This window comes from Pseudorhodobacter wandonensis (genome assembly GCF_001202035.1).
Classification (GTDB): domain Bacteria; phylum Pseudomonadota; class Alphaproteobacteria; order Rhodobacterales; family Rhodobacteraceae; genus Pseudorhodobacter; species Pseudorhodobacter wandonensis.
Genome location: NZ_LGHT01000031.1, coordinates 286,310 through 342,590 on the forward strand (window position 1 = coordinate 286,310; position 56,281 = coordinate 342,590).

55 protein-coding genes (2 of these 55 cut by a window edge) are annotated in these 56,281 nt (G+C 57.6%); 29 read left to right on the plus strand and 26 right to left on the minus strand.

All coding sequences use genetic code 11. The features are described from left to right. The 3 genes from betA to AKU79_RS10005 form a co-directional block, all read left to right on the plus strand. On the plus strand, positions 1–362 hold the end of the coding sequence (gene betA, locus AKU79_RS09995) for a choline dehydrogenase (RefSeq protein WP_050523519.1). The gene continues 1,285 nt to the left of window position 1, outside the view; only the last 362 of its 1,647 coding nucleotides appear in the window; its start codon lies beyond the left edge, outside the window; it ends in the stop codon at positions 360–362. 81 nt (positions 363–443) lie between these two features. Then, positions 444–1,094: a thermonuclease family protein gene (locus AKU79_RS10000; RefSeq protein WP_050523425.1), complete on the plus strand. Its 651-nt coding sequence runs from the start codon at positions 444–446 to the stop codon at positions 1,092–1,094. A gap of 96 nt (positions 1,095–1,190) precedes the next feature. Continuing rightward, positions 1,191–1,430, plus strand: a complete 240-nt coding sequence (locus AKU79_RS10005; RefSeq protein WP_050523426.1) for a YdcH family protein — start codon at positions 1,191–1,193, stop codon at positions 1,428–1,430. Here the strand turns inward: AKU79_RS10005 and AKU79_RS10010 are convergent. Genes AKU79_RS10010 through AKU79_RS10020 form a run of 3 tightly spaced genes read right to left on the minus strand, consistent with a single transcriptional unit; the run spans position 1,427 to position 4,496 of the window. Further along, positions 1,427–2,824: a helix-turn-helix domain-containing protein gene (locus AKU79_RS10010; RefSeq protein WP_050523427.1), complete on the minus strand. Its 1,398-nt coding sequence runs from the start codon at positions 2,822–2,824 to the stop codon at positions 1,427–1,429. The genes AKU79_RS10005 and AKU79_RS10010 overlap by 4 nt on opposite strands. A gap of 51 nt (positions 2,825–2,875) precedes the next feature. After that, positions 2,876–4,093: a multidrug effflux MFS transporter gene (locus AKU79_RS10015; RefSeq protein ID WP_050523428.1), complete on the minus strand. Its 1,218-nt coding sequence runs from the start codon at positions 4,091–4,093 to the stop codon at positions 2,876–2,878. Between the two features lie 58 nt (positions 4,094–4,151). Beyond that, a complete protein-coding gene (locus AKU79_RS10020; protein ID WP_050523429.1) occupies positions 4,152–4,496 on the minus strand; it encodes a DMT family protein in 345 nt (114 codons plus the stop codon). A 136-nt stretch (positions 4,497–4,632) separates the two neighbouring features. Between AKU79_RS10020 and AKU79_RS10025 the strand changes: the two genes are divergently transcribed. The 3 genes from AKU79_RS10025 to AKU79_RS10035 are packed head-to-tail and all read left to right on the plus strand — an operon-like array spanning position 4,633 to position 6,142. Next, positions 4,633–4,908 (plus strand): ArsR/SmtB family transcription factor, encoded by a 276-nt coding sequence (locus AKU79_RS10025; RefSeq protein ID WP_050523520.1) that lies wholly within the window; start codon positions 4,633–4,635, stop codon positions 4,906–4,908. Continuing rightward, positions 4,905–5,903, plus strand: a complete 999-nt coding sequence (locus AKU79_RS10030; protein ID WP_050523430.1) for a permease — start codon at positions 4,905–4,907, stop codon at positions 5,901–5,903. Before AKU79_RS10025 ends, AKU79_RS10030 begins: the two co-directional genes overlap by 4 nt. Before the next feature lie 11 nt (positions 5,904–5,914). Further along, a complete protein-coding gene (locus AKU79_RS10035) occupies positions 5,915–6,142 on the plus strand; it encodes a thioredoxin family protein (RefSeq protein ID WP_050523521.1) in 228 nt (75 codons plus the stop codon). Positions 6,143–6,364: 222 nt separating this feature from the next. On the opposite strand, the gene arsH is transcribed toward AKU79_RS10035, so the two are convergent. The 6 genes from arsH to AKU79_RS10065 form a co-directional block, all read right to left on the minus strand. Then, positions 6,365–7,099, minus strand: coding sequence for an arsenical resistance protein ArsH (gene arsH / locus AKU79_RS10040; protein ID WP_050523431.1), 735 nt, complete (start codon positions 7,097–7,099; stop codon positions 6,365–6,367). Further along, a complete protein-coding gene (arsC, locus tag AKU79_RS10045) occupies positions 7,074–7,502 on the minus strand; it encodes an arsenate reductase (glutaredoxin) (protein WP_050523432.1) in 429 nt (142 codons plus the stop codon). Before arsC ends, arsH begins: the two co-directional genes overlap by 26 nt. Beyond that, positions 7,499–8,512, minus strand: a complete 1,014-nt coding sequence (gene arsB, locus AKU79_RS10050) for an ACR3 family arsenite efflux transporter (protein ID WP_050523433.1) — start codon at positions 8,510–8,512, stop codon at positions 7,499–7,501. The genes arsC and arsB overlap by 4 nt, the downstream gene beginning before the upstream one ends. Beyond that, positions 8,509–8,844 (minus strand): ArsR/SmtB family transcription factor, encoded by a 336-nt coding sequence (locus tag AKU79_RS10055; RefSeq protein WP_050523434.1) that lies wholly within the window; start codon positions 8,842–8,844, stop codon positions 8,509–8,511. The genes arsB and AKU79_RS10055 overlap by 4 nt, the downstream gene beginning before the upstream one ends. 110 nt (positions 8,845–8,954) lie before the next feature. After that, entirely contained in the window at positions 8,955–11,168 is a 2,214-nt protein-coding gene (locus AKU79_RS10060) for an NADP-dependent isocitrate dehydrogenase (RefSeq protein WP_050523435.1), read from the minus strand. Positions 11,169–11,316: 148 nt separating this feature from the next. Next, positions 11,317–12,000, minus strand: a complete 684-nt coding sequence (locus AKU79_RS10065) for a fumarylacetoacetate hydrolase family protein (RefSeq protein ID WP_050523436.1) — start codon at positions 11,998–12,000, stop codon at positions 11,317–11,319. 68 nt (positions 12,001–12,068) lie between these two features. Between AKU79_RS10065 and AKU79_RS19265 the strand changes: the two genes are divergently transcribed. From AKU79_RS19265 to AKU79_RS10100, 8 genes are all read left to right on the plus strand, one after another. Then, positions 12,069–12,257, plus strand: coding sequence for a hypothetical protein (locus AKU79_RS19265; RefSeq protein WP_231580141.1), 189 nt, complete (start codon positions 12,069–12,071; stop codon positions 12,255–12,257). Between the two features lie 330 nt (positions 12,258–12,587). Continuing rightward, positions 12,588–13,622, plus strand: coding sequence for a LacI family DNA-binding transcriptional regulator (locus tag AKU79_RS10070; RefSeq protein WP_231580142.1), 1,035 nt, complete (start codon positions 12,588–12,590; stop codon positions 13,620–13,622). Positions 13,623–13,730: 108 nt separating this feature from the next. Further along, positions 13,731–15,050 (plus strand): ABC transporter substrate-binding protein, encoded by a 1,320-nt coding sequence (locus AKU79_RS10075; RefSeq protein WP_050523523.1) that lies wholly within the window; start codon positions 13,731–13,733, stop codon positions 15,048–15,050. A gap of 123 nt (positions 15,051–15,173) precedes the next feature. Further along, the gene (locus AKU79_RS10080; protein WP_050523437.1) at positions 15,174–16,046 is read left to right on the plus strand and encodes a carbohydrate ABC transporter permease; all 873 of its coding nucleotides are present in this window, start codon (positions 15,174–15,176) and stop codon (positions 16,044–16,046) included. A gap of 25 nt (positions 16,047–16,071) precedes the next feature. Then, positions 16,072–16,902, plus strand: a complete 831-nt coding sequence (locus tag AKU79_RS10085; RefSeq protein ID WP_050523438.1) for a carbohydrate ABC transporter permease — start codon at positions 16,072–16,074, stop codon at positions 16,900–16,902. Positions 16,903–16,914: 12 nt separating this feature from the next. Further along, positions 16,915–17,919: an ABC transporter ATP-binding protein gene (locus AKU79_RS10090; protein WP_050523439.1), complete on the plus strand. Its 1,005-nt coding sequence runs from the start codon at positions 16,915–16,917 to the stop codon at positions 17,917–17,919. Further along, on the plus strand, positions 17,916–18,689 hold the full coding sequence (locus AKU79_RS10095; protein ID WP_050523440.1) for an L-iditol 2-dehydrogenase: 774 nt from the start codon (positions 17,916–17,918) through the stop codon (positions 18,687–18,689). Before AKU79_RS10090 ends, AKU79_RS10095 begins: the two co-directional genes overlap by 4 nt. A 12-nt stretch (positions 18,690–18,701) precedes the next feature. Then, complete coding sequence (locus AKU79_RS10100) at positions 18,702–20,168, plus strand: mannitol dehydrogenase family protein (RefSeq protein ID WP_050523441.1); 1,467 nt, start codon at positions 18,702–18,704, stop codon at positions 20,166–20,168. A gap of 5 nt (positions 20,169–20,173) precedes the next feature. Here AKU79_RS10100 and AKU79_RS10105 read toward each other — a convergent pair whose 3' ends face one another. From AKU79_RS10105 to tyrS, 3 genes are all read right to left on the minus strand, one after another. After that, positions 20,174–21,067: a NaeI family type II restriction endonuclease gene (locus AKU79_RS10105; RefSeq protein WP_050523442.1), complete on the minus strand. Its 894-nt coding sequence runs from the start codon at positions 21,065–21,067 to the stop codon at positions 20,174–20,176. Positions 21,068–21,071: 4 nt separating this feature from the next. Next, positions 21,072–22,031: a DNA cytosine methyltransferase gene (locus AKU79_RS10110; protein ID WP_050523443.1), complete on the minus strand. Its 960-nt coding sequence runs from the start codon at positions 22,029–22,031 to the stop codon at positions 21,072–21,074. Between the two features lie 162 nt (positions 22,032–22,193). Then, complete coding sequence (gene tyrS, locus AKU79_RS10115) at positions 22,194–23,444, minus strand: tyrosine--tRNA ligase (RefSeq protein WP_050523444.1); 1,251 nt, start codon at positions 23,442–23,444, stop codon at positions 22,194–22,196. Between the two features lie 72 nt (positions 23,445–23,516). Here tyrS and AKU79_RS10120 point away from each other — a divergent pair, with 72 nt between their 5' ends. Beyond that, positions 23,517–24,611: an anhydro-N-acetylmuramic acid kinase gene (locus AKU79_RS10120; RefSeq protein WP_050523445.1), complete on the plus strand. Its 1,095-nt coding sequence runs from the start codon at positions 23,517–23,519 to the stop codon at positions 24,609–24,611. Here the strand turns inward: AKU79_RS10120 and rarD are convergent. The 3 genes from rarD to AKU79_RS10135 all read right to left on the minus strand — a co-directional run bounded on the left by rarD (position 24,598) and on the right by AKU79_RS10135 (position 27,462). Next, positions 24,598–25,509: an EamA family transporter RarD gene (gene rarD / locus AKU79_RS10125; protein ID WP_050523524.1), complete on the minus strand. Its 912-nt coding sequence runs from the start codon at positions 25,507–25,509 to the stop codon at positions 24,598–24,600. The genes AKU79_RS10120 and rarD overlap by 14 nt on opposite strands. A gap of 171 nt (positions 25,510–25,680) precedes the next feature. After that, positions 25,681–26,958, minus strand: a complete 1,278-nt coding sequence (gene eno / locus AKU79_RS10130) for a phosphopyruvate hydratase (RefSeq protein WP_050523446.1) — start codon at positions 26,956–26,958, stop codon at positions 25,681–25,683. Positions 26,959–27,042: 84 nt separating this feature from the next. Then, positions 27,043–27,462 carry a Fur family transcriptional regulator gene (locus AKU79_RS10135; protein ID WP_050523447.1) on the minus strand — a complete coding sequence of 140 codons (420 nt, stop codon included), beginning with the start codon at positions 27,460–27,462 and terminating at the stop codon, positions 27,043–27,045. A 791-nt stretch (positions 27,463–28,253) separates the two neighbouring features. On the opposite strand from AKU79_RS10135, the gene AKU79_RS10150 reads away from it, so the two are divergent. Then, positions 28,254–31,934 carry a vitamin B12-dependent ribonucleotide reductase gene (locus tag AKU79_RS10150; protein ID WP_050523450.1) on the plus strand — a complete coding sequence of 1,227 codons (3,681 nt, stop codon included), beginning with the start codon at positions 28,254–28,256 and terminating at the stop codon, positions 31,932–31,934. A 328-nt stretch (positions 31,935–32,262) separates the two neighbouring features. Next, complete coding sequence (locus AKU79_RS10155) at positions 32,263–33,264, plus strand: hypothetical protein (protein WP_050523451.1); 1,002 nt, start codon at positions 32,263–32,265, stop codon at positions 33,262–33,264. On the opposite strand, the gene AKU79_RS10160 is transcribed toward AKU79_RS10155, so the two are convergent. Continuing rightward, positions 33,261–34,130, minus strand: a complete 870-nt coding sequence (locus AKU79_RS10160; RefSeq protein ID WP_050523452.1) for a LysR substrate-binding domain-containing protein — start codon at positions 34,128–34,130, stop codon at positions 33,261–33,263. The two genes, AKU79_RS10155 and AKU79_RS10160, sit on opposite strands and share 4 nt — an antisense overlap. A gap of 126 nt (positions 34,131–34,256) precedes the next feature. Between AKU79_RS10160 and AKU79_RS10165 the strand changes: the two genes are divergently transcribed. The 6 genes from AKU79_RS10165 (at position 34,257) to AKU79_RS10190 (ending at position 42,160) form a co-directional block, all read left to right on the plus strand. Then, the gene (locus AKU79_RS10165; protein WP_050523453.1) at positions 34,257–35,921 is read left to right on the plus strand and encodes a Na/Pi cotransporter family protein; all 1,665 of its coding nucleotides are present in this window, start codon (positions 34,257–34,259) and stop codon (positions 35,919–35,921) included. Positions 35,922–36,031: 110 nt separating this feature from the next. Then, positions 36,032–37,219 (plus strand): 2-aminoethylphosphonate--pyruvate transaminase, encoded by a 1,188-nt coding sequence (locus AKU79_RS10170; protein ID WP_050523454.1) that lies wholly within the window; start codon positions 36,032–36,034, stop codon positions 37,217–37,219. 21 nt (positions 37,220–37,240) lie between these two features. Further along, positions 37,241–38,479: a phosphonoacetate hydrolase gene (phnA, locus tag AKU79_RS10175; RefSeq protein ID WP_050523455.1), complete on the plus strand. Its 1,239-nt coding sequence runs from the start codon at positions 37,241–37,243 to the stop codon at positions 38,477–38,479. Next, positions 38,476–39,942: a phosphonoacetaldehyde dehydrogenase gene (gene phnY / locus AKU79_RS10180; RefSeq protein ID WP_050523456.1), complete on the plus strand. Its 1,467-nt coding sequence runs from the start codon at positions 38,476–38,478 to the stop codon at positions 39,940–39,942. The genes phnA and phnY overlap by 4 nt, the downstream gene beginning before the upstream one ends. Before the next feature lie 35 nt (positions 39,943–39,977). Further along, a complete protein-coding gene (gene pbfA / locus AKU79_RS10185) occupies positions 39,978–41,327 on the plus strand; it encodes a (R)-1-hydroxy-2-aminoethylphosphonate ammonia-lyase (RefSeq protein ID WP_050523457.1) in 1,350 nt (449 codons plus the stop codon). After that, entirely contained in the window at positions 41,324–42,160 is an 837-nt protein-coding gene (locus AKU79_RS10190) for an EamA family transporter (RefSeq protein ID WP_082223994.1), read from the plus strand. Before pbfA ends, AKU79_RS10190 begins: the two co-directional genes overlap by 4 nt. Positions 42,161–42,277: 117 nt before the next feature. Here AKU79_RS10190 and AKU79_RS10195 read toward each other — a convergent pair whose 3' ends face one another. Next, a complete protein-coding gene (locus AKU79_RS10195) occupies positions 42,278–43,471 on the minus strand; it encodes a diaminopropionate ammonia-lyase (RefSeq protein ID WP_050523458.1) in 1,194 nt (397 codons plus the stop codon). A gap of 146 nt (positions 43,472–43,617) precedes the next feature. Here AKU79_RS10195 and AKU79_RS10200 point away from each other — a divergent pair, with 146 nt between their 5' ends. Genes AKU79_RS10200 through AKU79_RS10210 form a run of 3 tightly spaced genes read left to right on the plus strand, consistent with a single transcriptional unit; the run spans position 43,618 to position 46,138 of the window. Continuing rightward, positions 43,618–44,364, plus strand: a complete 747-nt coding sequence (locus AKU79_RS10200) for a 5-oxoprolinase subunit B family protein (protein ID WP_050523459.1) — start codon at positions 43,618–43,620, stop codon at positions 44,362–44,364. Next, positions 44,361–45,371, plus strand: a complete 1,011-nt coding sequence (locus AKU79_RS10205) for a 5-oxoprolinase subunit C family protein (RefSeq protein WP_050523460.1) — start codon at positions 44,361–44,363, stop codon at positions 45,369–45,371. The genes AKU79_RS10200 and AKU79_RS10205 overlap by 4 nt, the downstream gene beginning before the upstream one ends. Next, a complete protein-coding gene (locus AKU79_RS10210) occupies positions 45,368–46,138 on the plus strand; it encodes a LamB/YcsF family protein (RefSeq protein ID WP_050523461.1) in 771 nt (256 codons plus the stop codon). The genes AKU79_RS10205 and AKU79_RS10210 overlap by 4 nt, the downstream gene beginning before the upstream one ends. A 68-nt stretch (positions 46,139–46,206) precedes the next feature. On the opposite strand, the gene glpK is transcribed toward AKU79_RS10210, so the two are convergent. Both glpK and glpD read right to left on the minus strand, forming a co-directional pair. Then, positions 46,207–47,694 carry a glycerol kinase GlpK gene (gene glpK / locus AKU79_RS10215; protein WP_050523462.1) on the minus strand — a complete coding sequence of 496 codons (1,488 nt, stop codon included), beginning with the start codon at positions 47,692–47,694 and terminating at the stop codon, positions 46,207–46,209. Between the two features lie 39 nt (positions 47,695–47,733). Beyond that, positions 47,734–49,290, minus strand: coding sequence for a glycerol-3-phosphate dehydrogenase (gene glpD / locus AKU79_RS10220; RefSeq protein ID WP_050523463.1), 1,557 nt, complete (start codon positions 49,288–49,290; stop codon positions 47,734–47,736). Positions 49,291–49,456: 166 nt separating this feature from the next. Between glpD and AKU79_RS10225 the strand changes: the two genes are divergently transcribed. Then, the gene (locus AKU79_RS10225) at positions 49,457–50,218 is read left to right on the plus strand and encodes a DeoR/GlpR family DNA-binding transcription regulator (RefSeq protein WP_050523464.1); all 762 of its coding nucleotides are present in this window, start codon (positions 49,457–49,459) and stop codon (positions 50,216–50,218) included. Between the two features lie 3 nt (positions 50,219–50,221). On the opposite strand, the gene AKU79_RS10230 is transcribed toward AKU79_RS10225, so the two are convergent. From AKU79_RS10230 to AKU79_RS10255, 6 genes are all read right to left on the minus strand, one after another. Next, a complete protein-coding gene (locus AKU79_RS10230; RefSeq protein WP_050523465.1) occupies positions 50,222–50,905 on the minus strand; it encodes a M48 family metallopeptidase in 684 nt (227 codons plus the stop codon). A gap of 51 nt (positions 50,906–50,956) precedes the next feature. Beyond that, positions 50,957–51,556 carry a DedA family protein gene (locus AKU79_RS10235; protein WP_050523466.1) on the minus strand — a complete coding sequence of 200 codons (600 nt, stop codon included), beginning with the start codon at positions 51,554–51,556 and terminating at the stop codon, positions 50,957–50,959. After that, positions 51,549–51,869: a hypothetical protein gene (locus tag AKU79_RS10240; RefSeq protein ID WP_050523467.1), complete on the minus strand. Its 321-nt coding sequence runs from the start codon at positions 51,867–51,869 to the stop codon at positions 51,549–51,551. The genes AKU79_RS10235 and AKU79_RS10240 overlap by 8 nt, the downstream gene beginning before the upstream one ends. Further along, complete coding sequence (locus tag AKU79_RS10245) at positions 51,866–53,050, minus strand: vWA domain-containing protein (RefSeq protein WP_050523468.1); 1,185 nt, start codon at positions 53,048–53,050, stop codon at positions 51,866–51,868. Before AKU79_RS10245 ends, AKU79_RS10240 begins: the two co-directional genes overlap by 4 nt. A 4-nt stretch (positions 53,051–53,054) precedes the next feature. Beyond that, positions 53,055–53,219 (minus strand): hypothetical protein, encoded by a 165-nt coding sequence (locus AKU79_RS19485; RefSeq protein WP_050523469.1) that lies wholly within the window; start codon positions 53,217–53,219, stop codon positions 53,055–53,057. A 179-nt stretch (positions 53,220–53,398) separates the two neighbouring features. Then, a complete protein-coding gene (locus AKU79_RS10255) occupies positions 53,399–54,238 on the minus strand; it encodes an AAA family ATPase (RefSeq protein ID WP_050523526.1) in 840 nt (279 codons plus the stop codon). 172 nt (positions 54,239–54,410) lie between these two features. Here AKU79_RS10255 and dksA point away from each other — a divergent pair, with 172 nt between their 5' ends. Further along, positions 54,411–54,833: an RNA polymerase-binding protein DksA gene (gene dksA / locus AKU79_RS10260; RefSeq protein WP_050523470.1), complete on the plus strand. Its 423-nt coding sequence runs from the start codon at positions 54,411–54,413 to the stop codon at positions 54,831–54,833. Positions 54,834–54,926: 93 nt separating this feature from the next. After that, positions 54,927–56,099: an FAD-dependent monooxygenase gene (locus AKU79_RS10265; RefSeq protein WP_050523527.1), complete on the plus strand. Its 1,173-nt coding sequence runs from the start codon at positions 54,927–54,929 to the stop codon at positions 56,097–56,099. Here the strand turns inward: AKU79_RS10265 and xth are convergent. Next, a protein-coding gene (gene xth, locus AKU79_RS10270; RefSeq protein WP_050523471.1) for an exodeoxyribonuclease III crosses the window boundary here: on the minus strand, positions 56,096–56,281 show its 3' portion. 594 nt of this gene lie beyond the right edge of the window; only the last 186 of its 780 coding nucleotides appear in the window; the start codon falls outside the window, past its right edge; its stop codon occupies positions 56,096–56,098. The genes AKU79_RS10265 and xth overlap by 4 nt on opposite strands.

Genomic DNA, 56,281 nt, shown 5'->3' on the forward strand with positions numbered 1-56,281 from the left:
CCGCAATGCGACCCTTTGTAAAGCATGAGATCCAACCGGGGGCAGGCGTGCAAAGTGACGCCGAAATCGATGATTTCATCCGCGAACATGCCGAAAGCGCCTATCACCCCTGCGGCACGGCCAAGATGGGGCGGCGTGATGACCCGATGGCGGTGGTTGATTCCGAATGCCGTGTGATCGGCGTTGAAGGGTTGCGGCTGGCCGATAGTTCGATTTTTCCGCGTATTACCAACGGGAACCTGAACGGGCCGTCGATCATGGTGGGCGAAAAAGCGGCGGACCACATTTTGGGTCGCACGCCCCTTGCGCCTTTGAATCTTGGGCCAGAGATGAATGAAGATTGGCGCGACACGCAGCGCTAATATTTGATTAGGGTTAACCAAGGTTAACCAAAGGTTAACAAAATTCTTGATTTCCGCCCGATTTGGGCGGAAAACGAGGCCATGTTAACCTTTCGTTCTATCCTTGTTCTGTATCTTATGCTTGCGGGCCCGGTGGGTGCGCTAACGCTGTCCGGGCAAGCGCGGGTTGTGGATGGCGATACATTGATTTTGGCGGGCGAGCGCATTCGCCTGTTTGGTATTGACGCGCCAGAGCTGCGGCAACGCTGTGACAACTCGGGGCGCAATTGGGCGTGTGGGGCTTGGGCCGCAGAGGTGCTGACCAAGCTTACCGACCGAGGGGGGCTGAAATGTGAGGCGCTGGATCGTGACCGCTATGGCCGCACTGTGGCACGTTGCACGGTATCGGGGCGCGATATAGGTGGTGAAATGGTACGTGCGGGGGCGGCTGCGGCCTATGTTCAATACTCGGATGACTATGTAGCGGCTGAGGCCGCTGCCAAGGCCGAGGCGCGCGGAATATGGTCGGGGGCGGTGACGGCACCGGCCGAGTATCGCAAAATCGCGCGTCAGCAACCGGCGCCCAAAGGCTGTACGATCAAGGGCAATATTAATGCCAAGGGCAAACGGATTTACCACATGCCCGGCCAGCGCGATTACGCCGCAACGCAGATTTCCGAGGCCAAGGGCGAAGCGTTCTTTTGTTCCGAAGCGCAGGCGCGCGCCGCCGGGTTTCGGGCCGCAAAACGCTGATTCCGCAATATTTTATTGCAGGTTTGATCCCTGTCAAAGCGGTATCGAATGGCTGGGGATATGCTTTCTTTGACGCGAACAAAGAAGGAGAGACCCATGTCGCATACCCCCCATGAACTGGCCGAAGAATTCCCCGCTGAAGTTGAGAAAATGCACAAGCTGAAGCTGGAAAATGCGCATTTCGCCAAGCTTTTTGATGAATATCATGAGGTGAATCGCGCCGTGCATCGGGCCGAGGTTAGCGTTGAGCCCACGGATGATGCGCATGAAGGCGAGCTGCGCAAGCAACGGGCGCGGCTGAAAGATGAAATCTGGGCGCTGATTTCGGCGGCCTAAGGCAAGTCGGGGTCGATGCCATAGGGCACGACCCCGCGCGCATCGGGATTGACCGACAGGCGCTTTTCCAGTGGCGGTACCGAGCGCTGATGACAATCGGACCGCTCGCATATCCGACAGGAAATACCGATGGGTTCAAACCGGCCCTTCAGGTCAAGGCCGTCGGCATAGACCAATTGCTCGGCGTGGCCGATTTCACAGCCTAAACCAATGGCATAGCGCCGGACGGGCGCGCCAAATGCGCCCCCCGATTTTGACACATCACGCGCAAGGCAGACATAGCGCACGCCATCAGGCGTTTCTGCCAGTTGGCGCAGAAAGCGGCCCGGCGTTTCAAAGGCTTGGTGAACATTCCACAGCGGGCAGGCACCGCCGAACCGCGCGAATTGAAAGCGGGTGGCCGAATGGCGTTTCGTGACCGTGCCGGCCTGATCGACCCGCACAAAAAAGAACGGCACCCCTTTGGCGCCGGGGCGTTGCAATGTCGATAGCCTGTGGGCGACCTGCTCGATCGAGCTGTCAAAAAGATCGGACAGGCGTTCAAGGTCGTGGCGTTCCTGCCCAGCCGCGCGCAAAAACGCAGTGTAGGGCATGATCGCTGCGCCGGCAAAGTAATTGGCCAACCCGATTTTGGCGATGCTGCGGGCGGCGGGGCTTTGGAATTGGGCGAGGTCGAGCGTCGCCTCGAGCAAATCATTCTGGGTAAGTAGGGCCACTTGATGCAGCAGTTGAAAGCGCCGCGTGGCACCTGTTGCGCGGCTGGACAGGGCAAGCTGCTTGGCCTTGGGATCAAAGCGGCGCAATTCAGAAATGTTCGAAAGTGTCAAATCGATGTTCAGGCTTTCAAGCGTAGCGAGAGCCGTGTTTTCTATTGGTATATCAGGGCCTTTTAAGGTGGCGTAACGCTCGGCTGCCTTATCGACGGCATCGATGTAATTATCGCAATAGTGAAAGAAGTCGCGCACTTCCTCCCACGGCGAGGGGGCGCTGTCGGTGCGGCCCAATGCCTCATCCAACGAGGCGAGGCGTTCGTGGCTTTGGCGATAAGCGCGGTGCAGATCGAGAAAGGCGCGGGCCAGCCCTGGGGCATTCGAGGCAGCAAGCCGCAGATCGGACAGTGGCGGCGGCGCAGTGAAGACAGGATCGGCGAGCGCCTCGCGCATGTCGGTGACGATGCGCTCGCTGTCGCCGGTGGAAAGCTCGGTCACGTCTTGGCCGAACTCTTGCGCCAGTCCCAGCACCACGCTTGCCGAAATGGGCCGGTGGTTGTTTTCCATCTGGTTCAGATAGGGCAGGGAGACGCCAAGTTTCTGGGCAAAAATCTTTTGGGTCAGGCGCAGACGGCCGCGCAATTCACGCAGTTTCGCGCCGGCATAGAGTTTTTGGGTGGCCATTTCGCGCCCTCTGGTTTGCAAAGTTTAGCGTGGCTTTGCAAAGCGGCGGCGTCAAGACGATTTCAGCTGGCTTTCGCGGCGCAAGACCCAAATAATGCAGGCGATCGAGGCAACCGACGTAAGCAGCATCAGCAGAACCAAAGGCATCGGGCCGGTTTGCGGGCCAAGCACCACGCCTGCAAGCGCCGAGAGCAAAGCGCCAGTGCCGATCAGGAAGGCGCCACCCAGCCCCGCTGCCGAGCCTGCAAGGCTGGGGCGGACAGAGAGCATGCCTGCGTTGGCGCTGGGATTCAGAAGGCCGTTGCCCAGCCCGACAAAGACCATCAAGCCGAAAAACAGGTTGGGCCCTGCGGCGTTGATCAGAGTAAGCAGGGCGAGGGCAACCATCCCGCCGGTTGAGGTGAGGGCCCCCGCCAGAACCATGCGATTCACCCCGTAGCGCACCGAGTAGCGGCCCGAAAAGAAGTTTCCTGCCATATAGCCAAAGGCCGGCGCACCGAAATACAGCCCGAGTGTGGCCGCATCCATGTGGAAAAACGTTGTGCCGACATAGGGTGCCCCGCCGAGATAGGCGAAAAATGCACCAGAGGAAAAGCCTGCCGCCAGACAATAGCCCCAAAAGCGTTGTGACCGCAGCAAGGCCGGGTATTGGCGCATTTGGGCGGTAAAGCTGCTGGCGCGGGTGGTTGCGGTTTCGCCCATATCGAACCAGATCACGACAAAGGCGGTCGCGCCTGATAGCATCAGCATGATGAACGAGGCCTGCCAGCCGAACGCTTCATCCAGCAGGCCGCCGATGACCGGGGCGATCATTGGCACCACTGCCATGCCCATAGAGACATAGCCTATCATCGAGGCGGCTTGATCTTGGGGCACCATGTCACGAACGGCGGCACGCGACAGCACAAAGCCCGAGGCGATGACGGCCTGCACCAGACGGCAGGTAATAAACACGCCGTAATTTGGTGCGAGAAGCGCGCCTGCGCTGGCCAGTGTAAAAATTGCAGTGGCCGCAAGGATAACGGGGCGGCGGCCAAAACGGTCGGACACGGGGCCAACGAACAGTTGCAGCAGCGCAGTGGTGGCGAGGTAGAGCGACAAGGACAGCTGCATCACGGCGTAATCGACATCGAAATACAGGGCCATCGAGGGCAATGACGGCAAAAATACATTCAGCGACATCGCCGCGACGCCGGCCATGAACACGAGTGTTGTTATATGTGGTGCGGTGGTCCGGTCAAAATAGCGGACAGTCGGTGGTGTAATCATGTCAGGTGGCTACGCCCATCGCGGCGGGCTGTCTATTGCGGAAATGCCTGACGCGGCGTCAAACCCATTTGTGAAAGATGAAAAACGCCCCAAGCGCAATAAAGCCGAAGCCGACAAGGTGGTTCCAGGACAGCGGCTCTTTCAGGTAAAGAACGGAAAACGCAGCAAAAACCAGCAGGGTGATGACCTCTTGTATGGTTTTCAGCTCGGCCGCGGAAAAATAGCCGTGGCCGATGCGATTGGCCGGCACCTGCAGCATATATTCAAACAGCGCGATGCCCCAGCTGATGGCGATCACGGCCAGCAGCGGCGCGGATTTATACTTGAGGTGGCCATACCACGCAAAGGTCATAAAGACGTTGGAAGCGATGAGCAGGCCGATGGTGATAAGGGGCGTGGGCATGTGTGGGACCTTTTGTAGGATTTGCGGGATTTGTCGCAGAATTGCGGGAATGTGCCAGTGGTATTCTGTGACTTGATTTGCGTCATGGTTGGGCAATCGCGCTTATGCGCACATGCGCAAAAGCCAAGGTGTGCCAATGATTCTGACTGCGTTAACTGCCCTTGCCGAACCGACACGTCTGGCCGCGATGCGGGCCTTGCGGGACGGTGACGAGCATTGTGTTTGTGAGTTGATGGCGCGGATTGGCGCAACGCAAAGCCGGATGTCGCGGCATATGCAGGTGCTGAAACAGGCGGGGTTGGTGGTGGACAAGCGCGATGCACAATGGGTGCGCTATCGGATTACGCCTGATTTGGCGGCCCCGTTGCGGGCGTTGTTGGATGCGGCGCTGGCAGACGAGGTAAAGGCATGAGTATTTTTAGCTGGATGAATGACCAGTTGCTGCGGATGCAGTGGCTTTCTGGCCTTGTGACAGCAGGTGTGCGAGGATTGGGCCTAGACCCTGCGTCGCGGATTGGCGGGTCGGTGCAGTTTTTCGTTTATGACGTGGTCAAGATTTTCATTCTGCTTTCAGTGCTGATTTTCGTGATCTCTTACCTGCAAAGCTATTTTCCGCCAGAGCGGACGCGGCGGATATTGGGCGGACGCTCGGGCATCGGTGCGAATATTCTGGGGGCATTGCTGGGCACGATCACGCCGTTTTGCTCTTGCTCGTCTATTCCTTTGTTCATCGGGTTTACTGCTGCAGGTTTGCCGTTGGGGGTGACGTTCTCGTTTCTGATTTCATCGCCTTTGGTTGATATGGCCTCGGTCATCCTGCTCGCTTCAATTTTCAGCTGGCCGATTGCATTGGCTTATGTGGGGGTTGGGCTGATTGTGGCAGTGGTCGGGGGGACAATCATTGGCAAGCTGGGGATGGAGGGGCAGGTGGAAAGCTTTGTCCATAACGTGCCGGTGACGGATGCAGATGAAAGCCTGAGCCGTGCAGAGCGGATTGGATTTGCCCGCGGTCAGGTCTTGGATATTGCGGGTAAGGTTTGGCCCTATGTTCTGATTGGCGTGGGTATCGGGGCGGTTATTCACAATTGGGTGCCCGAGGCGACGATTTCGGCGCTGCTGGGCCAAGACAAATGGTGGGCGGTGCCGGTGGCCACGGTGGTGGGCATTCCGATGTATGCCGATATTTTTGGCACCTTACCGATCGCCGAGGCGCTGGTGGGCAAAGGTGTGGGGCTGGGCACGGTTCTGGCCTTTATGATGGCGGTGACTGCACTGTCGCTGCCGTCGCTTATCATGCTGAAAAGGGTGGTTAAAATGCCGTTGCTTGTGGCGTTTACCGGGCTGGTGACGGTTGGCATTCTGACCATCGGATTCGCGTTTAACGCGATCACACATATGTTCATATGAAAGGAGATATCATGATTATCAAGATCCTTGGTTCTGGCTGCAAGAAATGTGGTATTTTGGCGGAGAATGCCTTGGCTGCGGCACATGCGGCGGGCAAAACCGCCGAGATTGTGAAAGTCACGGATTTTGCCGAGATTGCGGGATATGGTGTGATGTCGACGCCTGCTTTGGTGGTCGATGAAAAGTTGATCGCATCTGGCAAGGTGCTGACAATCGATGAAATCAGCGCCTTGCTGTAAACGTATTGGCGCAGCGCCAGAGGTGTATTTTTCCGATGTGGCGGTGGCGGGTCGCCATGCGAAAGGCATAGTATCAGGTGCTGCCGAGTTTCAAATATGCCTGTATGGCGGCAGGGTGAATCTGGAAGGCCCGAGTCATGCCCCATGACCCTGCACATCTGACGATGCAGCTGGAAAGGGTGCCATGTGAGCGGGCGGCGAAAACCTGACGCCCGCCAAGCGTTAGGTTGCGGCAGTCTGGTTTACCCGTTTCATCAGCTCGGCGGCGGATTCCTTGCGCTCGGAATAGCGGTCAACAAGGTAATCGGCGCGATCACGGGTAAGCAGGGTGAATTTGTACAATTCTTCCATCACGTCAACGATACGGTCATACAGCGGCGAGGGGCGCATGCGGCCAGCCTCGTCAAACTCTTGAAACGCTTTGGGAATTGACGATTGGTTGGGGATGGTGATCAGCCGCATCCAGCGCCCCAGAATGCGCATCTGATTGACGGCGTTAAAGCTTTGTGAGCCGCCGGAAACCTGCATCACCGCCAGCGTTTTGCCTTGGGTCGGGCGAACCGCGCCGTCAGACAGAGGAATCCAGTCGATTTGGGTTTTCATCAGGCCGGTCATGGCGCCGTGACGTTCGGGCGATGACCAGACCATGCCTTCGGACCACGCGACCAGCCCGCGCAATTCCTGCACTTTGGGGTGGCTGGCATCGGTGTTGTCATCGACCAGCGGCAGGCCCGAGGGGTCGAAAAACCGCACTTCGGCCCCTAGATGGGTCAGGATGCGGCCCGCCTCTTTGGCGGGCAACCGGCTGAAACTGCGCGACCGGAGCGAGCCGTAGAGTATGAGGATGCGCGGCGCATGGGTTTTATGCGGCGGGGCCAGCAATGCGGCCTCATCTATTGCGGGCAGCAGGGCGGGGTTGATGTTGGGGGTATCAGACAACACGGTTTCCTTTCGCATCAATGATCAACGCGCCGTCTTCCTTGGCAAAGGGGCCGGGGGGGAATTGGTCAAGCAGGTCAAGCACGGATTCGGATGGGCGGCACAGGCGCACACCTTTGGGGGTGCAGACGATCGGCCGGTTCACAAGGATCGGATGCGCGATCATCGCGTCGAGCAGTTGATCGTCGGTGACGCCGGGCTGCGTGAGGCCCAGTTCAGCCGCCGGGGTTTTGCTGACCCGCAGCGCCTGTTGCGGTGTAAGGTTGGCGGCAGCGAACAGCGCAAGCAGTTGGGGGCGGGTCCAGCCTTCGGTTTGGTAATCGATGACCACGGGCGTGTAGCCCGCCGCTGTAATGAGGTCCAGAACATTGCGCGACGTGCCGCAGGCGGGGTTGTGGTGGATGACGATAGGAAAGGTCATTTTGGAAAGCTCTCTCTGGTGCGGTTGGCAAAGGCGACGAGTGACAGCATGACAGGCACCTCGACCAGCACGCCGACCACGGTGACAAGCGCCGCGCCGGAATTCAGGCCAAAGAGGCCAATCGCGACAGCGACCGCCAGTTCGAAAAAGTTGGAGGTGCCGATCAATGCGCAAGGGGCGGCGACGGAATGGGGCAGTTTCCATGCCCAAGCCCAGCCATAACCCAAGGCAAAGATGCCGTAGGATTGCAGGATGATTGGTACGGCAAGCAGCGCGATCAGCGTGGGCTGTGCCAGAATGACCGGCCCTTGAAAGCCGAAGAGCAGCACAACGGTCAGCAGCAGGCCCATGATCGAGGCGGGCTTGATACGGGCAGTGAAATCGTTGACGGCCGCGCCGCGTTTGACCAGTGCCGCGCGGGTAAGCACGCCTGCGACCAGCGGGATGACAACGTAAAGCACCGTTGACAGGATCAACGTTTCCCACGGCACGGCAATTTCAGTCACACCCAGCAGAAAGGCGACGATGGGGGCAAAGGCCACAACCATGATCAGATCGTTCAGCGACACCTGCACCAAGGTGTAGTTTGCATCGCCCTTGGTCATTTGCGACCAGACAAAGACCATCGCCGTGCAGGGGGCTGCGCCCAGCAAAATAAGGCCTGCGATGTATTCAGTCGCCTGTGCAGGGGGGATGAAAGCGGCAAAGACATGTTGGAAAAACAAAACGCCAAGCGCGGCCATCGTAAACGGTTTGATCAGCCAGTTGATGATAATGGTGATGACCAGCCCTTTGGGCCGCGCCCCCACGGATTTGAGCGAGCCGAGATCAACCGCGACCATCATCGGGTAGACCATCGCCCAGATCAGCACCGCGACGACAAGGTTAACCGAGGCATATTCCAACGCGGCCAAGCTGGCGAACAGTGCGGGCAGCACGTTGCCCAAGATAAGCCCCGCAAGGATGCACAGGGCAACCCAAAGCGAAAGATAGCGTTCAAACAGGCTCATGTCAGGTCCTTTTCGGGCATGGTCGGGGAAGGGGTGCAGCAGGTATCATCGGCCAGCGGCAGCGTGGCGATGAATTGTGACAGCGGGGCAAAGGCCTGTGGCGCCAGTGCGTAGCAAATGCGCGGGCCGTCGATTTCGCCGCTTATCACTCCGGCGGCTTTGAGGATGCGCAGATGTTCGGAGACGGTGGATTGCGCAAGGCCGATGGCGCCGACGATATCGCCGCCGATACAGCCCGGCGTGCGCGCCAGCAGCTGCAAAATGCGCAGGCGGGCGGGGTGGGCAAGGGCCTTGGCCAGTTCGGAGAGATGGGTTTCGGAATCAGGGGTCATTTAATTCGCCTATCGTCGATTGACGATTTGATAGGGCGAAACATTGGATGGGTCAAGCATGAAACGCAAAGCGGCGCACCGGCCCCCAACGGGGACCGGTGCTGGTTGGTTTAGGCCAGAATTTTCAACATGGTGGCCGAAGGGCGCATCACATTGGCGGTTTTTTCAGCATCGGTCAGGAAGTAGCCGCCCAGATCTGCGGGCTTGCCCTCATCTGCCATCAGCTCGGCCAGAATTGCATCTTCGTTTTCTTCCAATACCTTGGCGATTGGGGCGAAATGCGCAGTCAGGCTTGCATCTTCGTTCTGGTTGGCCAAAGCCTGCGCCCAGTACAGTGCAAAGTAGTAGTGGCTGGTGCGGTTGTCGGTTTGGCCAACCTTGGGGGCGGGCGATTTGTTGTTGTCCAACACGCCTTGGGTCGCGCGATCTACGGCAATGCCGAGAATGCGGGCTTTGTCATTCGCCTTGGTTTCAGCCAGAAACTTCAGGCTTTCCCCCAAGGCGCAGAACTCGCCCAGGCTGTCCCAACGCAGGTGGTTTTCTTCTGCCAGCTGTTGAACATGTTTGGGCGCCGAGCCGCCGGCGCCGGTTTCAAACATGCCGCCACCATTCATCAGTTTCACGATCGAAAGCATCTTGGCCGAGGTGCCCAGTTCCAGAATCGGGAATAGGTCGGTCAGGTAATCGCGCAGCACGTTGCCGGTGATTGCGATCGAGTTTTGACCCTTGCGGATGGTTTCCAGCGACAGGCGGGTCGCGGCGCGGGGTGTCAGAACCTGGAACTTGTCGGCCACACCTGCCTTGGCAAGGATCGGGCGGACATATTTCAGCAACTCGGCATCATGGGCGCGGGATTCATCAAGCCAGAAAATCGCTTGGCAGCCTTCGGCCTTTTGACGGCTGATCGCCAGTTGCACCCAGTCTTCGATCGGCGCTTGGTTGCTCGAGGCCGAGCGCCAGATGTCGCCTGCCTCGACCGTATGTTCATGCAAGATGTCGCCATTTGCCAGAACGATGCGAACGTTGCCAGCGGTCGGGATTTCAAAGGTGGTCGGGTGCGAGCCGTATTCCTCGGCCTTTTGGGCCATCAGGCCGACGTTTTGCACGGTGCCCGCAGTGGTTGGATCCAACGCGCCGGTTTCTTTGAAATACTTGACCGTTTCATCATAGACGGGCGCATAAGAGCTGTCGGGGATGACGCAGTTTGTGTCGGCGGCTTTGCCATCCGGGCCCCAGCCTTTGCCGCCTGCGCGGATCAGGGCGGGCAATGAGGCATCGATGATCACGTCAGAAGGGACGTGCAGGTTGGTGATACCTTTGTCCGAGTTCACCATATACATCGGCGGGCGCTCGGCCATAACGGCATCGATTGCCGCGAGGATTTCGGTGCCCTCATCCATTTTGGCGACTTGGTCCAAAACCGCGCCAAGGCCGGAATTGGGGTTCACGCCTGCGGCGGCCATTTTGTCGCCGAATTTGTCAAACACCGGCTGCAGGAAAACCTTAACAGCGTGGCCGAACAGGATCGGGTCCGAGACCTTCATCATCGTGGCTTTGAGGTGGATCGAGAACAGCGTGCCTGCAGCTTTGGTCGCGGCCACTTGTTCGGCCAAGAAGGAATCCAGCGCGCGGGCCGACATGAATGTGGCATCAACCACGGTGCCAGCTGCGTATTTCACGCCGTCTTTCAGCACAGTTACACTGCCATCGGCGGCGGTCAGTTCAATACGTGCGGGGCCGGCCTGTTCGGCGGTGATGGTTGCCGATTTTTCGTTGGAGAAGAAATCGTTGGCCGACATTGTTGAGACAACGGTTTTGCTGTCTGGTGCCCATTTGCCCATCGAGTGCGGGTTGGCCATAGCATAGTTTTTCACGGCAACGGCCGCGCGACGATCCGAGTTGCCTTCGCGCAGAACCGGGTTCACGGCCGAGCCCTTGATCGCGTCAAAACGGGCGCGGATTGCCTTTTCTGCGTCTGTGCTTGGGTCTGCTGGGTAGTCGGGGATGGCATAGCCTTTGGACTGCAATTCCTTAACGGCGGCTACCAACTGTGGCACCGAGGCCGAGATGTTTGGCAGCTTGATGACGTTGGCAGTGGGGGTTTTGACCAGCTGGCCCAGCTCGGCCAGATCATCGGGTTGGCGCTGCTCGGGCGTCAGGTTTTCAGGGAAGGTCGCGATGATACGGCCTGCAAGCGAGATATCTTTGACGCCAACCGAAACACCGGCTGCCGCCGCAAAGGACTGAATAATCGGCAAAAGCGATGCCGAGGCAAGCTGGGGAGCTTCGTCAACCTTGGTGTAAATGATATCTGCATTGGTCATGGTCAGGCCTATCTTTCATCTTGGTTAAATGCGTTAGGAATTGGCTTTGCCATGCCCGAGTTTGATGTAAAATGCAATGACACGCCGCAAGGGCGTGCCATATTTCTGCGCGAAAATGCTGTGCGATGTTGGGTTTATCGCTAACAGCTTAGGTGATTTTGACGGTCAGCGTTCCGAGGCCTTCGATCATCGCCTCCATCACGTCGCCGCGCTGTACGGCCCCCACACCCGAGGGGGTGCCAGAGAGGATGACATCGCCGGCTTGCAGTTCAAAATACTCGGAGAGATAGGCGATCATTTCCGGCACTTTCCAGATCATCTGGTTCAGATCACCCGTTTGGCGCGGGGTGCCGTTCACAGCCAGCGAGATCTGGCCTTGGGTCAGGTGGCCTGTGGCGGCGACAGGGTGCAGCGGGCCGACGGGGGCCGAGCGTTCAAAGGCCTTGCCGATTTCCCACGGGCGCCCTGCTTTTTTCGCCTCGGCCTGCAGATCACGGCGGGTCATATCAAGGCCGATGGCATAGCCCCAGACGTGGTTCAACGCGTCGTCAAGGCTGATATTGTTGCCGCCGGATTTCAGGGCGACGACCAGTTCTACCTCGTGATGCACATCGCTGGAATGGGGCGGGTAGGGAAAACTGCCCGAAGCGTCAAGGTTGTCCGGGTTTTTCTGGAAAAAGAATGGCGCTTCGCGGTTCGGGTCATGGCCCATTTCAACCGCATGGGCGGCGTAGTTGCGGCCAATGCAATAGACGCGGCGTACCGGAAAAGCGGCACCTGTGCTGGTGGGGATGGTTGGCGTGGCGGGGGTGGGGATTACGGTTTGGGTCATCTTGGCCTTTGGAGGGTGGTGTTTCGTGACGGTAGGGCTGATAGCGGTGCGGGGCAAGAGTGGGCTGCGTGGCCGTAAACGGGTGGTGTGTGCCGCGCGCGTCAGATCGGGGCTGTGCGCTTGCCTTTCAGGAACGCTTGCGGCGTGGGCATGCCCCGGCGGGCATTGGCCAACGGCAAGCCGCCTTGGGGGCGTGGCAGATGATGATCGGGATAAATGCCGGGTTGCGGGGGGCAGGTTGCCCGTCAGATATTTGAAAGCGCATTCCATGTCGTCAAAGACATGGCGCATCGCATCCTGGCTTTTGGTTTGGGAATAAGGGTTACATATGGGAGGCTCCGGAATGGGTGGCGATTGAAACGTTGCCAGAACCTGTTGGCCGAGGGCCAGTGTTTTTCGGGCAATTGTTGGGCCTTATCTGTCAGATAGGCGGCTTGCCGCGGCATTGTATGGGCCGACAGAGACTGGTTAATCCCGGCAAGTAGGTAATTAATCTTTACATGTGTAAATAAATTGGTGACTGTAGTAGGGTAGTTTTGAGTGATATCGCTGCTGCCGAAAAGAATACCGCATGAGTTGGGCAACGGATGAAACCTAAGATCAATACGATGGAAGAGCTTTCAGAAGCGATTGGCGTTTCGCGCCCAACGCTGTCGCGCTATTTTCAAAGCCCCGACAGTGTACGTGGAAAGACCTCGGAAAAGATCCGGCAGGGGTTGGAACGTGTCGAATATGTGCCGAATTTCTTTGCCACAAGGATGAACCGCAAAACCACGGGCATTATCGGGGTTATCATACCGTATCTAAACGATCTTTTCTTTACCAAGCTGTTGATGGCGATCGAGACGGCCGCAATGGAGGCGGGTTATACAGTTATCACGCAATGTTCGCATTCTGACCCGTCGATTGAGGCGCGTGCAGCCGAAACCCTGATGTCGATGAGCGTGGATGGCGCGCTGGTGGCGCCGCTGGGCGATCAGAGCGACCCCGAGGTGCAGCGCAGGCTGGGTTCGCGGCTGCCGTTTATGCTTGTCGACTCGCGCCCGACGACGATGCCGGATGTCGATTTCGTTGGCACGGACCATAAGCAAAGCACTGGTTTAATTACAGAATATCTGTGCCGTGTGGGAAGGCCGCCGGTGTTTCTGGCCATGCCGCGCGTGAATTTCAACGCCGTTGAGCGCGAGAACGCCTATATCGCCAAACTGACCGAGCTTGGCCATAAACCCGAGGTTATCGGTATCGATCCTATCGATTCGCGCTGGCACTTTGAGGCGCATGGCGAGGCGGTTCTGGACCAGTATTTTTCGCATGGCGCGTATCTGGACCGTTCGATTCTCTGCGTAAATGACCGTGTTGCGATTGGCGCTTTGCGTGCCGCGTCGCGGCATGGGTTGGTGCCGGGGCGGATGGCCAAGGGCGGTTTGCGGATCGCGGGTCATGATGATTACCCGCTGTGCCCCTTTACCACGCCAGCGTTGACGACAGTGGCGCAGAATGTCGAAGCCATTGGAAAGGCGTCGGTTTCGCGGCTGGTTGAAATGATACGCGGGGAAAATAGCGCAAATGAGTCGCAGGTTCAGCTGTTTGATGGCGTCTTAAAATTGCGCGAGTCGGCCTAGTTTCGAACGATTGCTGCTTTGCGGCAAAAAGTTTTCAAAAGTTTTTTCTTGACGCATGTAAAAAAATCCCGCAATCTTTACGCATGTAAAAAACGGGAGGTCATTTACATGGCGATTAAACGCGCACTTCTTAACACAGCAGTTGGTCTTGGTTTGGTTGCTGGTTTTTCGGCAGCTGCAAGCGCTGAGACACTGACAATTGCGACCGTTAACAACGGCGACATGGTTCGCATGCAGGGTCTTGCATCCGAATTCACCGCAGCAAACCCAGACATCACGCTTGAGTGGGTTACGCTGGAAGAAAACGTACTGCGCCAGAAGGTTACAACTGATGTTGCCACCAAAGGCGGGCAGTTCGACATTATGACAATCGGCACATACGAAGTTCCAATCTGGGCAAAGCAGGGCTGGCTGGTATCGCTGGACGACTTGCCTGCCGAGTGGGACAAAGCAGACCTGTTGCCTGCTATCGCTGGCGGTCTGTCGGTTGACGGCAGCCTGTATGCAGCGCCGTTCTACGGCGAAAGCTCGATGGTTATGTACCGCAAGGACTTGATGGAAAAAGCTGGCCTGACCATGCCAGACGCCCCAACCTGGGCGTTCATCAAAGAAGCTGCGGAAAAGATGACCGACAAAGCGAACGAAGTTTATGGCATCTGTCTGCGCGGTAAAGCAGGCTGGGGCGAAAACATGGCGTTCCTGACCGCGATGTCCAACTCGTTTGGCGCAAAGTGGTTTGATGAAAACTGGAACGCACAGTTCGACCAGAAGCCATGGGCTGATACGCTGAACTTCTATCTTGACCTGATGACCAACTACGGTCCTCCTGGTGCGGCTAACAACGGTTTCAACGAAAACCTGTCGTTGATGCAAACCGGCCATTGCGGCATGTGGATCGACGCAACTGTTGCGGCATCCTTTGTTTCCAACCCGAAGGACAGCCAAGTTGCTGAACAGATGGGTTATGCATTGGCACCCGACAACGGTTTGGGCAAGCGCGGCAACTGGCTCTGGGCTTGGTCCTTGGCTATCCCTGCTGGCACAGACTCGACCGATGCTGCGAAAAAGTTTGTAGCTTGGGCAACCTCGAAAGAGTACACTGCCTTGGTTGCGTCGAAAGAAGGCTGGGCAAACGTGCCTCCGGGAACCCGTACTTCGCTGTATGAAAACTCTGAGTACTTGGCAGCTGCTCCATTTGCGAAAATGACCTTGGACAGCATCAACGCAGCTGACCCAACGCACCCAACCGTTGACCCAGTGCCTTACACAGGCGTTCAGTTCGTCGCTATTCCTGAATTCCAGGGTATCGCAACAGCTGTTGGTCAGCAGTTCTCGGCAGCTTTGGCCGGTACTGAAACGGCAGAAAATGCACTGAAAGCAGCGCAGGACCTGACCGTAAAAGAAATGAAGGCAGCAGGCTACAACTAAGCCAGCGTCCGATCTGTCGGGGCCGGCCACAAAGGCTGGCCCCACTTTTTTCAAAGATAGCTTTGATGCATCTTGGCGTTAGGCTGAGACTCCCCCTTTACCGCAATTTGCAGGATGGCCCCAATGTCCACACAGCATTCCCGCTCTGCCGCGAAACTGATGATTGCACCCGCGACGTTCCTTTTGTTCGTCTGGATGTTGGTTCCGTTGGTCATGACGATTTACTACTCGTTTCAACGCTATCGGCTGCTGACGCCGGATCGGCGTGGATTTATCGGGTTTGACAACTACGTCAACTTTATCGACAACCCCGCGTTCTGGAGCTCGATGGGCAATACGTTGCTGTTGGTTGGCGGCGTTCTGGTCATCACCATCGTTTTCGGTATTTTGTTCGCGCTGTTGCTGGATATGCCGATGTTCGGCCAAGGCATTGTGCGGATTTTGGTTATTGCGCCGTTCTTTGTTATGCCAACGGTTTCCGCGCTGGTGTGGAAGAACTTTTTTATGAACCCGGTCAATGGTTTGTTCGCCTTTGCGGCCAAGGCGTTGGGGCTGCAACCTTATGACTTCCTGTCTCAGGCGCCGCTTGCCTCGATCATCGGGATTGTCAGCTGGCAGTGGTTGCCCTTTGCGACGCTGATTTTGCTGACCGCGATCCAGAGCCTTGACAGTGAGCAGTTGGAAGCTGCCGAAATGGATGGCGCGCCTGCACTCAGCCGCTTTTTCTATATCAAGCTGCCGCATCTTAGCCGCGCGATTACGGTTGTGATCTTGATCCAGACGATCTTTTTGCTGTCGGTTTTCGCCGAAATTCTGGTTACCACCAATGGCGGCCCGGGCACGGCAAGTACCAACCTGACCTACCTTGTTTACGCCAAGAGCCTTTTGTCCTTTGACGTCGGTGCCGGTTCGGCAGGTGGTGTGATTGCGATTATTCTGGCCAATATTGTTGCCATCTTCCTGATGCGCGCAATCGGTAAGAACCTGGATTCCTAAACCCTTAGCACATGGAGGACACCTGATGGCCCGTGCAATATCAACACGTCGCAAGATCGGCATCACGGCCCTGGCTTGGGCGCTGGGACTGCTGATTTTCTTTCCGATCCTTTGGACCTTTCTGACCAGCTTTAAATCCGAAGCTGATGCGATTGCCGACCCGCCGTTGTTTTTGAACTTTCACTGGACGATGGAAAACTATTTCGCCGTGCAGGAACGGTCGGATTATTTCAAGCACTTCTGGAACTCGGTGGTAATTGCCGGCGGGTCCACCCTGTTGGGCCTGATTATCGCGGTGCCTGCCGCGTGGTCGATGGCCTTTGTGCCGGGCAAATACACCAAGGATGTCTTGATGTGGATGCTTTCGACCAAGATGATGCCGCCGGTTGGCGTGCTGATCCCGATCTATCTGATTTTCCGGTCTACCGGCCTGTTGGATAGCAAAACCGGCTTGGTCATCGTGATGACGCTGATCAACCTGCCGATTATCGTTTGGATGCTTTACACCTATTTCAAGGAAATTCCGGGCGAGATTTTGGAAGCGGCACGGATGGATGGTGCGACGTTGCGCGAAGAGATCATCTATGTGCTGACGCCGATGGCCATCCCCGGCATTGCATCGACCTTGTTGTTGAACGTGATCTTGGCTTGGAATGAGGCGTTCTGGACGCTGAACCTTGCGGCCTCAAAGGCGGCGCCGTTGACGACCTTTATCGCCGGATATTCCAGCCCCGAAGGTCTGTTCTATGCCAAACTTAGCGCGGCCTCGATCATGGCTATCGCACCAATTCTTATCATGGGCTGGTTCAGCCAAAAACAACTCGTCCGCGGTCTCACCTTCGGCGCAGTGAAATAAGGAGTTCAGACTATGGGACGTATTACACTTGATAAAGTCGCAAAGCGTTTTGGTGACGTAGAGGTCATTCCACCGCTGGATCTGACGATTGAAGAGGGCGAGTTTGTTGTGTTTGTTGGCCCGTCGGGTTGCGGCAAATCCACGCTTTTGCGCTTGATTGCAGGGCTGGAAGATGTGTCGGGCGGCCAGATCCGCATTGACGGCAAAGATGCCACGCTGACCCCACCTGCCAAGCGCGGGTTGGCGATGGTGTTCCAATCCTATGCTTTGTATCCGCATATGTCGGTGCGCAAAAACATCGCCTTTCCGTTGAAAATGGCGGGGATGGATCAGGCTGAACAGGACCGCCGCATTGATAATGCTGCGAAAATTCTGAACCTAACCGATTATATCGACCGTAAACCCGGCCAGCTTTCGGGTGGTCAGCGCCAGCGTGTGGCGATTGGCCGTGCGATTGTGCGTGAGCCTGCGGCGTTCTTGTTTGACGAGCCTTTGTCGAACCTTGACGCGGCATTGCGGGTTGGCATGCGCCTGGAAATCACCGAGCTGCATTCGCGCCTGAAAACCACAATGATTTATGTGACGCATGATCAGGTTGAAGCCATGACTATGGCCGACAAAATTGTGGTGCTGCGCGCAGGGCATATTGAACAAGTGGGCAGCCCGCTGGAACTGTACCGCAGCCCGCGCAACCTGTTCGTGGCTGGCTTTATCGGCAGCCCGAAAATGAACCTGATCGCCGGGGCCGAGGCCAAAAAGCACGGCGCTGCAACGATCGGTATCCGTCCTGAACATATTAACGTTTCCAAAACCGAAGGCGCATGGAAAGGCCGCGTTGGCGTTTCCGAACACCTTGGGTCTGACACGTTCTTTTATGTGCATGACACCGGTTTGGTTGATGACATCACCGTCCGCGTACCGGGCGAATTTGACTTGAAATCCGGCGACACTGTTTACCTGACACCCGAAGCAGACAAAATCCACCGCTTTGATGACAAAGGATTGAGGTTCGAATGAAACGGCTTGTTGGCAAATCCGCACTTATCACCGGCTCGGCCCGTGGCATCGGGCGCGGGTTTGCCGCAGCCTATATCCGCGAGGGCGCAACAGTCGCCATCGCGGATATTAACTTGGCGGCGGCGCAAGCGACTGCGGCGGAATTGGGCGCGGGTGCCTATGCCGTGCAGTTGGACGTGACTGATCAGGCCAGTATTGACGCAGGCATCGCGGCGGTTGTGGCGCAGGCAGGCAAGCTGGATATCTTGATTAATAATGCGGCGCTGTTTGATGCGGCGGAAACGGTTGATATTACCCGTGCCAGCTATGACAGGCTTTATGCCGTAAACGTGGCGGGTACGCTGTTCACCATGCAGGCCGCGGCAAAACAGATGATAAAACAAGGCCATGGCGGCAAGATTATCAACATGGCGTCCCAAGCAGGGCGTCGCGGGGAACCGCTTGTGTTGGTCTATTGTTCGACCAAGGCGGCCGTCATTTCGATGACCCAATCGGCAGGGCTGAACCTGATCAAGCACGGCATCAATGTGAATGCTATCGCGCCCGGTGTGGTGGATGGCGATCATTGGGAGCATGTGGACAGTATGTTCGCCAAGCTTGAGGGCAAAGAACCCGGCCAGAAAAAGGCCGAAGTGGCCGCAGGTGTGCCAGCGGGCCGCTTTGCCACTCCTGATGACCTGACTGGAATGGCGGTTTTTCTCGCCTCGTCAGAGTCGAATTATATTCTGTCGCAGACGTACAACGTCGACGGCGGGCAATGGATGAGTTGATAGGAAACGCAGATGAAATTGTCGAACGCCACTTTGGCCAGCCTTCCCGATACGGTTCGGGTTCCCAAATATGATCGCGCTGGCCTGACACCGGGGATCGTGCATATCGGGCTTGGCAATTTTCACCGTGGGCATCAGGCGTGGTATTTGCACCGCTTGTTTGACCTTGGGCTGAACCATGATTGGGCGATCATCGGGGCAGGGGTGCGGGCCAACGACGCGGTGATGCGCGACAAGCTGTTGGCGCAAGACTGCCTGACCACGTTGATCGAGCTTGACCCCTCGGGCAAGTCGGTTGAGGTGACAGGCTCAATGATCGATTTTGTGGCGATCGAGGAAGGCAATGGCGCGTTGATCCGCCAAATGGCTGACCCGGCGATCCGCATTGTCGCGTTGACGGTGACCGAGGGCGGCTACTACATCAACCCGACCGATGGCAGCTTTAACGCGGGCCATGCCGATATTGTGTATGACGCTGGGCATATGGATGCGCCGAAAACTGCCTTTGGCGCGATGATTGCAGCATTGCGGCTGCGGCGTGATGCTGGCACTGGCCCGTTCACTTGCCAAAGCTGCGACAACCTGCAAGGCAATGGCGCGATTTTGCGCCAAACTTTGGTTGGCCTTGCGCGTTTGTCTGACCCGGCGCTGGCTGATTGGATTAACGACAACTGCACCTTCCCGAACTCGATGGTCGATTGCATCGTGCCCGCGACCGGCCCGAATGAGCTGGCGCTTGTGCGGGAATTCGGGATTGAGGACGCTGCCCCTGTGACGCATGAAAACTTTCGCCAATGGGTGATTGAGGATGCGTTCTGCGCAGGCCGCCCTGATTGGGATAAAGTGGGCGCAACCTTTACGCCCCATGTGCATGACTATGAAACCATGAAAATCCGCATTCTGAACGCGGGGCATCAGGTGATTGCCAATGCGGGTGATTTGCTGTCGGTGGTTACGATCGCGGGCTGCATGGAGCATCCGGCCATTCGTGCGCTGTTCAACAAGGTGGAAAAAACCGAGATTGCGCCGCATGTGAATCCTGTGCCAGGTATGACGCCCGATGCATATGTCGAGCTGATCGAGCGGCGGTTTTCGAACCCGTCGATCGTTGATACCACGCGCCGTGTTGCCTTTGATGGCTCGTCCCGCCACCCCGGATTCTTGCTGCCATTGGTGCGCTCGGGTCTGGCGGCAGACGTGCCGGTTGAGGGATTGGCGCTGGTTGAGGCGATCTGGGCGCGGATGTGCGAAAGCACGCGGGAAGACGGCACTGTGATCGAGCCGAACGACCCCTATTGGGATGCGCTGCAAACGGCGGCCCGTGCTGCCAAAACGCGCCCACAAGCGTGGCTGGAGCAAAGCCATATCTATGGTGATTTGGCCAATGCGCCCCGCTTTGCCGAGGCATTCGGGCGTGCGTTGACCAGCATCTGGGAAAAGGGCTGTGCGCCAACGATCATGGATTATTGCGCAAAATAAAGGGCTTACAGGGTGTGGCTTATGGCCACGCCCTGTTCGGCTGCAAGCGTTGCCTCGGCCAGTGTTATCGGGCGGTAAGATATGAATTCGCTGCCTGCGCATTTGGGCAGGCCCAAAGCGGCAATCAAAGGCGCGTCGTATTGGCCAGAGAGCAGCAAAATGCCCTCGCGCGCCAACAGGTCGCGGGTGCCACGGCCGTTATCGGACCGGATGCGCCGCATGAAATCTTGCTGTTGTGCCACGGCCTCGACCACGTCGCGGGTGATGGGCTGGCCTTGGACACTGCGGAACAGCTGCGCCATGCGTTGGTTGCCTGTTGCGCCTGCAAAGATTTTATCAACCTCATCCGCCGCAATGCCGCGCCAGAAATTCGGCGGGTAGGGGTGGTTTTGCAGCAGCCACAAAATATGCGCAAAACCTTGTGCTGAAATGGTTTTCTTGGCGTCTTTGTTCTGCCCCGTGGTCAGATAGGCAGGCCGCGCGTTGATCAGGCCCAGATAGCAGCGGGCGCGGGCCTCATCTGCGGCGACCAGTAAGCAGGGGTGCCCCACAGCCTCGGTCGGGATCATCCAATTATTGCCCATGGTGTTTTTGATATCAACATCCTGACCAAGGATCTGGGTGTCGAGCTTGCCCTTGGGCAGGCGCAGCAAGGCGCGCAGCTCTATTTCGACCCGCGTGCCGATATAGGTTTTTTCGGTCTTTTCCAGATCATCATAGGATCTGCGGCCGGTTTTGGGCGTCATGATTACGTCATCGACGCAGCGGCGCAGCATGGCGGGAAAGCTGTTGGCCAAATCGCCGTTTGCCCGTTTTGTGATCTCATCCGCGAGAAGGGACAGGCGGCTGTGATCAGGGTGGCCCGCGACGACCAGGCTATCTGGAATTGCCTGTTTCAAGCGCCTAGCCGTTTACCGCCCGCAACACCCGTTTGCGCAGGGCCTTGGCGATTTGTGCCGAAACGGCCTGTGCCACAGGCGGTGGAAAGGCATTGCCGACTTGGCGGTAAGCATTTGTTTTTGCGCCGGTAAAGTGCCAATCATCCGGGAAACCCTGAATGCGGGCGACCATCGGGACGGTGAGGCGTGGCATGCCGGTGTGCAGGTGATCGGGTGCCTCGGCTGCCAAGGTGCGGCCTTCGACGCCAAGGCTGGCCCAAGCGGCGCGGGCGCGGGTCGGGCCAAGATCGGGGCCGCCGTGCTTTTTGGACCCACCGACGATTGTGGGCGCAATCTCATCAGCTTTGGCCGCCCAATCTTTGGCGCCGTGCCAACCGCCTGCGGCCATCAGGTCGCGCAGGGTTTCGCCCACGGTGGGCGGGTTATGGGGGTTCGGCTCGGGCCAGTCAAAAAGATCGGCGCGCTCTTTTTGCATCGCGACGATGACCACACGCGGGCGCAGCTGCGGCACGCCGTAGTCCGACGCGTTCAGCAACCGCCAATCGGCACGGTAGCCCAGTTTATCCAGTTGTGACTTTAACCGCTCACGGTAGTCATGAAACACGGCATCGAGAAAGCCACGCACGTTTTCGATCATCACGGCACGGGGACGGGCGGCGTCAATGATATCAAGCGCGTCGTTGAACAGATTGCGTTCATCCTTTTCGCCAAGCTGTTTGCCGGCAACCGAAAACGGCGGGCAGGGCAAGCCACCCGCCAGCAAATCCATGCCAGTGTAGCCCGCCGCGCGGTCTTTGAAAACGCGCACATCGTCTTCAATGACGTTCCATTGCGGGCGGTTGTGGCGCAGGGTGTTGCAGCAATGCTTATCAATTTCGACCAGCGCCGTATGCGCAAAGCCGGCCTTTTCCAGCCCCAAGGCCTGACCGCCGGCGCCTGCGCAAAGTTCAACGGATGTCAGCATCTGGCCTGCTCCTATTTCGGCCTGAAACCTGTGGTGATGGTGCGACCTAGGGCACCGCAGCGGGATCAAGCGTTCTTTTTTCGTTCTTAGCTGTTTTTGCGTCTTACAGCAAGACCGATGCGGGGCTGGGGAAAGCGTTTACCCAAGCCCCGCTGCAGTTGATTAGCCCAGAACGATCAAAGCGTGACGCTTGCGGCCGGCGGTCAGTTTGATCGGGGCTGCCAAATCGGCAGCGGTGATCATCTGGCCGGCCTCGGTCACGGGTTCATCATTCAGGCGCGCGCCGCCTTCGGCGATCAGGCGTTTGGCGTCTTTGCCAGATTTCGCAAGGCCGGATTTGACGAACAGGGACGAGACAGAAACGCCATCGGCCAGTTCTGCCGCTGTAACGGCGAAGGTTGGCAAATCATCACCGGTGCCGCCTTTTTCAAACACTTCGCGGGCGGTTGCCTCGGCTGCGGCTGCGGCTTCGGCCCCGTGGCACAGGGTTGTCACCTCATTGGCGAGGATAACTTTGGCGGCGTTGATTTCCGAGCCTTGCAGCGCGCCGAGGCGGTCGCATTCGTCAAGCGGCAACTCGGTATAGAGTTTGAGGAAGCGGCCAACATCGGCATCGGTGGTGTTGCGCCAGAACTGCCAGAATTCATAAGGCGACAGCATGTCAGCGTTCAGCCAGATCGCGCCCGACTGGCTTTTGCCCATTTTCTTGCCGTCTGACGTGGTCAGCAAGGGCGAGGTAAGGCCAAAGATCTGGTTGTCCAGCACGCGGCGCGTAAGGTCGATACCGTTGACGATATTGCCCCATTGGTCCGAGCCGCCCATCTGTAGCAGGCAGCCGTAACGGCGGTTTAGTTCAAGGAAGTCATATGCTTGCAAGATCATGTAGTTGAATTCAAGGAAAGACAGCGATTGCTCGCGGTCTAGCCGTGACTTTACGCTTTCAAACGAAAGCATGCGGTTGATGGAAAAATGCCGCCCGATGTCGCGCAGGAAATCGAGGTAATTCAGGCCGTCCAGCCATTCGGCGTTGTTCAGCATCAACGCATCGTTCGGGCCATCGCCAAACTGGACGTAAGAGGTGAAAACCTTGCGGATGCCCGCGATATTTTCGTCAATCTGTTCTGGCCCCAGCAGCGGGCGTTCATCGGCGCGGAAAGACGGGTCGCCCACCTTGGTGGTGCCGCCACCCATCAGGACAATCGGCTTGCCGCCGGATTTTTGCAACCAGCGCAGCATCATGATCTGGATAAGCGACCCCACATGCAGCGATTTGGCTGTGGCGTCAAAACCGATGTAACCGGGCAAGGTGCCTTTGACCAAAGCTTCGTCCAACGCCTGATAGTCGGTGCAGTCGGCCAAAAAGCCGCGCTCGATCATTACGCGCATGAATTCCGATTTTGCATGGTAGGTCATGGGGCTCTCGTGCTTTATAGATATGTTATGCGCGTATAGCGGGACGGCGGGGTGCCGTCAAAGGGGGCTTTGATGTTGAAGGCAGGAACAGTTTGGGCACTGGGTGCGATGTCGGGAACCTCGCTTGACGGGGTGGATGCGGCGATGGTTCTGACCGACGGGCACCGGATTCTGGAATTCGGCAATACCGCCTACCGTGAATATTCAGCTGCGCAGCGGGAATTGATCCGGTCCGGTCTGGGGCTGTGGCCGGGTGATGACGGGGTAGAGCCGATCGCCGAGGAAATCGAGGCGGCCCACGCTGCGGTGCTGGGAATGTTCGAAGGGGCCGAGATTGTGGGCTTTCACGGGCAGACCCTTGCGCATGACCCGGGCGGGCGCGGAACGCATCAGGCCGGGTCCGGCGCGGTATTGGCCGAGGTTTTGGGCCTGCCTGTCGTGTGGGATTTTCGCACCGCCGATGTGCAGATGGGCGGGCAGGGCGCGCCCTTGGCACCGTTTTTCCATTTCGCCTGTGCCAAGTTTATCGGGGCCGAGGCACCGGTGGCGTTTTTGAACCTTGGCGGTGTGGGGAATGTGACATGGGTTGATCCGCGCCATCATGCGCCCGAAGAGGCGGGGGCGTGTTTGGCCTTTGACACTGGCCCCGCGAATGCGCCGATCAATGATCTGGTCGCCGCGCGCTTGGGTCTAGAGCGTGACGAAGGTGGCGCTTTGGCGGCGGCGGGTGTGCCGGATGAAGCCGTGCTGACGCAGTTTCTGGCGCATCCATATTTCTATAAAATGCCGCCCAAGTCGCTGGACCGGAACGATTTTGCCAGTTTAAGCGCGGCAGTAGCCGGGTTGTCGGATGCCGATGCCGCAGCGACCTTGACAGCAGCGGCCGCGGCGGCCGTGGCCAAAGGGGCCGAGCATTTCCCCGCGCCGGTGTCCAAACTTTTGGTGACAGGGGGCGGGCGGCATAATGCGGCGATGATGTCGATGCTGGCCGAGTTGATGCAATGCGAGGTGTTGCCGGTTGAGGCCGTGGGGCTGGATGGCGACATGTTAGAGGCGCAGGCCTTTGCCTATTTGGCGGTGCGTGTGGCGATGGGTTTGCCGACCTCTTGCCCCGGCACCACAGGGGTGCGGGCGGCAATTGGCGGCGGGCAGATCAGCCAACCTTAGATTTGCGGCCGCGAAACATGGCGACGCTATACAGTACCAATGCAGCCCAGATCATCGGGAATGCGATCATTCGCGCAAGGCCGAACGGTTCGCCAAAGGCAAAGACCGCGATAAGGAAAATCATTGTTGGCGCCGTGTATTGCATGATGCCGATGGTCGAAAGCCGTAGCAGTTTTGCCCCATTGGCGTAAAGCATCAAGGGAATGGCTGTGACAAGGCCACATCCCAGCAACAGCACGGTGTCAGTGGTGTTACCTTGGAAAAAGTGGCTGGTTCCCGTGGTTTGGGCATAAGCGATGTAGGCAATCGCGAATGGGGTTAGCAGCAATACCTCTAGCGTGAAGCCTTGGTTCGGGCCAATGGGAAGCTGCTTTTTGAAATAGGCGTAAAAGCCCCATGTCAAAGTGAGGGTGAGTGCGACGAGGGGCAGCCGCCCTGCGCCCACGGTCAGCACGACCACGGCTATCGCGGCCAGCAAGACCGCGTATTTTTGCAGCTTGCTGAGATTTTCTTTCAGCAAAACGGCACCCAGCAAGATGCTGAACAGAGGGTTGATGTAATAGCCGAGAGCAGCATCAAGGGCGTGGCCTGCGCCGATGGCCCAAACATAAACGCCCCAGTTAAGCGAGACGAGTGTTGCGGTTATGGCTGCCATGCCCAGCATCGCAGGGGTGCGCAAGGCGCGCTTGAGATCGGCCGTGCGACCTTGGAGGATGAGAACCGCAGCGGCGATGGGCAAGGACCAGAGCACGCGATGGGCGATCACCTCTTGCGGGGGGATATGGGCCAGTTCTTTCATGTAGAGCGGCAGAAAGCCCCAGAAGATATAGGCGGACATGGCGAAGAAGAAGCCTGCAAGGCTGTCTTGGTTTGTCGGGTTTTGTGTGTTCTGGGTCATGGCATTGGCGTAGCGCCATGTTGGCGGGTCGGCCAGACCCAAACTTGTGTCGGGTACATTTTGGGGCTTGCCGATGCTTGGGCTGGCGGACAGGGCGGAGCCTTCGGCGAGGATATTTTTAGATAGATGATGGGGCCTTGGCAGACGGGTTTGCCTGCCAAGGCGATAGGTTTAGCGCTTGAGGATCGAGCGGCCCGCAAATTCTGCGGTTTCGCCCAGCATTTCCTCGATGCGGATCAGCTGGTTGTATTTCGCCAACCGGTCAGACCGTGCGAGCGAACCGGTTTTGATTTGGCCGCAGTTTGTGGCAACGGCCAGATCGGCGATGGTCGCGTCTTCGGTTTCGCCCGAGCGGTGCGACATCACATTGGTAAAGCCAGCGCGATGCGCCATTTCAACGGCTGCCAAGGTTTCGGTCAATGTGCCGATCTGGTTTACTTTGACCAGCATCGAGTTGGCGCAGCCTTGTTTGATGCCATCGGCCAAGCGGCGCGGGTTGGTCACGAACAGATCGTCGCCGACAAGCTGGATTTTTCCGCCCAGTTTTTCGGTCAGCAGTTTCCAGCCGGCCCAATCATCTTCGGCCATGCCGTCCTCGATCGAGATGATCGGGTAGGCGTCGCACAGGGCTGCAAGGTAATCGACGTTTTCGGCAGAGGTCAGGGATTTGCCTTCGCCCTTCATTTCATACTTGCCGCCTTTGAAATATTCGGTCGAGGCGCAATCGAGCGCGAGGAACATATCCTCACCCGGGCGGTATCCAGCTTTTTCGATGGATTTTAGAATGAAATCAAGCGCATCGCGGGTAGAGCTAAGATTTGGTGCGAAGCCGCCCTCATCGCCGATACCGGTGGACAGGCCAGCGTTGGACAGCTCTTTTTTCAAGGTGTGGAACACTTCGGAGCCCATGCGCACGGCGTCGCGGATGTTTTCCGCAGCCACAGGCATGATCATGAATTCCTGGATGTCGATCGGGTTGTCGGCATGCTCGCCGCCGTTGATGATGTTCATCATTGGCACGGGCAACATGCGGGCAGAGGTGCCGCCGACATAGCGGAACAAGGGCTGGCCCGATACTTCGGCAGCGGCTTTGGCCACGGCCAGCGACACGCCGAGAATGGCGTTTGCGCCGAGGCGGGCCTTGTTTGGTGTGCCGTCAAGTTCAATCATCGTGCGGTCGATACCGACCTGTTCCAGCGCGTCAAAACCCACCAGCTCTTCGGCCAGTTCGCCGTTTACGGCGGCAACTGCCTCGAGCACGCCTTTGCCCATGTAACGCGATTTGTCGCCATCGCGCTTTTCCACGGCTTCATGCGCGCCGGTTGAGGCACCCGAAGGAACGGCCGCGCGGCCCATCACGCCGCTTTCGAGATATACGTCAACTTCGACAGTTGGGTTGCCCCGGCTATCAAGAATTTCGCGTGCGTGGATATCGACGATTGTAGACATTTTGCCTCCGGTTTTGTGGGGAAGAGCTTACTCGGCTTTGTCTTTACCTTGGGGGAGGTGGTTTGGGAAGGGCCGAGTAAGTTGTTAGGAACTTGGCTTTTTGATCGGCACGCCGAACAGCTCTAGCCGGTGTCCCTTTAGTTTGTAGCCAAGGCGGGCGGCGATGCGTTCTTGCAGAGCCTCGATTTCGGGATCCACAAATTCGATGACCTCACCGGAATGCAGGTCGATCAGATGGTCGTGGTGATCGCGCTCGGCGTCCTCATAGCGGGCGCGGCCATCGCCGAATTCCAGCTTTTCAAGGATTCCGGCCTCTTCGAACAGGTTAACGGTGCGATAGACGGTGGCGATTGAAATGCGCGGATCAATGGCGGCTGCACGGGCAAAGAGCTCTTCGACATCAGGGTGGTCTTCGGCGGCGCCAATCACGCGGGCGACAACGCGCCGTTGTTCGGTCATGCGCAGGCCTTTGGCTTCGCAGCGTGCTATGATGTTTTTGTCCATGTGACTACGCCCTGATTTTCCTTGCGCATATTTAGGCACAAAAATCTGAAGGTTCCACCCGTTTGTCTTGGTGTTTGGGCATTCATGCGGAAGGCGGGAGTGGCGTTGGCGCGGGTTTGCGGTGGGCAATGTGCGGCGCGGCCTGATGCTGGGCGCGGCAATCTGGGGGGCGTTGGTGTGGGAACACGCGCTTTCCAAGTTATTATGTGCGCGCTTCGATTATGCGCGGCGGAACACGCAGAATCGTGAGGCCAAGACCGAACAAGCCGAAATTGAAAATTTGAGCGATAGTCGCATCAAGGCAACAGTGACAAGTCCAGGTTGAGTGCATCTGTCGTGGGTGATTCTGGGGTGAATACAAGATATAGTGGCTTGGAGCAGGTTAAGACGGAATATGGGCTAGTGGTGGTAAATGGGCTGAATGCTTGGGGAAAGCGGCAACCGGCGGTCGCTGCGATTTGTGATTTGAAACGGCGTTAAATTTTTATTCATCAATTTGTCGGTTGGCCCGAGAAAACCTGACAATTTCAAAACCGCCCACAGGCCGCGAAAAATCTGTGGAGAAAAATGAAAATGCCGTTGAACCAGGCGCTGAAATACGACAGTTTGACGACGTGCCGCTGATTTACACCACATATGGTGGCGCAAAGAGACAATCTTCAATATCTACGACCGTAGAGCCCATGCCGGCCTATGGCGCGCGCTTTTGAAAAAAAGGCGCGATAGGAAGGCTTGTCTTTGACGGAAACATCGGGCGCTGAACGCCCGCAAAAAATCGGAGACGGGGCAGAATGAAGATCGAGCGGAAATTCACAGCTGAATCAACTGGTGCCTATGGGACGATCGATTTTACCACCACGGTATCTGAAATCCGCAATCCTGACGGCAAGATTGTATTTCGAAATGAAGCAGTCGAAGTGCCGGTGGGTTGGAGCCAGGTCGCCTCGGACGTGTTGGCACAAAAGTATTTCCGCAAAGCTGGCGTTCCGGCAAAGCTGAAAGCGGTCAAGGAAAAAGGCGTTCCCGAGTTTCTGTGGCGATCGGTTCCTGATGAGGCCGCTTTGGCAAAACTGCCAGAAGATCAACGGATTGTGGGCGAAACCTCGGCCAAGCAGGTGTTTGACCGTTTGGCCGGCGCCTGGACCTATTGGGGCTGGAAGGGCGGTTATTTCACCGCCGAATCCGATGCGCGCGCCTATTATGATGAAATGCGCTATATGCTGGCCAATCAGATGGCCGCGCCGAACAGCCCGCAATGGTTTAACACGGGCCTGCATTGGGCCTATGGCATCGACGGCCCGTCGCAAGGCCATTATTATGTAGATTATCAGACCGGCAAGCTGACCAAATCGGCCAGCGCCTATGAGCATCCGCAGCCGCATGCCTGCTTTATCCAATCGGTTGCCGATGATCTGGTGGGCGATGGTGGCATCATGGACCTGTGGGTGCGTGAGGCGCGTTTGTTCAAATACGGGTCGGGCACGGGCACCAACTTTTCCAGCCTTCGCGGCGCAGGGGAAAAGCTGTCGGGTGGCGGTAAATCATCGGGCCTAATGGGGTTCTTGAAAATCGGTGACCGTGCTGCTGGTGCGATCAAATCGGGCGGCACCACACGCCGCGCGGCGAAAATGGTTATCGTAGACGCCGACCACCCCGATATCGAAGATTTCATCAACTGGAAGGTTATCGAGGAGCAAAAGGTCGCGAGCATCGTTGCCGGCTCTAAGATGCACGAGCAAAAGCTGAACGCGATTTTCGCGGCGATCAAGGCGTTTGATGGTTCGGCAGAGGGCGCCTATGAGCCATCGGCGAACGCAGGTTTGAAAACCGCGATCAAAGACGCGAAGCGGGTTGCTATTCCCGAAACCTATATCAAGCGCGTGTTGGATTATGCCAAGCAGGGCCATACCAACATCGAATTTGCGACCTATGATACCGATTGGGATTCCGAGGCGTATTCAAGCGTTTCAGGCCAGAACTCGAACAACTCGATCCGCGTGACCGATGCGTTTTTGCAGGCGATCAAGGACGACGGCAATTGGGACCTTATTAACCGCAAGGATGGCACGGTTTCCAAAACCATCAAGGCGCGTGATTTGTGGGCGCAGGTTGGCCATGCCGCTTGGGCCTGTGCTGATCCGGGTATCCAGTTCCACGATTCGGTGAACGCTTGGCACACTTGCCCCGAAGATGGGGCGATCCGCGGGTCGAACCCGTGTTCCGAATATATGTTCCTCGATGATACGGCCTGTAACCTTGCCTCGATGAACCTGCTGACTTTCTATAACGGCGGCAAGTTTGACTCGGCGGCGTATATCCATGCTTCGCGGCTTTGGACGGTGACGCTGGAAATTTCGGTGATGATGGCGCAGTTCCCGAGCCAGGAAATCGCGCAGAAATCCTATGATTTCCGGACCTTGGGTCTTGGCTATGCCAATATTGGCGGCCTGCTGATGAACATGGGCTTTGGCTATGATTCTGACGAAGGCCGCGCGCTGTGCGGTGCGCTGACGGCGCTGATGACCGGTGTGGCCTATGCGACGAGCGCCGAAATGGCGGGCGAATTGGGCGCGTTTTCGGGGTATGAGCGTAACCGCGAGCATATGTTGCGGGTTATCCGCAACCACCGTGCAGCGGCCCATGCCACGGGTGACTATGATGGGGTGAACGTGAACCCTGTTGCTTTGGACCACGCAAACTGCCCGGACGCGACGCTGGTTTCCTTGGCAACGCAAGCCTGGGATGAGGCGCTGGCACTGGGTGAGGCGCATGGTTTCCGCAACGCGCAAACCACGGTTATTGCGCCAACTGGTACTATCGGTTTGGTGATGGATTGCGATACCACAGGGATTGAGCCTGATTTTGCCTTGGTTAAATTCAAGAAACTGGCGGGCGGCGGCTATTTCAAAATCATCAACCAGTCGGTACCTGCGGCGCTGGAAAAACTGGGCTATGGCTCGGCACAGATTTCGGAAATTGTGGCCTATGCGGTGGGGCATGGCTCGTTGGGCAACTGCCCCGGTGTGAACCATACATCGCTGGTCGGCCACGGTTTCGGCCCGCGCGAGATTGAAAAGGTCGAGTCTGCTTTGACATCGGCCTTTGATATCCGCTTTGTGTTCAACCAATGGACCCTGGGCGAGGATTTCTGCAAGAACACGCTGGGCATTCCGGCCGATAAACTGGCCGATCCGACCTTTGATCTGTTGCGTCACCTCGGTTTTACACGCGCGCAGATTGAGCAGGCGAATGAGCATATTTGCGGCACAATGACGCTGGAAGGCGCGCCGTTCCTGAAGGCCGAGCATTATTCGGTATTCGATTGCGCCAATGCCTGCGGTAAAAAAGGTAAGCGTTATCTGTCGGTTGACAGCCATATCTATATGATGGCCGCGGCGCAGTCGTTTATTTCGGGTGCGATTTCCAAAACCATCAACATGCCAAACTCGGCCACTATCCCGGAAACGCTGGCCGCCTATGAGCTGTCGCATTCTTTGGGCATCAAGGCCAACGCCTTGTACCGTGACGGGTCGAAACTGTCGCAGCCTTTGGCTTCGGCACTGGTTGAGGATGATGACGAGGCCGAAGAAATCCTGGTCAACGGCTCGGATCAGGAAAAGGCCATCGTTCTGGCCGAGAAAATCGTGGAAAAGGTGATCATCAAAGAGATCATCAAATCGCACCGCGAAAAGCTGCCCGAGCGCCGCAAAGGCTACACGCAAAAGGCAGTTGTCGGTGGCCATAAGGTCTATTTGCGCACCGGCGAGTATAAAGACGGCCAACTGGGCGAGATCTTTATCGACATGCACAAAGAAGGTGCAGGTTTCCGCGCCATGATGAACAACTTTGCGATCGCGGTGTCGGTTGGTCTGCAATATGGCGTGCCGTTGGAAGAGTTTGTGGAGGCGTTCACCTTTACCAAGTTTGAGCCCGCCGGCATGGTGCAAGGCAATGACAGCATCAAGAACGCGACCTCAATTCTGGACTATATCTTCCGCGAATTGGCGGTGTCTTACCTTGACCGCACCGATCTGGCGCATGTGAAGCCGCAAGGCGCCACATTCGACGATCTTGGCGGTGGCAAGGACGAAGGCAAACGCAACATCAACCCGATTGACGATGCTGCGGCAAACCGCGGGTTGGAAGTGCTGCGTCAGATTTCGTCCACAGGCTATCTGCGCAAGCGTTTGCCGCAGGAATTGACAGTGTTGCAGGGCGGCATCAACGCGGCGGCGCGGGCCGGAATGGACCCGGTTTCGGCGCTGAATACATTGGTCCCGCAAACCGCACAGGCGGCTGTTGTATCTTCGACCGCTATTTCAAGCGGCGCAGTCTCAATGGACGCACGCGTCAAAGCCAAGATGCAAGGCTATGAAGGCGAAGCCTGTGGCGAATGCGGTAATTATACTCTGGTCCGCAATGGTACCTGCATGAAATGCAACACTTGCGGAGGGACGTCAGGGTGTAGCTGATCGGGACAAGAGGTTTTGTAAGTCCGAGCATTATTGCCCCCAAATCGGATTAAAACCACCCCGAGCAGAAACGAAGCTCGTCCCATAGCCTTGACAAGGGCAAATTTCGGCGCGGTTTTTCCGCGCCGATTTGCATTTGGGGAAGGGGGGCAAGCCAACCAGTTGGCGTGAAAAGATATACATTTGGGGGCAACGCCGCGCTTGCAGGTCAAGAGGGGATTTCTTTGGCAGGAAACAGTCGCAGAATTGCTGTGGCGGCCGTGTTTTCAAAGTCAATCGAGCCGCCTATAGTGGCGTGATTGCAATGTAGGGCAGGACAGGGCCAAATATGGCGCAGAGCGCGGGTAGGACTGAACGATTCAACATTGTGGCCGTGGGGCAAAGTGGCAGGCTGTCTTATGAGGCGGTCCTTTTGGCGGCAAGCTTGCGTGCGACCAACCCCGATTTTGACGGGCGCTTGCTGATTGCAGTGCCGCAGAACGGCCCTAAGTGGGCCGCAGACCCTGTGATCTATGATGTTGGTATTCTTGGCCTTTTGGAGCAGTTCGGCGCCGAGGTCGTGCCTTTTGACTCTGTGCAGTTCGGGTCGGACTATCCCTATGGCAACAAGATAGAATGTCTGGCGGCCATACCGGATGAACCGTTTTTGTTTGTCGATACAGATACGGTTTTCACCGGTCCTTTGGCGCAAGTGGGGTTTGATTTTGCACGGCCCTCGGCCTCGATGAAGCGGGAAGGGACGTGGCCGGTACTAGAGCTGTATGGCCCCGGCTATAATGCGATCTGGAAATCGCTTTATGATCGCTTTGGGCTGGATTTCGTCAGCAGCCTCGATACCAGCCAACCGGACGAATATTGGCAACGCTATCTTTATTTCAATGCCGGATGGTTCTTTCATCACAGCCCGCGCGCCTTTGGCCAACGGTTCATGGACTATGCAGTTGCGATCCGCGATGACGCGCCGGAAGAACTGGTGTGCCAGCCGATGAACCCGTGGCTTGACCAAGTGGCGCTGCCTTTGGTCATCAATGCCTTTGGCGGCGGGCGTCCGGGGCCAGAATTGGCCGGTTTGGATGGCGATGTAACGTGCCATTGGCGCACGTTGCCGCTGTTATATGCCCGCGAAAGCGATGCGGTGGTGGCGGTTGTCGAACAGGTAATGGCCCCCAATCCGGTAAAGAAGGTGTTGAAGGAATACTTGCCATTCAAAAAGATGGTGTATCAGGGCAAAGGGCGCGAGGTGCGGGCAATGTTTGACCGCAATGATCTGCCGCGCAAAGAACAGATGATCCGCAACCGGATCAAACGCGAAGGGCTTTGGGTACGTTAACGCCCCATCTGTTCCGCGATTTCAAAGAAGGCACTGACGAGCTTGCTGCTGCGCCGTTCACGCAGGCAGATCAGGGTTTCTTCCATAATCATTTCGGCGCCACCCTCCAGCGGGATAAGAACCAGCCTTGGGTCCGTGCCAAATTCGGCGGCTGAAACAAATCCGACGCCTGCGCCAGAGGCAACGATTTCACGCACGGCTTCGCGGCCTTCGGCGGTGATGGCGGGGGTATAGGTGAACCCTTGGGCCGCGGCGGCCTCTTCAAACTTTTTGCGGGTTTTAGAGCCATTTTCCCGCATGACCAATGGCAGGCTGGACAGGTCGCCAAACCCCAGAGAGGTACGCTGCGCCAGCGGGTGCCCAACCGCGACAAAGGCTGCGATAGGCGTGGCATTCAGCGGGATCGTCACAAAATCGCGGTCAGGGGGCGTGTCACCCAGAACGCCGATGTCGGCGGTGTAGCTGAGCAGGCTTTCGACCACAGTTTCGGTGTTACCCGCGCTGACGGTCACAGCAACAGAGGGGTATTTTTGCCGGAACGCGGCCAGAACTTGCAGCACATGAAGGGCGCTATCGGCAGTGATGTGCAAGTTGCCTGCCCTTTCGGCGCGGCTTTCAGAAAGCAGGTCGCGGGCTTGGGATTCATTGTCGAACAGGCGGCGCGTTATATCGAGCAGCTTTTCGCCCTCGGGCGTCAGTGTGACTTGCTTTTTATGCCGGTTAAACAGCAAGATGTCATATTCATCTTCCAGCTTGCGTACCTGATCGGAAATGGCGGGCTGGGTTAGAAAAAGCTCTTCCGCGGCGCGGGAAAACCCGCCACAAATCGCAACGTAGTGAAAGGCACGAAGCTGGACATAGCGCATATCATCTGCCTTTTATAGGGTGGAGCTATAGCTGTATTGAAACTAACGATTTGTTTTATGATCGGCAACAGCGCTCTATAAACCTCCGGCCCGTGTTGAACACTCTGCCCGAATGAAAGGATTCCTATGCTGCCAGTTGCGTTTTTGATTCACCTCGCGGGTGCGGTGATGCTGCTATTGTGGGCAGTTCGGATGGTGCGCACAGGGGTCGAGAGGGCGCATGGCACGCGGTTGAAGGCGGCTTTGCGTGGCGCGCGCGGTGGTACTGCGCAAATGGCGCTGGTGGGAATGATATTGGCAGTGGTTTTGCAAAGCTCGACAGCCGTTGGGATACTTGCGGCAGGTTTTGTGACCAGCGGCATTTTGACGGTGAGCACGGGGATTGCGGCTTTGCTGGGGGCCGATCTTGGCTCGGCGCTTGTGGTGAAAATCTTGTCGTTCAATCTGTCAGGGTTGGTGCCGTTGCTGCTGCTGATCGGTGCCACGATGTTTTTAAAGTTTGAGGGCCGTGGGGTTAAGCAAACCGGACGCATCGTTCTGGGAATCGCGTTTATCCTGTTGTCGTTACAGATGGTGGGGCAGGCGACAGAGCCATTGCGCGACAGCCGCTTGTTGCCCGGTCTGATTGGCTATTTGCGCAATGATCCGTTGACGGCGTTTTTGGCCGCGGCGGTGATTGCATGGGTCGTGCATTCTTCGGTGGCGACGGTGTTGCTGTTTGTTACTTTTGCCAGTGGCGGCATGTTGCCGCTTGAGGTGGCCTTGCCAATGGTCTTGGGGGCAAACCTTGGCGGCGGGATTATCGCTGTGTGGTTGACCCGTGGCATGGAACTCGAGGCGCGGCGTATTCCGCTGGGCAATCTGATGTTTCGCGGGGTGGCGGCATTGGTGATGCTGATTTTGTTACAAGTGATTGAGGCCCCGGCCCAGCATTTGGGTGCCACGGCATCGGTGCAACTGGTGAATTTCCACCTTGCGTTCAACCTTGTGTTGGTGGTGCTTGCCGTGCCGTTTGTGCGCCCGATGGAACGGCTGACCATGCTGATTTTGCCCGCCCCGACGATTGAGCAGACCGGTGAAGACATCGCGCCGATTGCCAGCATGTTGGACCGCGCCTCGGTGAAAAACCCGACCGTCGCCTTGGCCAGTGCCAAGCGCGAATTGCTGCGCATGGGTGAAACCGTGGCCGCGATGTTTCAACCGGTGCTAGAGTTGTTGGATGGCGGAAATTTGGCCAAGATCGCGCGGGTGCGTGCGATGGACGAGCAAATCAACCGAAAGCACAGTGAAATCAAACTGTTCATTGCCGAAGTGAACCGTGGCAAATTGACCGAGCGCGAGGCAAAGCTGGGCACCGATCTTACAGATTTTTCCATCAATCTGGATTATATCGCTGATATTATTTCCAAAAGTTTGCTGACGTTGGCCGAGACCCGCGCCAGCAAATCCTTGCGCTTTTCGCCCGAGGGCTGGTCCGAAATGTGTGATTTGCATGGGCGGGTCGCGGCGAATATGCAGCTGGCGTTGAATGTGCTGATCTCGGGCGATGTGGAAAGCGCGCGGCAGTTGGTTAAGGAAAAAGAGGCGATGCGCAAGTTAGAGCGCGCAAGCCATGACCGCCATTTGGAACGCCTGCGCAATGCGCATAGCGACAGCATTGACACGTCGGATATTCACCTTGAAACGGTGCGGGCGTTTAAAGAAATCAACTCGTTGCTGGTAACTGTTGCCTATCCGATTTTGACGGAAAGCGGGCATCTGCTGGAAAGCCGTCTGGCACAGCCGAGCTGATTGTTTGGCAGAAGAAACGATAGGTGGATACAAATTAACGATTTTACAGATATGGGGCGAGTCGCCTAGAACCAACGCATATGGTCATTCCAACGATAAGGTTGCCGCAAATGTCCTTGTTTCAAAATGATGCGTTCCCTGACCCTGCCAAAGGTGAGCCGTTCTTGCTGACCCCCGGCCCATTGACCACCGCGCTGTCGGTCAAAGAGGCGATGCTGCGGGATTGGGGCTCTTGGGATGGTGATTTCAGGGCGATGACCAAATCGGTTTGTGACCAGCTTTTGGCGCTGGCAGGTGATACGGGCGATTTTGTCTGCGTGCCGATGCAAGGCTCGGGCAGTTATTGCGTCGAGGCGATGTTGGGCACATTCGTGCCGCGCGATGGCAAGGTGCTGGTGTTGGCCAATGGCGCCTACGGGCAGCGTGCTGCCGAAACAATGCGCTATTTGGGGCGGGCCAATACGGTGATAAATAAGGGCGATTACATGCCGCCGCGCGGGGATGAGGTGGCCGAGGCGCTGCAGGCCGACCCTTTGATTACCCATGTGATGGCGATCCATTGTGAGACGTCATCGGGCATTCTGAACCCGATTGACGAGATTTCCGAGGCAACCTATGGCGCAGGCCGCAAGCTGCTGATTGACAGCATGAGCGCGTTCGGCGCGATTGATCTGGATGTCGGGCGTATTCGCTATGAGGCGATGGTAAGCTCGGCCAACAAATGTATCGAAGGCGTGCCGGGTTTTGGCTTTGTGATTGCCCGCAAATCCGAGCTGGAGGAGTGCCAGGGCCATTCGCATTCGCTGGTGTTGGATGTTTACGCGCAATGGGCCAATATGCAAAAAACCGGCCAGTGGCGCTACACCCCGCCGACCCATGTTGTGGCGGCGTTTCTTGAGGCGCTGCGCCTGCATGCGCAGGAAGGCGGCGTGGCGGGGCGCTGCGCACGCTACACGAAAAACCGTGATGTGATGGTGGCGGGGATGCGGGCCCTTGGGTTTGAGACCTTGCTAAAGGATCGCTGGCTGTCGCCCATCATCGTCACCTTCTTTTGCCCAGCCGATCCGCGTTTTGTGTTTAACGAATTTTATGAGCGGATGAAGGCCAAGGGGTTTATCATCTACCCCGGAAAGCTGACCGTGGTAGAGAGTTTTCGGATCGGTTGCATTGGCCGGATGGACAGTGCCGTGATGACCCGAGTGGTAAAAGCGGCAGGCGAATGCCTGGCGGATATGGGGGTGACCAGCGCCGCCCCGCCTGCCGAGGCTTTGATAGAACGCGCCAAGCTGGCGGCCTGAGATTAGGATAGAGGACAAGATATGACCAAAGCCGTAACCGCCAATGACCGTGTGTACCCTTGGCCAAAAGTGACTGCGATTGCGATTTGCCTTGATGGCTGCGAACCCGAGTATCTGACCCAGGCGATTGCCAAGGGGTTGATGCCCACGCTAAAGCGGATGCGCGAAACCGGAACCGACCGTTTGGCGCATTCGGTGATCCCTAGTTTTACCAATCCCAACAACCTGTCTATCGCTACGGGCCGCCCGCCATCGGTGCATGGCATTTGCGGCAACTACCTGTATGAGCCGGAAACCGGTGAAGAAGTCATGATGAATGACGTGCGGTTTTTACGCGCGCCCACGGTGTTTTCCAAATTTTATGATGCAGGCGCACGGGTGGCGATTGTCACTGCCAAGGATAAGCTGCGGGCGTTGCTTGGGGCGGGGCTGAGCTTTGACGAGGACCGCGCGAAATGCTTTTCGGCAGAACGCTCGGCCAGTTCTACGCAAGCCGAGCATGGGCAGGACAATGCCGCCGAATGGTTGGGCTTTGGCCAGCCCGATGTCTATTCGGCCGAGCTGTCGGAATTTGTCTTTGCAGCGGGCGTCAAGCTGCTGGCGGAATGGAAACCCGATGTGATGTACCTGACCACCACCGATTATGTGCAGCATAAATATGCGCCGCATCAGCCGCAGGCGCAGGCGTTTTATGCGATGTTTGACAAATACTTGGCGCAGCTGGATGCGATGGGGGCCGCGATTGTGGTCACCGCCGATCACGGCATGAAACCCAAGCATGATGCCAATGGCGACCCGCAGGTCATCTATGTGCAGGATTTGCTGGATGCGTGGCTGGGCACGGCGGCGGCGCGGGTGATCTTGCCGATCACCGACCCCTATGTTGTGCATCATGGGGCTTTGGGTGGCTTTGGTACGGCCTATTTGCCGAAAGGGGCCGACCGCGCCGATATTATCGCCCGTCTGGCTGCACGGCCTGAGTTGTTGGAGGTGATCAGCCGCGAAGAGGCTGTATCCCGCTATGATCTGCCCGCCGACCGGATTGGCGATATCGTTATGATCTCAACCGAGAATATGACCATCGGCACGTCAGAGCACCGGCATGATCTGGCGGCGTTGAATGAACCCCTGCGCAGCCATGGCGGGTTAACCGAGCAGGAGGTGCCGTTCATCGTGAATCGCGTGATGGACCTGCCCAATGGCGCGGGCTTGCGCAATTTTGATGCGTTTTTCGTAGCAACGACGGCGGCAGCATTATGAGCTTTGATCCCAGAACCCGCAAGATTGTGCCAAAACACGAGGCCATGCGCATTGGTGGCGAAAAGGTGTTTACAGATGAAGTGGTTGAGGTTCGCTATCCTTTTACCGATGAGGTGATCGGAACGGTGCCTGCAGGCCGTGCCGAACACGCCGCCCGCGCATTTGAGATTGCCGCGGCGTATAAGCCGAAGTTGTCGCGCTATGAGCGGCAGCAAATTCTGTTCCGCGCGGGTGCTTTGATTAAGGAACGGCGCGAGGAATTGGCCTATTGGCTGGTGTTGGAACTGGGGATTTGCTGGCAGCACGCGCTTTATGAAACCGGCCGCGCCTATGATGTGTTCACATTGGCGGGGCAAATGGCGATTCTGGATGACGGGCAGATCTTTTCCTGCGATCTGACGCCGCAAGGCAAGGAGCGCAAGATTTTCACCCTGCGTGAGCCGGTACGGGCGATTTCGGCGATCACGCCGTTCAACCATCCGCTGAACATGGTATCCCATAAAATCGCGCCGTCGATTGCTACCAATAACTGCATGGTGTGCAAGCCGACCGAGTTGACGCCGCTGACGGCCATTGCGCTGGCTGATATTCTGTATGAGGCAGGTCTGCCGCCGGAAATGTTCCAAGTGGTGACCGGCTGGCCAAAGGATATCGGGGACGAGATGATCACCAACCCCAATATCGACATCATCACCTTTACCGGAGGCGTGCCGGTGGGCAAGCTGATTGCCGCGAAGGCGGGGTATAAGCGGATGGCGTTAGAGCTGGGTGGCAATGACCCGCTGATCATTTGCAATGACCTGTCGGATGATGATCTGGAAAAGGCGGCTGTGATTGCGGTGGCGGGGGCTACGGGCAACTCGGGGCAGCGCTGTACGGCAGTAAAGCGGATTTTGGTGCAGGAAAGCGTGGCAGACAGGTTTGTGCCAATGGTGCTGGCACGGGCCAAGGCGCTGCGCTTTGGTGACCCGATGGACCCTGATACGCAGCTGGGCTGTGTGGTGCATGCGCAAGCGGCCGAGACCTTTGAGCGGCGGGTGATGGATGCCGAACGTCAAGGCGCGAAAATCCTCTATCATCCGGGCCGAAAAGGGGCGTTGTTGCCGCCGATTGTGGTTGACCATGTGCCGCATGGTTCCGAGTTGGTGATGGAGGAAACCTTTGGCCCGATTGTGCCCATTGTGCGCGTACCGGATGATGACGCGGCAGTTATGCAGATTTCCAATTCCACGCAATTCGGGTTGTCGTCAGGCGTCTGCACCAATGACCTGAACCGCGCGATTGCTTATGTGAATGGTCTGGACGTAGGCACGGTGAATATCTGGGAGCAGCCCGGCTACCGGATTGAAATGTCACCCTTTGGCGGGATCAAAGACAGTGGCAACGCGGTCAAGGAAGGCGTGCTAGAGGCGATGAAGTTCTTTACTAACGTCAAGACCTATTCACTTCCTTGGCCACGATAGGGGCAGATTAACATGAACGGTCAGGTGTTTGGCGGATGAAGTTAACCCACACCGAAGGCGAATCCAATCAATCGGCTGCGCGAAAGGCCTGGGCGCAACAGCACCCGGATGCGGCGACACGCGACTTGCTGGCGCGGGATTCAGATGCGTTTTTGCATCAGTCTTTGTCGAGCCCTTGTGTCTCGACGATTGCCAGGGCCGAAGGTATCTGGATCGAAGATACCGCAGGCCGCCGCTATATGGATTTTCACGGCAATTCGGTGCATCACATCGGCTATGGCCACCCGCGCCTGATTGCGGCGATCAAGGCGCAATTGGATGCGCTGCCCTTTGCGCCGCGCCGGTTTACCAATGAACCTGCGGTGGAACTGGCCGAAAAGCTGGGCGCGGTTGCGCCCGGCGATTTGAACAAAGTCTTGTTTACGACTGGCGGGTCGGATGCCAATGAGGTGGCGCTGAAAATAGCCCGCGCGGCGACAGGGCGGTTCAAGACCATCAGTTTTTGGGATGCGTTTCATGGCGCTGGCTTTGGCGCGGCCTCGGTTGGGGGCGAGGCGACCTTTCGCAGCCATATTGCGGGGCCTTTGATGACGGGCACCGAACATGTGGCGCCGTTTAACTGTTACCGCTGCCCCTATAACCATAAGGGCCCCGAGGTTTGCGGGCTGGCCTGTGCTGGGATGGTTGACTATGTGTTGGGCCGCGAAGGCGATGTAGCGGCAGTGATTGCCGAGCCGATGCGGGCAGTGCCTGTGGTGCCGCCGCCGGGGTTTTGGCAAGCGGTGCGCGCCGCCTGTGACCGCCACGGCGCCTTGTTGATTATGGATGAGATTCCAACCGGTTTGGGCAAAACCGGTCGCATGTTTGCCTTTGAGCATGACGGGGTGATCCCTGATATCGTGACGCTGGGCAAGGCGCTGGGCGGTGGGGTTTTGCCAATTGCTGCGGTGATTGCGCGGCGGGGGCTGGATGTATGCGGCGACTTTGCGATTGGCCATTACACGCATGAGAAAAACCCTGTTACCGCCCGCGCGGCCCTGACCACCTTGCAGATCATTGAGGATGAAGGTCTGGTAGACCGCAGCGCCGCGTTGGGTGCATATGCTTTGGGCCGGTTGCAGGCCTTTGCCGTACAAAGCCCCTTTGTCGGCGATGTGCGGGGGCGCGGCTTGATGTTTGGCGTAGAGATAGTTGAAGATCGTGCCAGCCGTGACGCGGCTAGTGATCGGGCCGAACGGATTTATTACCGCTGTCTTGCGGCGGGGTTGTCGTTCAAGATCAGTGCAGGGAGTGTTTTGACGCTTTCGCCACCGTTGACCATTTCGCGCAAAGACTTGGACAGCGCGCTGGGCATCGTTGAGGCCGCGATTTTGGCCGAAGTATGAGCGGCTTTGCCCTTGGGCTGGTGCTGTTTTCGGCACTGCTGCATGCCGGATGGAATGCGATGCTGAAAGCGGTCGATGACCGCGCGGGAGTGTTAGGGGCGGTGTCACTGGCGCATGCGTTGGCGGGGCTGTTGTTGATTGGCCTGTCATCGTTTCCGGACCGCGCGAGTTGGCCGTTTATCTTTGTTTCGACCGCCGTGCATTACGGGTATTATCTGTTGCTGTTTCGCGCGTATCGGCACGGCGATTTAAGCCAAGTTTATCCGATCTCGCGCGGGCTGGCGCCAGTAATTGTTGCGGTAACGGCCTGGCTTTTCGTGGGAGAGCGGTTGCCGTTTTGGGGCATTGTAGGGCTGATCGCGGTCAGCGGGGGGATTTGCCTGTTGGCTTTGTTGCGCGGGGCAGCGCGGGCGGGGCACGCGAGTATCGGCCTTGCAGTGGCGCTGGGGGTTTGTATCGGGACCTATTCGGTTGCGGATGGGATAGGCATTCGCGAGGCGGGCACCGCAACGGGCTATATGGGGTGGTTGTTTTTCTGCGAGGCGCCAGTGCCGTTGGTGATTGCGTTACACCGCCGACGCAATCGCGGGAGTTTCGCACCCCGAACGATGCTATTTGGCGTCATGGGCGGCGTCGCCGCGGTAACAGCTTATGGATTGGTGCTATATGTAAAGACGATTGCGCCGCTTGGGGCCGTTTCGGCATTGCGCGAGTCGAGTGTTATCATTGCCGCGCTGATCGGGGTTTTGGTGTTTGGAGAGAGGCCTTGGCGCGGGAGGCTTTTGGCGGCATGTGTTGTGGCGTCGGGCGTGATCGCTTTGGCCATGATGTAAGTGTAAAGCGGGGCTTTGCCCCCTTGGCCTTGCGGCCAATTCCCCCAGGATATTTGGGGATAGATGATGTTTGGGCGTGTTGCTTTGTCTGGTTTTGCAGGATGACCTTGACGCATGTTAGGGTGCGGTTTCGGACATGATGGCGGCATAGATTGCGGGGTCTGTTATGCCTTCGGTTCCGATGAGCAGCACGCGGGAGTCGGGTGTGATGCCGAGCGCATTGCGCAAAGTTGGTTGTGTGGCGGCTGCGATGAAAGCCGCCAAACCCGCGACGCCTGTTTCACCGGCTTCAATTAGCGGATCATTTGCCTGCGGCTGGGCCAAGCGGCGCATTGCGGGGGCGATGATGCTGTCGGGGATGGTCAGATAATCATCCGCCAGATCGGACAGGATGTCCCATGCGACCTTTGACGGTTCGCCGCAGGACAGGCCAGCCATGATGGTTTCTGTTGTTACCGCAACAGTTGCGGCGCAGCCTGCGCGGGCACTGGCCATCAGGCAGGGGGCCAAGTCGGGCTCGACAACAATCACGCGCGGGGTTTTGTCGCCCCAGAACTGGCGCAGATATGCGGCGACTGCAGCGGCGAGCCCGCCGACGCCACCTTGCAAGAACACATGGGTTGGCGCGGTTGGCATGGTGCGGCAGACCTCATCAGCCAAGAGGCCATAGCCGGCCATCACATCCAGTGGAGGTTGGGTGTAGCCGGTCCAAGACGTGTCTGCGACCATGAACCAGCCATTCGCCGTGGCATCTGCGCGCGCACGGGCAACCGAAGCATCGTAATTACCATTGACGCGGATCACCTCGGCCCCGAGGCTGCGCATCGCGTTGGCGCGGTTTTGGCTGACCTCGGCATGGATGTAGATTTTGCAACCTGCGCCGAAACGCCGGGCGCCCCAAGCCAATGAGCGGCCATGGTTGCCATCGGTGGCAGAGCAGAGCGTTATGGTACGGGCCTCGGTCGCAAGGCTGCCGTTGCTGATTTCGGCAAGTGTCACAGTGCGGCCGAGTTTTTCAGACAGTTGGGTTTGCAAAACGCGCAGCCCGGCATAGGCCGCCCCGAGTGCTTTGAAACTGCCCATGCCAAACCTTGGGCCTTCGTGTTTGTAGAGCAACTGCGCCACCTCAAGTGAGTCCGCGAGGCCAGGCAAGGCGAAAAGTGGCGTAGGCGCATAGCCTTGCCAGCCGGAAATTTCGGCACGCGCCCTGCGGAAATCTTCGGGGGTAATGACGCGCGATGCGGCGTCACCATATATTGGATTCGCCTGGAAATGGTCGATATGGGTTGCGGAAAAAGCCGGAAATGCCATGATGCGCCTTTGGTTTCAGGGTCACCCTTGCATTGCATGCGTTGGCGGGTCTGGCAAGGGAGCTTGGATTTGCGCCCGCATGCAATCGCTGCTTTCAGGCTATTTCAGGCCTTGCAGTGGCGCATTCAAAACGGCACCATTGCGCCATGCAAATCGCTGATACCTTTCCTAAAATTGAGTCTGTGGGCCTTAATGGCCTGCTTGTGCGCTTTGCCGATACCTTGTCCGAGCCTGCAAATCGCGCGGCCTTGGCGTTTCAAGCTGCGGTCGCGGCCGAGGGTTGGGCAGGGGTTGAGGAGACATCATCTTCGCTGACCTCGACCTACCTGCGGTTTGACCCTTTGCATTTGACGCATGGCGCGCTGACGGCGCAGTTGGCCGCGCTGTTGGCATGCCGCGATTGGTATGCGGCCGCCCCGCCGCATGGCCGACGGTTCTGGCGCATTCCAACCGTTTTTGGCGGCGATCTGGCGCCGCAACTTGTCGAGGCGGCAGAGCTTGCCGGCCAAACCGAAGCCGAAGCGATTGCAACCTTATCGGCAGCGCGGACCCGGGTTCTGACATTGGGGTTTGCGCCGGGGCAGCCCTATCTGGGGGATCTGCCGGCCAATTGGAACATTCCGCGCCAAAGTAGCCTGACGCCGCAGGTGCCTGCCTCCGCCTTGGTCGTGGCGGTGCGCCAGTTTGTGCTGTTTGCCAATGCCACGCCCACCGGATGGCGCCATGTCGGGCAAACTGCCTTTCGATGTTTTCGCCCCGACGCGGCGGAACCTTTTGCGCTGCGCGCGGGCGATGAGGTGCAGTTTCAGCCCGTCAGCTTTGAGGAATACCGCAATATCATGAAATCTGATTCCACTGGGAATGGTGGCGCAGTCATGGAGGCCATCCCATGACAGTGCTTACCATTGTCAGCATCGGTCCCGGCGTGACAGTGCAGGATCTGGGCCGCCCCGGGCATATTGCCTCGGGCCTGTCGCGGGGGGGGGCAGCAGATACGCTGGCTGTAGCCGAAGGGGCGGCGTTGTTGCGGCAATCAACGGATCTGGCAGTGCTGGAAATGGCCGGCTTTGGTGGCAATTTCACAACCTCGGCGCCTGTGCGCATCGCGTTGACAGGTGCACCTATGCGGGCAACGATTGATGGTGCGCCCGTTGCGTGGAACGCAAGCCATTTGCTGGCCGCGGGCGCGGTTTTATCCATCGGCGCGGTCGAGGCAGGCGTCTATGGCTATTTGTCGATTGGCGGCGGCATCAATACGCCGCCCGTTTTGGGTGCGCGCGCGGCCCATTTGGCAGCAGGCATTGGCGCGCCCTTGCGTGCAAACCAAAGCTTGCCAATCGGCCCCGATTTTGGCGGCCCAACCGGGCTTGGCGTTGGTGTCGCGAACCGGTTTTCAGGCGGCACGGCACGCATAATCGCCTCGTTGCAGACGGACCTTTTCCCTGCCGAGGATTTGCAGCGCTTTACCCAAACCACCTTTCACCGTGATGCCCGCGCCAACCGCCAAGGCGTTAGGTTGGTGCCCGAAGGGCAGGGCTTTGGCCTTGCACGAGGTCAGACGATATTGTCCGAGGTCATCACCTCGGGCGATATTCAAATTCCCGGCGATGGCGCGCCTTATGTGCTTTTGCCCGAGGCACAAACCACCGGTGGCTACCCGCGCATTGGCACTGTCATCCCACCTGACCTGCCGCTATTGGCGCAAACCCCTGCGGGTGCGCCGCTTCGCTTTGTCTTTGTAACGCTGGACCAGGCTGTGGAACTTTATCGCCAAGATCTGTTGGCCCGAAAAGGCCTTGTCAGCAAGTGCCAGCCGCGTCTGCGCGATCCGGCGCAGATCGCCGATCTTCTTGGTTATCAACTTATCTCCGGTATGATCACCGGATGGGAGGATGCATGACGCTTACCGTCGATCTGAACGCCGATATGGGCGAAAGTTTTGGGCCGTGGAAAATGGGCGATGACGCGGCACTGTTGCAGTCAATCACCTCGGCCAATATCGCCTGCGGGTTTCACGCCGGCGATCCGGATGTAATGCTGAAAACCATGAAAGCGGCTATCAAGCATGGCACAGGTATCGGCGCACATCCCGGTTTTGCCGATCTGCAAGGCTTTGGTCGGCGCCGGTTGCAATTGTCACATGCCGAACTGCGCCACATGGTTGCCTACCAACTGGGGGCGGCAAAGGGGATGGCGGCACTGGCGGGCGGCAAGGTGCGCCACCTGAAACTGCACGGCGCTATGGCAAATATGGCGGCCGAAGATGCGCTGATGGCGCAGGCCTGCTACGAAGGCGCGTTGGCCGTGGACCCTGATATCATCATCATGGTCCTGGCCGCGACGGCGCAACAAGAGGCCGTGCACAGTCTTGGCTGCACCTGGGCCGCCGAGATATTCGCCGATCGCGCCTATAATGACGATGCCACTTTGGTAGACCGCAGCTTGCCCGATGCGGTTATCCATGATCCGGCCATTGCGGCTGCACGCATGGTCGAAATGGTCACCGCAGGTGCGATTATCACTGCGTCTGGCCATGAAATCCCGACGCCAATCGATACAATCTGCCTGCATGGTGACACGGCCGAGGCGGTCGAAATTGCCAAGGCAACCCGCGCTGCGCTGGAACTTGCCGGCATCAAAGTTGCGCAATTCCAAGGGCGTAAATAAATCTAACGCATTTCATCTTGGCCTAAATACCTAACGCCGCCAGTGCCCCAAGCGCTGGCGGCAAAAGGTCAAAACGCCATCGTCGCTGCCACGGCCCGCTTCCACGCGGTATACCGCTCTTCACGCTCATCGGCATCCATCTTTGCCTCAAACGTGCGTTCCAGCGCCCAATTGGCGGCAAAACCGGCTTGGTCGGGGTACAAACCCGCCCGATGGCCAGCCAACCAAGCAGCACCCAAGGCAGTCGTTTCGCGCATCACAGGGCGGTCTACCTTTGCGCCGATAATGTCGGCCAAGAACTGCATGGTCCAATCGCTGGCCGTCATGCCGCCATCCACCCGCAACGTAGGCTCGGCCCCCGTTGCGGCCCAATCGGCATGCATCGCCTCTAGCAAATCGCGGGTCTGAAATCCCACGGATTCAAGCGCCGCCCGGGCCATTTCCTTTGGCCCCGATCCGCGCGTCAGCCCGAAAACGGCCCCGCGGCATTCGGCGTTCCAATAGGGGGCGCCCAGCCCGACAAATGCTGGTACCAAAACCACATTCTGCGCAGGATCTGCGGCTTCGGCCAGGCCTTGGGTTTCGGCGGCATTGCCGATAATCCCCAACCCGTCGCGCAGCCATTGCACCACTGCGCCTGCAATAAAGATCGAGCCCTCTAGCGCGTAGGTCGGTTTGCCATCCAGTTGATAGGCAATCGTGGTCAGCAGCCGGTTTTTCGAGGTGACGGCAGTGTCACCCGTATTCAGCAAGGCAAAGCACCCGGTGCCATAGGTCGATTTCATCATGCCCGGCGCAAAGCAGGCCTGGCCAACGGTCGCGGCCTGCTGGTCACCTGCTACGCCCAAAATCGGAATCTCTTGCCCGAAGATATCGGCCTGTGTCGTGCCAAAATCGGCGGCGCAATCTTTGACCTCTGGCAACATGGCCATCGGAATGTCAAAGAGATCACAAATGGTCTTGCTCCACCGTCCTTTGTGGATGTCATACAGCATGGTGCGTGCTGCGTTGGTGGCGTCGGTCACATGCGCGGCCCCGCCTGTCAGCTTCCAGATCAGGTAGCTGTCAACTGTACCAAAGGCCAGCTCGCCACGCTTTGCGCGATCTCGGGCGCCTTCCACATGGTCCAGTATCCAGCGCAGTTTGGTGCCGGAAAAATACGGATCGGCCAGCAGCCCTGTACGTGCAGTGATCATCGCATCATGCCCCGCCTCGCGTAAGTCGCGGCAATAATCGGCGGTGCGGCGGTCTTGCCAAACAATTGCGCGGTGCAATGGCGCACCCGTCACCCGGTCCCATACAAGGGTCGTTTCACGCTGGTTGGTGATGCCGATCGCGGCGATAGCACTTGCGGCAATCCCGGCCTTGGCAATCGCCGCGTGGCAGGTGCGCAAAGTGCTGTCCCACAGATCGGCGGGCTCATGCTCGACCCAGCCCGAGGCGGGGAAATGCTGCGGGAATTCCTCTTGCGCGGTGGCGATGATTTGCATTGCCGCGTCAAACACAATCGCCCGGCTGGACGTTGTTCCCTGATCTATCGCCAGAATATATCGCATAATCCCCCCGTTATTATCCTTTGGCCCGGCATGCTGCCTTTAATTTGGCCGTGATTGCATCCAGACATCCAGTGCCACAATCTGTGCGGCAGTCATCCGCAAGCCAAGCTTGCTGCGCCGCCAAACCACATCTTCGGCAGCACGGGCATATTCATGGCCTATCAACCAGTCTACTTCCCGAGCTGTCAATGTCGCACCGAAATCTTGGCCCAGATCATCCGCAGCGGCCGCATCATCCAGGACGGCCCAAGCCTCGGTACCATAGGCGCGCACCAGGCGCCGCGCCCAAAACGCTGTCAGAAACGGGTAATCCGATTGCAGCCTGGCAATCAGATCCGAAACCCCGTTTACTGCAAAATCACCGCCGGGCAGGGGCACGCCAGCCGTCCATTTGTCGGGCAGAGCAGGAAAATACGGCGCGAGCTTATCCATCGCGCTTTCTGCCAACCGCCGATAGGTGGTGATCTTGCCGCCAAAGATATTCAGCACAGGCGCGCCACCCTTTGTATCAACCTTTAGCGTATAATCGCGCGTGGCCGCCGAGGCGCTGCTGGCGCCATCGTCATGCAAAGGGCGCACGCCGGAATAGGTCCAGACAACATCGGCCGCGCTGATCGCTTTCTTGAAATATTTATTTGCAAAATCAATAAGGTAATCGCGCTCTGTGTCGGTGCAAAATGGCTTGGTGTCGGGGTCGGAGTGCTCGGCGTCGGTTGTGCCGATCAGGGTAAAATCTGTCTCATAGGGAATGGAAAATATGATCCGCCCATCGGTGCCCTGAAAGAAATAGCACTTGTCATGATCATACAGGCGCTTGGTGACGATATGGCTGCCGCGGACCAAGCGCACCCCATCGCGCGAGTTCAGCCGCAGAGTTTGGCCGATAATTTCGCCCACCCAAGGCCCGGCCGCATTCACCAATACCCGCGCATATTTGGTTTCGCCGTTGTCCAGCGTGATATGCCACAGGCCATCAACCCGCGCCGCTGCTGTAACTTTCGTTCGAACATAGATATTTGCGCCGCGCGCTTCGGCATCACGGGCATTCAAAACTACAAGCCGCGAATCCTCGACCCAGCAATCTGAATACTCATAGGCGGTTTGAAACCGGTCATCGAGGGCAGCACCTTCGGGTGTGCCGGGCAAGGACAGGGTTGTCGTGCCTTTCAGGATTTTGCGGCCGCCAAGGTTGTCATACAAGAACAATCCCAAACGGATCAGCCAGGCAGGCCTGCGTCCCCGCATCCATGGCATGAGCAAACCCAGCAGTCGAGAGGTCGGCGTGGCACTCTCAAATCGCATATCTTTATGATAAGGAAGAACAAAGCGCATAGGCCAGCTGATATGTGGCATGGCGCGCAACAGGGTTTCACGTTCTATCAACGCCTCGCGCACGAGCCGGAATTCGAAATATTCAAGGTAACGTAGCCCGCCATGAAACAGTTTGGTCGATGCAGAAGAAGTGGCCGATGCCAAATCGTTCATCTCGGCCAATGCAACGGACAACCCGCGCCCGGCAGCATCCCGCGCGATGCCGCAGCCGTTAATGCCGCCGCCGATGATGAATACATCGTAGATTTTCGCGTTATCTTGCATCGCATCCCCCGAGATCTTTGGCGCCCCTTTTAGCCATTGTTTGGTTAAAAGTGCAAGAACTGCTTTCGTTAGTTTTCGTTTTGATGCGCTAAATGCTCGCTTTTTGGTTTTCCTATGTGGCGAACATCTGCTAGACATTTGGAAATCGACTTAAAGCGAAAGCATTATGCAGCCAAATCTTCGTCATCCCGAAATTTTGGATCTTGCCCGCAATCAGGGCCGCGTGACGGTTGAGGGATTGGCCGAACGTTTTGGCGTGACGGTACAAACCATTCGGCGCGATCTGTCAGATCTGGCCGATGCCGGGCAGTTGCAGCGGGTGCATGGTGGAGCGGTTTTGCCGTCGGGCACCACCAATATTGGCTATGAAGACCGTCGCGCCCTGAAGTCCGTTGAAAAGCAGGCGATGGCAGGGGCCTGTGCCGCGCTGATCCCTGAAGGGGCCTCGGTCTTTTTGAATATTGGTACCAGCACCGAGGCAGTGGCCCGTGCGTTGTTGCAACATCGGCGCTTGCTGGTGGTGACTAACAATATGAATGTGGCGACAATTCTTGCGGCAAACCCCGAAGCCGAAGTAATTGTAACAGGCGGCACCTTGCGCAGATCTGACGGCGGTTTGGTGGGGCCGCTGGCGTCAGACACCATCCGCCAGTTCAAGTTTGATTTCGCGGTAATCGGTTGCTCGGCGTTGGACCAGGACGGGGATTTGCTGGATTTCGATGTGCAAGAGGTGACTGTTAGCCAGGTCATCCTAAATCAGGCGCGGCACAGCATATTGGTGGCTGATCATTCCAAGTTCCACCGCAATGCCCCTGCGCGCATCGTCTCATTGCAGCAGATCGATACCTTTGTCACCGATCAGGCACTAACCTTGGGCGTGGCTAATAAGTGCTTGGAATGGAATACAAAAGTTATTGTAGCGGGGTAGGGCTTAGACGCCCCATTTCGCTGCCCGTGCGTCAATGGCAGCGATACGCTCGGCGGTTTTTGGGTGTGAGCGCAGCCATTGCGGCACCTCTTGGCCTGCGGCTCCTGTCAGCCGGTCAAGCTTGCGAAACAGGCTTTTCTGGGGTTCAAGCCCTATGCCCGCCTTGACCAAAAGCGCGCTGGCATAGGCGTCGGCCTCATTCTCATCTTTGCGCGACAGGCCAGCGCCCAGTGCTTTGGTGACATAAGAGGCGATGAATACCCCAACGACCGGAATCAGGCGGCCAAGCAATGTCGCGATTAGCAAAAAGGCGGCGTTCTGGCCCGTTACGTCAATCATCCGCCGCTTGGTATGGCCAAGTGCCACATGGCCCATTTCATGCGCCACGACCGAGGCGATTTCATCGGCTGTTACAATGCCTTGCTGGTACTTTTTAATAAAACCGCGTGTCAGGAAAATGCGGCCGTCGGGTGCCGCCAATCCGTTTACGGGTTCGATGTCATAGATATGCACCGCGACTTTTGGCACCTCAAGCGCCTCTGCCATGCGGGCCATCACCTTTTCCAGCACGGGATCACGCAGGGGCTTTGAGGTCGCGTCCAGATGCTTGCCAGTCTGCCATACCGAAAAGCGGTACATCACATAGGCCATCACAACGGGCAGAATAAGGGGAAGCAGTGCTGTCATAAGGTTAATATGGGGGCGGAAACTGCCAAGGAAAGGGCTTGGGTGCAAATTCTAGCTGGCATGGGGTTTGCGTTGTTGCCACAAAGCGCGGCCCAAGAGCAGGGTGACCATACCCGCAGTCAATGCACCGATGACGTTGCCGAGCGTGTCTGATAGCTCTTCGATCTGGGTGCCAAAGACATAGCCCAATGTGACATAAACGGTGACCCAAGTTGCCTCGCCCAGCAGATCGGCCAGCAGGAAACGCCGCCAAGGCATATGGGTGGCACCTGCTAATACATTGATATAAGGCCCTAAAGGGCTGAACAGCCAGCGTGTCAGATAAATCGCCCAACCGCCGCGCTTTTCCAGCAAAGCCTCTGCCTGCGACAAAAGTCGGGCCGAGCTGCGCCGTTGTTGCAGCCACGCCCATAAATGGGCGGCACCAAAGCGGCGGGCCATGAAATAGCCGGATTGATCGCCAATAACGGCCCCGACATAGGCACCCGCGCAGACCTGCCACAGCACCAAGTCGCCTGTTGCTGCAAAAGCCCCGCCTGCCATCATCATTAGCGACGAAGGCATCGGCAAGGCAAAGCATGATAGCAAGGTTGCCAGAGAAATGATTACTAGGCCGTAATCCGAAACCCAAAGCAGCAAAAGATCAGTCATGTGGGGGCCGCGCATCAAGATAGGCGTTAAATTCGTTGATCCAGTCCTCTACCGCCACACCATGCGCCTCGGCCAAGGACACGAGCGGTTGGCGCGGGGTATCATCTGGGCCAAGGTCGAGAATGGCCTGCATATCGGGCCGCGGAATATTGTAGGTGCGCGCGATAAAGCGTGGTGTCATCCACGGCTCTATCGGATGGATGCCGCGGTCCGGATCCATCCAGACAAAGGCAAAGAAGGCCGCGCGGATGATGAAAAATGCAGTCAATCCGGCCGCTATTATAAAGCTTGCAAGCATGGCCTTGCGTCTCATCGGCTAAGCCCCTTTGTTCCGCGTGAAATTCCGTCCAATGTCATCGGTACCATGCGGTCGCCCAGCGTCTCGCGTATCAGGCGGATCGAATGGCTGTGGTTCCAATAATGCTCGGGCGTCGGGTTGATCCACAGATGGCTGGGCCATTGATGGCAGAGACGTTCCAGCCAGACGCGCCCGGCCTCTTGGTTCCAATGCTCGTTGGCGCCACCGGGGTGCAGGATTTCATAGGGGCTCATGCTGGCATCACCGACAAAAATGCATTTCCAATCCGGGCCATAGGTGCGCAATACTTCCCATGTTGGGGTTTGGGCATCCCAGCGGCGGCGGTTATCGCGCCACAGGCCTTCGTAGACGCAGTTGTGAAAGTAGAAATGTTCGAGGTGGCGAAATTCGGATCTCGCGGCTGAAAACAGCTCTTCTACCACTTTGACATAGGGGTCCATTGACCCGCCGACATCCAGCAATAACAGTACTTTAACGGCATTGCGTCGCTCGGGGCGGGTTTTGACGTCTAGGTAGCCATGTTCCGCCGTGGCGCGAATGGTGCCATCTAGGTCCAACTCGTCCAACGCGCCATCGCGGGCCCATTTGCGCAGGCGTTTCAAAGCGACCTTGATGTTGCGGGTACCCAGTTCGACGCTGTCATCAAGATTTTTGAATTCGCGTTTGTCCCATACTTTCACCGCGCGGCCGTGGCGACCCTCTTTCTGGCCGATCCGGACGCCTTCGGGGTTGTAGCCATAGGCCCCAAAGGGCGAGGTGCCAGCGGTGCCAACCCATTTATTGCCACCCTGATGCCTGCCTTTTTGCTCCTCAAGCCGCTGTTTTAGCGTCTCCATCAGCTTGTCAAACCCGCCGAGTGCCTCAACCGCGGCGCGTTCTTCGGCGGTCATGTGCTTTTCGGCCAGTTTGCGCAGCCAGTCCTCGGGCAAGTCAAGCGCATCGATCACCGATTGGGGTGTCACCGTTTCCAAGCCTTTGAAACTGGCGGCAAAAGCTTGATCAAAGCGGTCAAGATGGCGTTCATCCTTGACCATAGTCAGGCGGGCCAGATAGTAGAACCCGTCGACATCATAGGTCACCAGACCCGCGACCACGCCTTCCAGAAAGGCCAGATATTCCCGCAAACTTACGGGAACACCGTGTCGCCGCAGAGTGTCGAAAAACGGCAAGAACATCGGGCTAGAGCGAGCGTTCGATTATGATCGTTACAAACAGGCCTAGCAGCGTAAAGGCAATCGCAAAGCCTGCGCCATATTGCAACATATCCAAGGCCTTACCCCCGCGTTTGCGCGCCAGTCCTGCGCCGACAATTGCGCCCAGCAGCATGCCACCCAATACGATCATTCATTTGCCCCCGTGACGGAAAAGGCACCTGCCTGACCGTCAGCTTTTGTTACTGCGCCGCGCAAGCGCCAAGATTTCGGCCGCTCGCGCATTGATTTGCGCATCCGAACCAAAGCCATACCGCGCCCAGCACTGACTGTCTATGTGCAGCGCCGCCGCATTTGCTGCCAAACTCTGTGTTAGCTGCGTTGCCCCCGCGCCAGAAACGCCAGTCGCTCGAACAAGTGCACGTCTTGTTCGTTTTTCAGCAATGCCCCATGCAGACGCGGCAAAGATACCTTGTCGCGTGCAAGGTCCTCGGGGCGCAGATCTTCGGCCAGCAATAGTTTCAGCCAATCCAAAACCTCGCTGGTGGACGGCTTTTTCTTTAGCCCCGGCGTCTCGCGCAGGGCGTAGAATTGGGTAAGGGCCGTGGTCAGCAAGGCCTCTTTGATGCCGGGGAAATGCACTTCGACAATCTGGCGCAAGGTTTCCATTTCGGGAAAACGGATGAAGTGAAAGAAACAGCGGCGTAAGAACGCGTCCGGCAGTTCCTTTTCATTGTTCGACGTGATGATGACAATCGGCCGCTGCCGAGCCTTGATCACTTCGCCGGTCTCATAGACGAAAAATTCCATCCGGTCCAATTCCTGCAACAGATCGTTGGGGAATTCGATGTCGGCCTTGTCGATTTCGTCAATCAGCAGGACGACCCGCTCTTCGGCCTCGAACGCTTGCCAAAGCTTGCCTTTGCGGATGTAGTTTTTGACGTCATGCACGCGCGCGTCACCCAGTTGGCTGTCGCGCAAACGGCTTACGGCGTCATATTCATACAGGCCTTGCTGCGCCTTGGTGGTCGATTTCACATGCCATTCCAGCAAAGGCATGCCCAAGGCTTGTGCCACCTGCCGGGCAAGTTCGGTTTTGCCGGTTCCTGGCTCGCCTTTTACCAGCAAGGGGCGCTGCAACACGACTGCGGCATTCACGGCAACGGTTAGATCATCGGTGGCTATGTAGCTGTCAGTCGACGCGAATTTCATAATTGCTTTGCGGCCTTGTGATAAGTTTCCATCAAACCCTAACCGCGCCATCAAAATGTCGCAACCGCTAGTGACATTGGCTTTCGCTTCCGTTAAGTGACCGCAATAACGGGCGCGAAATTTGTTCCAAGCGCTTGTATCGGCTGCATTCGACCAATTGGAGAGTGACAATATGAAGGTAGATACCTTTGTTCCCGACGACTACCGCCCAGCTGAGAACGAACCATTCATGAATGATCGCCAGGTGGAGTATTTCCGTCGCAAGCTGCAGACGTGGAAGCAAGAGATGCTTGACCAGTCGGCAGAAACGATTGAGGGATTGCAAGGCTCGGCCCGTTCGGTACCAGATATTGCGGATCGCGCATCCGAGGAAACCGATCGCGCGTTGGAATTGCGCACACGCGACCGTCAGCGGAAACTGGTTTCCAAGATCGACGCCGCTTTGCGCCGGATTGAAAACGGTGAGTTCGGGTATTGCGAAGTTACTGGCGAGCCGATCTCGCTAAAGCGGCTCGATGCGCGTCCCATTGCGACGATGACGCTGGAAGCTCAGGAAAAGCACGAACGTCGTGAGCGTGTGCACCGCGAAGACTGATCGCGGGCATTGATCGCAGGGCGACAATAAGGGATGCTTACAACGCCGGGCCAAATAAATGGTCCGGCTTTGTGCTGTAAAAAGGCCAGAATGATGACTCTGAATAATACCGAATTCACGGTTTTGGGTGCGGGTGTGGCGGGGCTGGCTGTTAGTACTGCTTTGGCACAGCGTGGTGCCAAGGTTACCTTGCTGGAACAGGCCGACGCGATACGTGAGGTCGGGGCAGGCCTGCAGGTCAGCCCCAATGGTGTTGCGGTGTTGCGGGCCTTGGGGCTAGAGCAAGCACTTGTTGCGGCGGGTATGCGCAACCAGGCGGTTCACCTGCGCGATGGTATCAGTGGTGATACAGTGGTTCGGCTGGATTTGGCGGTACAACGCCCCGATCAGGCCTTTTACTTGATGCACCGCGCCGATCTGATCGAGGTTTTGCGCGCGGGCGCCGAGGCCGCAGGGGTTGAACTGCAACTGCTGCAGCGCGTCGAGAGTGTCGATCTTTCAGGCGATCAGCCGCAAATGGCAATGGCAACGGGCGCAAGCCGCCATGCCGGCTTTTTGATTGGGGCCGATGGGCTGCATTCGCGGGTGCGTTCGGCGTTGAATGGGGCCGTCGCCCCGTTCTTTACACATCAAGTGGCGTGGCGTGCCGTGATTCCCGCTGAGCCCGGCGAGGTTGTCGAGGCCGAGGTGCATATGGGGGCAGGGCGGCATTTGGTCAGCTACCCTCTGCGCGGCGGTACCCTGCGAAATATCGTCGCCGTCGAAGAGCGCCGGCAATGGGTCGAAGAAGGCTGGAACCTGCGGGACGACCCTTTGGAAATGCGTTTGGCCTTTGCAAGGTTTTCACCGCGTGTGCGGGCATGGCTGGAACGGGTAGACGAGGTTTGGCTTTGGGGGCTGTTCCGCCACCCTGTCGCCAAGACATGGGTCGGCAAAAATGCCGCTATCCTTGGCGATGCAGCCCACCCGACGCTGCCGTTTCTGGCCCAAGGCGCGAATATGGCGCTTGAAGATGCTTGGGTGTTGGCAGATTGCCTTGATCGTTTGGGCATCGACAAAGGGTTGCCTGCCTATCAGGCCGCGCGGCAAGAGCGCTGTGCGCGGATCGTCAAAGCCGCCGATAGCAATGCCCGCGCCTATCATCTGCGCGAACCAATACGCGGCCTTGCGCATCTGGGGCTAAAGCTGGGCGGGGCAGTGGCCCCGGGCATGATACTGGGCAAGTTTGACTGGATTTATCGCCACGACGTCACGGCTGCGGGTTAGGCTGCGAGGCCTATCCAAACCGGCACATGGTCGGAGGGGCGTTCCTCGGCGCGGACCTCGCGGTCAATGCGGCAATCGCGCAGCAGGTCGGCAGCTTGGGGTGACAGCAGCAAATGGTCAATCCGGATGCCGTTGTTTTTCTCCCACGCGCCGGCCTGATAATCCCAAAAGCTGTACTGGCC

Bases quoted from the DNA above. Each gene is read 5' to 3' on its own strand.
- AKU79_RS10210 (WP_050523461.1), top strand. From the start codon at position 45,368: ATGACGCTTACCGTCGATCTGAACGCCGATATGGGCGAAAGTTTTGGG.
- AKU79_RS10255 (WP_050523526.1), bottom strand. From the start codon at position 54,238: ATGAAATTCGCGTCGACTGACAGCTACATAGCCACCGATGATCTAACC.
- pbfA (WP_050523457.1), top strand. From the start codon at position 39,978: ATGAAGTTAACCCACACCGAAGGCGAATCCAATCAATCGGCTGCGCGA.
- dksA (WP_050523470.1), top strand. From the start codon at position 54,411: ATGAAGGTAGATACCTTTGTTCCCGACGACTACCGCCCAGCTGAGAAC.
- AKU79_RS10190 (WP_082223994.1), top strand. From the start codon at position 41,324: ATGAGCGGCTTTGCCCTTGGGCTGGTGCTGTTTTCGGCACTGCTGCAT.
- AKU79_RS10100 (WP_050523441.1), top strand. From the start codon at position 18,702: ATGAAATTGTCGAACGCCACTTTGGCCAGCCTTCCCGATACGGTTCGG.
- AKU79_RS10070 (WP_231580142.1), top strand. From the start codon at position 12,588: ATGAAACCTAAGATCAATACGATGGAAGAGCTTTCAGAAGCGATTGGC.
- AKU79_RS10030 (WP_050523430.1), top strand. From the start codon at position 4,905: ATGAGTATTTTTAGCTGGATGAATGACCAGTTGCTGCGGATGCAGTGG.
- AKU79_RS10165 (WP_050523453.1), top strand. From the start codon at position 34,257: ATGCTGCCAGTTGCGTTTTTGATTCACCTCGCGGGTGCGGTGATGCTG.
- AKU79_RS10055 (WP_050523434.1), bottom strand. From the start codon at position 8,844: ATGACCCCTGATTCCGAAACCCATCTCTCCGAACTGGCCAAGGCCCTT.
- AKU79_RS10080 (WP_050523437.1), top strand. From the start codon at position 15,174: ATGTCCACACAGCATTCCCGCTCTGCCGCGAAACTGATGATTGCACCC.
- rarD (WP_050523524.1), bottom strand. From the start codon at position 25,509: ATGACCCAGAACACACAAAACCCGACAAACCAAGACAGCCTTGCAGGC.
- AKU79_RS10235 (WP_050523466.1), bottom strand. From the start codon at position 51,556: ATGACTGATCTTTTGCTGCTTTGGGTTTCGGATTACGGCCTAGTAATC.
- AKU79_RS10065 (WP_050523436.1), bottom strand. From the start codon at position 12,000: ATGACCCAAACCGTAATCCCCACCCCCGCCACGCCAACCATCCCCACC.
- AKU79_RS10225 (WP_050523464.1), top strand. From the start codon at position 49,457: ATGCAGCCAAATCTTCGTCATCCCGAAATTTTGGATCTTGCCCGCAAT.
- glpD (WP_050523463.1), bottom strand. From the start codon at position 49,290: ATGCAAGATAACGCGAAAATCTACGATGTATTCATCATCGGCGGCGGC.
- AKU79_RS10195 (WP_050523458.1), bottom strand. From the start codon at position 43,471: ATGGCATTTCCGGCTTTTTCCGCAACCCATATCGACCATTTCCAGGCG.
- AKU79_RS10230 (WP_050523465.1), bottom strand. From the start codon at position 50,905: ATGACAGCACTGCTTCCCCTTATTCTGCCCGTTGTGATGGCCTATGTG.
- AKU79_RS10090 (WP_050523439.1), top strand. From the start codon at position 16,915: ATGGGACGTATTACACTTGATAAAGTCGCAAAGCGTTTTGGTGACGTA.
- AKU79_RS10160 (WP_050523452.1), bottom strand. From the start codon at position 34,130: ATGCGCTATGTCCAGCTTCGTGCCTTTCACTACGTTGCGATTTGTGGC.
- AKU79_RS10155 (WP_050523451.1), top strand. From the start codon at position 32,263: ATGGCGCAGAGCGCGGGTAGGACTGAACGATTCAACATTGTGGCCGTG.
- AKU79_RS10005 (WP_050523426.1), top strand. From the start codon at position 1,191: ATGTCGCATACCCCCCATGAACTGGCCGAAGAATTCCCCGCTGAAGTT.
- arsC (WP_050523432.1), bottom strand. From the start codon at position 7,502: ATGACCTTTCCTATCGTCATCCACCACAACCCCGCCTGCGGCACGTCG.
- AKU79_RS19485 (WP_050523469.1), bottom strand. From the start codon at position 53,219: ATGATCGTATTGGGTGGCATGCTGCTGGGCGCAATTGTCGGCGCAGGA.
- AKU79_RS10035 (WP_050523521.1), top strand. From the start codon at position 5,915: ATGATTATCAAGATCCTTGGTTCTGGCTGCAAGAAATGTGGTATTTTG.
- tyrS (WP_050523444.1), bottom strand. From the start codon at position 23,444: ATGACCTACCATGCAAAATCGGAATTCATGCGCGTAATGATCGAGCGC.
- arsB (WP_050523433.1), bottom strand. From the start codon at position 8,512: ATGAGCCTGTTTGAACGCTATCTTTCGCTTTGGGTTGCCCTGTGCATC.
- AKU79_RS10060 (WP_050523435.1), bottom strand. From the start codon at position 11,168: ATGACCAATGCAGATATCATTTACACCAAGGTTGACGAAGCTCCCCAG.
- AKU79_RS10095 (WP_050523440.1), top strand. From the start codon at position 17,916: ATGAAACGGCTTGTTGGCAAATCCGCACTTATCACCGGCTCGGCCCGT.
- AKU79_RS10010 (WP_050523427.1), bottom strand. From the start codon at position 2,824: ATGGCCACCCAAAAACTCTATGCCGGCGCGAAACTGCGTGAATTGCGC.
- AKU79_RS10120 (WP_050523445.1), top strand. From the start codon at position 23,517: ATGTTGAAGGCAGGAACAGTTTGGGCACTGGGTGCGATGTCGGGAACC.
- arsH (WP_050523431.1), bottom strand. From the start codon at position 7,099: ATGCGAAAGGAAACCGTGTTGTCTGATACCCCCAACATCAACCCCGCC.
- AKU79_RS10020 (WP_050523429.1), bottom strand. From the start codon at position 4,496: ATGCCCACGCCCCTTATCACCATCGGCCTGCTCATCGCTTCCAACGTC.
- AKU79_RS10170 (WP_050523454.1), top strand. From the start codon at position 36,032: ATGTCCTTGTTTCAAAATGATGCGTTCCCTGACCCTGCCAAAGGTGAG.
- phnA (WP_050523455.1), top strand. From the start codon at position 37,241: ATGACCAAAGCCGTAACCGCCAATGACCGTGTGTACCCTTGGCCAAAA.
- AKU79_RS10245 (WP_050523468.1), bottom strand. From the start codon at position 53,050: ATGTTCTTGCCGTTTTTCGACACTCTGCGGCGACACGGTGTTCCCGTA.
- AKU79_RS10015 (WP_050523428.1), bottom strand. From the start codon at position 4,093: ATGATTACACCACCGACTGTCCGCTATTTTGACCGGACCACCGCACCA.
- eno (WP_050523446.1), bottom strand. From the start codon at position 26,958: ATGTCTACAATCGTCGATATCCACGCACGCGAAATTCTTGATAGCCGG.
- AKU79_RS10000 (WP_050523425.1), top strand. From the start codon at position 444: ATGTTAACCTTTCGTTCTATCCTTGTTCTGTATCTTATGCTTGCGGGC.
- AKU79_RS10200 (WP_050523459.1), top strand. From the start codon at position 43,618: ATGCAAATCGCTGATACCTTTCCTAAAATTGAGTCTGTGGGCCTTAAT.
- AKU79_RS10085 (WP_050523438.1), top strand. From the start codon at position 16,072: ATGGCCCGTGCAATATCAACACGTCGCAAGATCGGCATCACGGCCCTG.
- AKU79_RS10205 (WP_050523460.1), top strand. From the start codon at position 44,361: ATGACAGTGCTTACCATTGTCAGCATCGGTCCCGGCGTGACAGTGCAG.
- AKU79_RS10135 (WP_050523447.1), bottom strand. From the start codon at position 27,462: ATGGACAAAAACATCATAGCACGCTGCGAAGCCAAAGGCCTGCGCATG.
- AKU79_RS10265 (WP_050523527.1), top strand. From the start codon at position 54,927: ATGACTCTGAATAATACCGAATTCACGGTTTTGGGTGCGGGTGTGGCG.
- AKU79_RS10240 (WP_050523467.1), bottom strand. From the start codon at position 51,869: ATGAGACGCAAGGCCATGCTTGCAAGCTTTATAATAGCGGCCGGATTG.
- AKU79_RS10075 (WP_050523523.1), top strand. From the start codon at position 13,731: ATGGCGATTAAACGCGCACTTCTTAACACAGCAGTTGGTCTTGGTTTG.
- AKU79_RS10025 (WP_050523520.1), top strand. From the start codon at position 4,633: ATGATTCTGACTGCGTTAACTGCCCTTGCCGAACCGACACGTCTGGCC.
- glpK (WP_050523462.1), bottom strand. From the start codon at position 47,694: ATGCGATATATTCTGGCGATAGATCAGGGAACAACGTCCAGCCGGGCG.
- phnY (WP_050523456.1), top strand. From the start codon at position 38,476: ATGAGCTTTGATCCCAGAACCCGCAAGATTGTGCCAAAACACGAGGCC.
- AKU79_RS10110 (WP_050523443.1), bottom strand. From the start codon at position 22,031: ATGCTGACATCCGTTGAACTTTGCGCAGGCGCCGGCGGTCAGGCCTTG.
- AKU79_RS10150 (WP_050523450.1), top strand. From the start codon at position 28,254: ATGAAGATCGAGCGGAAATTCACAGCTGAATCAACTGGTGCCTATGGG.